At 67.0% G+C, this 57354-nt stretch carries 47 protein-coding genes and 2 pseudogenes (2 of these 49 running past the window's edge); 26 read left to right on the top strand and 23 right to left on the bottom strand.

The window, feature by feature from the left end; translation table 11 throughout:
- From cyoB to HUX88_RS14460, 6 genes and pseudogenes are all read left to right on the top strand, one after another.
- Positions 1 to 1639, top strand: the 3' portion of a protein-coding gene (gene cyoB, locus HUX88_RS14485; protein ID WP_176362226.1) for a cytochrome o ubiquinol oxidase subunit I. 362 nt of this gene lie to the left of the window's left edge; 1639 of the gene's 2001 nt are visible here — the last part of the coding sequence; its start codon lies beyond the left edge, outside the window; the stop codon is at positions 1637 to 1639.
- Positions 1632 to 2261 (top strand): cytochrome o ubiquinol oxidase subunit III, encoded by a 630-nt coding sequence (cyoC, locus tag HUX88_RS14480; RefSeq protein ID WP_117010842.1) that lies wholly within the window; start codon positions 1632 to 1634, stop codon positions 2259 to 2261. The genes cyoB and cyoC overlap by 8 nt, the downstream gene beginning before the upstream one ends.
- Positions 2258 to 2665 carry a cytochrome o ubiquinol oxidase subunit IV gene (cyoD, locus tag HUX88_RS14475; protein WP_176362225.1) on the top strand — a complete coding sequence of 136 codons (408 nt, stop codon included), beginning with the start codon at positions 2258 to 2260 and terminating at the stop codon, positions 2663 to 2665. The genes cyoC and cyoD overlap by 4 nt, the downstream gene beginning before the upstream one ends.
- Positions 2662 to 3437: pseudogene (locus HUX88_RS33280) on the top strand (SURF1 family protein). The gene cyoD and the pseudogene HUX88_RS33280 overlap by 4 nt, the downstream one beginning before the upstream one ends.
- Positions 3438 to 4814 (top strand): ATP-binding protein, encoded by a 1377-nt coding sequence (locus tag HUX88_RS14465; protein ID WP_176362224.1) that lies wholly within the window; start codon positions 3438 to 3440, stop codon positions 4812 to 4814.
- Positions 4804 to 5346 (top strand): response regulator transcription factor, encoded by a 543-nt coding sequence (locus tag HUX88_RS14460; RefSeq protein WP_117010834.1) that lies wholly within the window; start codon positions 4804 to 4806, stop codon positions 5344 to 5346. The genes HUX88_RS14465 and HUX88_RS14460 overlap by 11 nt, the downstream gene beginning before the upstream one ends.
- Positions 5347 to 5475: 129 nt before the next feature.
- Here HUX88_RS14460 and HUX88_RS14455 read toward each other — a convergent pair whose 3' ends face one another.
- Entirely contained in the window at positions 5476 to 5667 is a 192-nt protein-coding gene (locus HUX88_RS14455) for a hypothetical protein (protein ID WP_176362223.1), read from the bottom strand.
- Positions 5668 to 5904: 237 nt separating this feature from the next.
- On the opposite strand from HUX88_RS14455, the gene HUX88_RS14450 reads away from it, so the two are divergent.
- The gene (locus HUX88_RS14450; protein WP_117010830.1) at positions 5905 to 6585 is read left to right on the top strand and encodes an FxDxF family PEP-CTERM protein; all 681 of its coding nucleotides are present in this window, start codon (positions 5905 to 5907) and stop codon (positions 6583 to 6585) included.
- 10 nt (positions 6586 to 6595) lie between these two features.
- Here HUX88_RS14450 and HUX88_RS14445 read toward each other — a convergent pair whose 3' ends face one another.
- Both HUX88_RS14445 and HUX88_RS14440 read right to left on the bottom strand, forming a co-directional pair.
- Positions 6596 to 7813, bottom strand: coding sequence for a M56 family metallopeptidase (locus HUX88_RS14445; protein WP_176362222.1), 1218 nt, complete (start codon positions 7811 to 7813; stop codon positions 6596 to 6598).
- Positions 7800 to 8180 (bottom strand): BlaI/MecI/CopY family transcriptional regulator, encoded by a 381-nt coding sequence (locus HUX88_RS14440; RefSeq protein ID WP_176362221.1) that lies wholly within the window; start codon positions 8178 to 8180, stop codon positions 7800 to 7802. Before HUX88_RS14440 ends, HUX88_RS14445 begins: the two co-directional genes overlap by 14 nt.
- A 79-nt stretch (positions 8181 to 8259) precedes the next feature.
- On the opposite strand from HUX88_RS14440, the gene HUX88_RS14435 reads away from it, so the two are divergent.
- Both HUX88_RS14435 and HUX88_RS14430 read left to right on the top strand, forming a co-directional pair.
- Positions 8260 to 8850 carry a 2'-5' RNA ligase family protein gene (locus HUX88_RS14435; protein WP_176362220.1) on the top strand — a complete coding sequence of 197 codons (591 nt, stop codon included), beginning with the start codon at positions 8260 to 8262 and terminating at the stop codon, positions 8848 to 8850.
- Positions 8851 to 8869: 19 nt separating this feature from the next.
- Positions 8870 to 10009 carry a putative peptide maturation dehydrogenase gene (locus HUX88_RS14430; protein ID WP_176362219.1) on the top strand — a complete coding sequence of 380 codons (1140 nt, stop codon included), beginning with the start codon at positions 8870 to 8872 and terminating at the stop codon, positions 10007 to 10009.
- Positions 10010 to 10030: 21 nt separating this feature from the next.
- Here HUX88_RS14430 and HUX88_RS14425 read toward each other — a convergent pair whose 3' ends face one another.
- Both HUX88_RS14425 and HUX88_RS14420 read right to left on the bottom strand, forming a co-directional pair.
- On the bottom strand, positions 10031 to 10285 hold the full coding sequence (locus tag HUX88_RS14425) for an NHLP-related RiPP peptide (protein WP_117010820.1): 255 nt from the start codon (positions 10283 to 10285) through the stop codon (positions 10031 to 10033).
- Between the two features lie 106 nt (positions 10286 to 10391).
- Entirely contained in the window at positions 10392 to 15419 is a 5028-nt protein-coding gene (locus HUX88_RS14420; protein ID WP_229219354.1) for a response regulator, read from the bottom strand.
- Positions 15420 to 15536: 117 nt separating this feature from the next.
- On the opposite strand from HUX88_RS14420, the gene HUX88_RS14415 reads away from it, so the two are divergent.
- A complete protein-coding gene (locus HUX88_RS14415) occupies positions 15537 to 16487 on the top strand; it encodes a 2-hydroxyacid dehydrogenase (RefSeq protein WP_176362218.1) in 951 nt (316 codons plus the stop codon).
- Between the two features lie 21 nt (positions 16488 to 16508).
- Here HUX88_RS14415 and HUX88_RS14410 read toward each other — a convergent pair whose 3' ends face one another.
- The 5 genes from HUX88_RS14410 to HUX88_RS14390 all read right to left on the bottom strand — a co-directional run bounded on the left by HUX88_RS14410 (position 16509) and on the right by HUX88_RS14390 (position 19852).
- Positions 16509 to 17294, bottom strand: a complete 786-nt coding sequence (locus tag HUX88_RS14410; RefSeq protein ID WP_176362217.1) for a GGDEF domain-containing protein — start codon at positions 17292 to 17294, stop codon at positions 16509 to 16511.
- Positions 17294 to 17680 carry a DUF1987 domain-containing protein gene (locus HUX88_RS14405; RefSeq protein ID WP_117010817.1) on the bottom strand — a complete coding sequence of 129 codons (387 nt, stop codon included), beginning with the start codon at positions 17678 to 17680 and terminating at the stop codon, positions 17294 to 17296. Before HUX88_RS14405 ends, HUX88_RS14410 begins: the two co-directional genes overlap by 1 nt.
- 17 nt (positions 17681 to 17697) lie before the next feature.
- On the bottom strand, positions 17698 to 18255 hold the full coding sequence (locus HUX88_RS14400) for a SiaB family protein kinase (protein ID WP_117010815.1): 558 nt from the start codon (positions 18253 to 18255) through the stop codon (positions 17698 to 17700).
- A gap of 11 nt (positions 18256 to 18266) precedes the next feature.
- The gene (locus HUX88_RS14395) at positions 18267 to 19481 is read right to left on the bottom strand and encodes a SpoIIE family protein phosphatase (protein ID WP_217916332.1); all 1215 of its coding nucleotides are present in this window, start codon (positions 19479 to 19481) and stop codon (positions 18267 to 18269) included.
- 113 nt (positions 19482 to 19594) lie between these two features.
- Positions 19595 to 19852: a hypothetical protein gene (locus tag HUX88_RS14390; RefSeq protein ID WP_147330429.1), complete on the bottom strand. Its 258-nt coding sequence runs from the start codon at positions 19850 to 19852 to the stop codon at positions 19595 to 19597.
- Positions 19853 to 20039: 187 nt separating this feature from the next.
- Between HUX88_RS14390 and HUX88_RS14385 the strand changes: the two genes are divergently transcribed.
- Positions 20040 to 21683 (top strand): methyl-accepting chemotaxis protein, encoded by a 1644-nt coding sequence (locus HUX88_RS14385; RefSeq protein WP_176362215.1) that lies wholly within the window; start codon positions 20040 to 20042, stop codon positions 21681 to 21683.
- Between the two features lie 61 nt (positions 21684 to 21744).
- Complete coding sequence (locus tag HUX88_RS14380) at positions 21745 to 22614, top strand: type 1 glutamine amidotransferase domain-containing protein (RefSeq protein ID WP_176362214.1); 870 nt, start codon at positions 21745 to 21747, stop codon at positions 22612 to 22614.
- A 5-nt stretch (positions 22615 to 22619) separates the two neighbouring features.
- On the opposite strand, the gene HUX88_RS14375 is transcribed toward HUX88_RS14380, so the two are convergent.
- The 5 genes and pseudogenes from HUX88_RS14375 to HUX88_RS14360 form a co-directional block, all read right to left on the bottom strand.
- Complete coding sequence (locus HUX88_RS14375; RefSeq protein ID WP_229219353.1) at positions 22620 to 24740, bottom strand: TonB-dependent siderophore receptor; 2121 nt, start codon at positions 24738 to 24740, stop codon at positions 22620 to 22622.
- Between the two features lie 59 nt (positions 24741 to 24799).
- A complete protein-coding gene (locus tag HUX88_RS32380; RefSeq protein ID WP_229219352.1) occupies positions 24800 to 26746 on the bottom strand; it encodes a bifunctional diguanylate cyclase/phosphodiesterase in 1947 nt (648 codons plus the stop codon).
- A gap of 299 nt (positions 26747 to 27045) precedes the next feature.
- Positions 27046 to 28803 (bottom strand): annotated as a pseudogene (locus HUX88_RS32375) (ATP-binding protein); the annotation flags it as partial.
- A gap of 131 nt (positions 28804 to 28934) precedes the next feature.
- Complete coding sequence (locus tag HUX88_RS14365; RefSeq protein ID WP_176362213.1) at positions 28935 to 30083, bottom strand: ABC transporter substrate-binding protein; 1149 nt, start codon at positions 30081 to 30083, stop codon at positions 28935 to 28937.
- A 111-nt stretch (positions 30084 to 30194) separates the two neighbouring features.
- On the bottom strand, positions 30195 to 31121 hold the full coding sequence (locus tag HUX88_RS14360; protein WP_373886797.1) for an ABC transporter substrate-binding protein: 927 nt from the start codon (positions 31119 to 31121) through the stop codon (positions 30195 to 30197).
- A 146-nt stretch (positions 31122 to 31267) separates the two neighbouring features.
- Here HUX88_RS14360 and HUX88_RS14355 point away from each other — a divergent pair, with 146 nt between their 5' ends.
- A complete protein-coding gene (locus HUX88_RS14355; protein ID WP_117010800.1) occupies positions 31268 to 32650 on the top strand; it encodes an MATE family efflux transporter in 1383 nt (460 codons plus the stop codon).
- A 45-nt stretch (positions 32651 to 32695) separates the two neighbouring features.
- On the opposite strand, the gene HUX88_RS14350 is transcribed toward HUX88_RS14355, so the two are convergent.
- The 6 genes from HUX88_RS14350 to HUX88_RS14325 form a co-directional block, all read right to left on the bottom strand.
- Positions 32696 to 33106: a hypothetical protein gene (locus HUX88_RS14350; protein WP_117010798.1), complete on the bottom strand. Its 411-nt coding sequence runs from the start codon at positions 33104 to 33106 to the stop codon at positions 32696 to 32698.
- Positions 33107 to 33117: 11 nt separating this feature from the next.
- The gene (locus HUX88_RS14345) at positions 33118 to 34317 is read right to left on the bottom strand and encodes a hypothetical protein (RefSeq protein WP_176362211.1); all 1200 of its coding nucleotides are present in this window, start codon (positions 34315 to 34317) and stop codon (positions 33118 to 33120) included.
- A 243-nt stretch (positions 34318 to 34560) separates the two neighbouring features.
- Positions 34561 to 35010: a carboxymuconolactone decarboxylase family protein gene (locus tag HUX88_RS14340; protein ID WP_176362210.1), complete on the bottom strand. Its 450-nt coding sequence runs from the start codon at positions 35008 to 35010 to the stop codon at positions 34561 to 34563.
- A 114-nt stretch (positions 35011 to 35124) separates the two neighbouring features.
- Positions 35125 to 35406: a DUF1971 domain-containing protein gene (locus HUX88_RS14335; RefSeq protein ID WP_117010792.1), complete on the bottom strand. Its 282-nt coding sequence runs from the start codon at positions 35404 to 35406 to the stop codon at positions 35125 to 35127.
- Positions 35403 to 35798: a group III truncated hemoglobin gene (locus HUX88_RS14330; protein WP_176362209.1), complete on the bottom strand. Its 396-nt coding sequence runs from the start codon at positions 35796 to 35798 to the stop codon at positions 35403 to 35405. Before HUX88_RS14330 ends, HUX88_RS14335 begins: the two co-directional genes overlap by 4 nt.
- A gap of 77 nt (positions 35799 to 35875) precedes the next feature.
- On the bottom strand, positions 35876 to 39451 hold the full coding sequence (locus tag HUX88_RS14325) for a CHASE domain-containing protein (protein WP_176362208.1): 3576 nt from the start codon (positions 39449 to 39451) through the stop codon (positions 35876 to 35878).
- A 175-nt stretch (positions 39452 to 39626) separates the two neighbouring features.
- Here HUX88_RS14325 and HUX88_RS14320 point away from each other — a divergent pair, with 175 nt between their 5' ends.
- The 6 genes from HUX88_RS14320 to HUX88_RS14295 all read left to right on the top strand — a co-directional run bounded on the left by HUX88_RS14320 (position 39627) and on the right by HUX88_RS14295 (position 46693).
- Complete coding sequence (locus HUX88_RS14320) at positions 39627 to 42278, top strand: ATP-binding protein (protein ID WP_176362207.1); 2652 nt, start codon at positions 39627 to 39629, stop codon at positions 42276 to 42278.
- Between the two features lie 121 nt (positions 42279 to 42399).
- Positions 42400 to 42831, top strand: a complete 432-nt coding sequence (locus HUX88_RS14315) for a DUF2141 domain-containing protein (protein ID WP_117010786.1) — start codon at positions 42400 to 42402, stop codon at positions 42829 to 42831.
- Between the two features lie 13 nt (positions 42832 to 42844).
- Entirely contained in the window at positions 42845 to 44344 is a 1500-nt protein-coding gene (locus HUX88_RS14310; protein WP_229219351.1) for a carotenoid oxygenase family protein, read from the top strand.
- A gap of 17 nt (positions 44345 to 44361) precedes the next feature.
- Positions 44362 to 45555, top strand: coding sequence for a sensor histidine kinase (locus HUX88_RS14305; RefSeq protein ID WP_117010784.1), 1194 nt, complete (start codon positions 44362 to 44364; stop codon positions 45553 to 45555).
- Between the two features lie 20 nt (positions 45556 to 45575).
- Positions 45576 to 46331, top strand: coding sequence for a LytTR family DNA-binding domain-containing protein (locus HUX88_RS14300; protein ID WP_229219363.1), 756 nt, complete (start codon positions 45576 to 45578; stop codon positions 46329 to 46331).
- A gap of 77 nt (positions 46332 to 46408) precedes the next feature.
- Entirely contained in the window at positions 46409 to 46693 is a 285-nt protein-coding gene (locus tag HUX88_RS14295; protein WP_147330428.1) for a hypothetical protein, read from the top strand.
- Between the two features lie 6 nt (positions 46694 to 46699).
- On the opposite strand, the gene HUX88_RS14290 is transcribed toward HUX88_RS14295, so the two are convergent.
- Complete coding sequence (locus HUX88_RS14290) at positions 46700 to 48595, bottom strand: hypothetical protein (protein WP_117010780.1); 1896 nt, start codon at positions 48593 to 48595, stop codon at positions 46700 to 46702.
- 128 nt (positions 48596 to 48723) lie between these two features.
- A complete protein-coding gene (locus HUX88_RS14285; RefSeq protein WP_117010778.1) occupies positions 48724 to 50412 on the bottom strand; it encodes an MFS transporter in 1689 nt (562 codons plus the stop codon).
- Positions 50413 to 50607: 195 nt separating this feature from the next.
- Here HUX88_RS14285 and HUX88_RS14280 point away from each other — a divergent pair, with 195 nt between their 5' ends.
- The 7 genes in view from HUX88_RS14280 to HUX88_RS14250 are tightly spaced (at most 14 nt apart) and all read left to right on the top strand, a layout consistent with a single transcriptional unit that may run on beyond the window.
- A complete protein-coding gene (locus HUX88_RS14280; protein WP_117010776.1) occupies positions 50608 to 51786 on the top strand; it encodes an acetyl-CoA C-acyltransferase in 1179 nt (392 codons plus the stop codon).
- A gap of 3 nt (positions 51787 to 51789) precedes the next feature.
- Positions 51790 to 53682, top strand: a complete 1893-nt coding sequence (locus HUX88_RS14275; RefSeq protein ID WP_176362206.1) for an acyl-CoA dehydrogenase — start codon at positions 51790 to 51792, stop codon at positions 53680 to 53682.
- Between the two features lie 14 nt (positions 53683 to 53696).
- Entirely contained in the window at positions 53697 to 53999 is a 303-nt protein-coding gene (locus HUX88_RS14270) for a Dabb family protein (RefSeq protein ID WP_117010773.1), read from the top strand.
- Positions 54000 to 54009: 10 nt separating this feature from the next.
- Positions 54010 to 54792: an SDR family oxidoreductase gene (locus tag HUX88_RS14265; RefSeq protein WP_176362205.1), complete on the top strand. Its 783-nt coding sequence runs from the start codon at positions 54010 to 54012 to the stop codon at positions 54790 to 54792.
- Positions 54793 to 54806: 14 nt separating this feature from the next.
- The gene (locus HUX88_RS14260; RefSeq protein ID WP_117011466.1) at positions 54807 to 55808 is read left to right on the top strand and encodes an NADP-dependent oxidoreductase; all 1002 of its coding nucleotides are present in this window, start codon (positions 54807 to 54809) and stop codon (positions 55806 to 55808) included.
- On the top strand, positions 55805 to 56710 hold the full coding sequence (locus HUX88_RS14255) for an SDR family oxidoreductase (RefSeq protein WP_117010769.1): 906 nt from the start codon (positions 55805 to 55807) through the stop codon (positions 56708 to 56710). The genes HUX88_RS14260 and HUX88_RS14255 overlap by 4 nt, the downstream gene beginning before the upstream one ends.
- Positions 56711 to 56712: 2 nt before the next feature.
- Positions 56713 to 57354: the 5' portion of a carbon-nitrogen hydrolase family protein gene (locus HUX88_RS14250; RefSeq protein ID WP_176362204.1), read on the top strand. The gene runs 99 nt beyond the window's last position; 642 of the gene's 741 nt are visible here — the first part of the coding sequence; its start codon is at positions 56713 to 56715; the stop codon falls past the right edge of the window.

Below are 57354 nucleotides of genomic sequence, written 5' to 3'. Positions count from 1 at the left end.
CTTCGTGGCGATGCCGCTGGTGACCGGCCTGATGAACTACGTGGTGCCGCTGCAGATCGGCGCGCGCGACGTCTCGTTCCCGTTCCTGAACAACTTCTCGTTCTGGATGACCACCTTCGGCGCCATGCTGACCATGGTCTCGCTGTTCGTCGGCGAATTCGGCCGCACCGGCTGGCTGGCCTTCCCGCCGCTGTCGGGCATCGCCGCCTCGCCGGACGTCGGGGTCGACTACTACATCTGGTCGCTGCAGGTGGCCGGGGTGGGGACCACGCTATCGGGCGTCAACCTGATCGCCACCATCGTCAAGATGCGCGCGCCGGGCATGAACATGATGAAAATGCCGGTCTTCACCTGGACCGCGCTGTGCACCAACGCGCTGATCGTCGCCACCTTCCCGATCCTGACCGTCACCCTGGCGATGCTGTCGCTGGACCGCATGGTCGGCACCAACTTCTTCACCAACGACCTCGGCGGCAACCCGATGTTGTACGTCAACCTGATCTGGATCTGGGGCCACCCTGAGGTGTACATCCTGGTGCTGCCGGTGTTCGGCGTGTTCTCGGAAATCGTCTCGACCTTCAGCGCCAAGAAGCTGTTCGGCTACACCTCGATGGTGTACGCCACCGTCGTGATCACCATCCTGTCCTACCTGGTCTGGCTGCACCACTTCTTCACGATGGGCTCGGGCGCGTCGGTGAACTCGTTCTTCGGCATCACGACGATGATCATCTCGATCCCGACCGGCGCCAAGATCTTCAACTGGCTGTTCACCATGTACAAGGGCCGCGTGCGCTTCGACGTGCCGATGATGTGGACCGTGGGCTTCATGCTGACCTTCGTCATCGGCGGCATGACCGGCGTGATGCTGGCCGTGCCTCCAGCCGACTTCGTGCTGCACAACTCGCTGTTCCTGATCGCCCACTTCCACAACGTCATCATCGGCGGCGTGGTGTTCGGCTGCTTCGCCGCGATCAACTACTGGTTCCCTAAAGCGTTCGGCTTCAAACTGGACGAGTTCTGGGGCAAGGTCTCGTTCTGGTGCTGGCTGGTCGGCTTCTGGGTCGCCTTCACGCCGCTGTACGTGATGGGCTTCATGGGCGTGACCCGCCGCATGAACCACTTCGAAGATCCGTCGCTGCAAAAATGGTTCGTGATCGCCGCCATCGGCGCGCTGATCATCGCCGCGGGTATCGGCGCGATGCTGGTGCAGTTCTACGTCAGCTGGAAAAACCGCGAAGCGCTGCGCGACGTGACCGGCGACCCATGGGGCGGCCGCACGCTGGAGTGGGCCACCTCGTCGCCACCGCCGGACTACAACTTCGCCTTCACGCCAGTCGTGCACGAGAGCGACAGCTGGGCCGACATGAAGGCCAACCACTACCAGCGTCCGACCAAGGGCTTCGTGGCCATCCACATGCCGAAGAACACCGCCGCCGGCTTCATCATCTCGGCGCTGGCTGCCGCGCTGGGCTTCGCCATGGTCTGGCAGATGTGGATCCCGGCCGGCCTGGCGTTCGTCGCCATGATGGTTGCCATCATCACGCACACCTTTAACTACAAGCGCGATTTCTACATCCCTGCGGAAGAAGTCATCCGCACCGAAGAAGCGCATACTCGTCTGCTGGAAAGCCATGTCTGAAACTATCGCTAACGGCGCCGTGAGCGCCGACCCAAGCGCACGCTACTACGTGCGCGAACACCACCCGGAGAACGGCACGCTGCTGGGCTTCTGGCTCTACCTGATGAGCGACTGCCTGCTGTTCGCGGGCCTGTTCGCCGCCTACGCCGTGCTCGGCCGCAACTACGCGGGCGGCCCGACCGGCGCCGAGCTGTTCGACCTACCGACCGTGGCGCTCAACACCGGCTTCCTGCTGATGTCGTCGATCACCTACGGCTTCGCCATGATCGCCGCGCAGCGCAAGAGCGTGAAGGGCACCATCGTCTGGCTGGCCATCACCGGCCTGTTCGGCCTGGCCTTCCTGTACCTGGAGCTGGATGAATTCGTTCACCTGATCCACGAAGGAGCCGGTCCGCAACGCAGCGCGTTCCTGACCTCGTTCTTCGCGCTGGTCGGCACCCACGGCCTGCACGTGACGTTCGGTTCGATCTGGCTGGTCACGCTGATCTTCCAGCTGGCCAAGCACGGCCTGACGCCGGAAAACAACCGTCGCCTGATGTGCCTGTCGATGTTCTGGCACTTCCTGGACGTGATCTGGATCGGTGTGTTTACCTTTGTTTATCTGATGGGAGTCCTGCCATGAGCGCACACAATCACGACCACCACGGCCATGATGACCACGGCCATGGCCACGGCCACGACGCCGTGCCGCACGGCAGCCTGAAGGACTACGCGATCGGCTTCGTGCTGTCGGTGATCCTGACCGCGATTCCGTTCTGGCTGGTGATGCACAAGGCCTTCGACAAGTCCAGCACCACCGCCGCGGTGATCCTGGCCTTCGCCGCCGTCCAGGTGGTGGTGCACATGGTGTACTTCCTGCACATGAACGGCAAGATCGAAGGCGGCTGGTCGCTGCTGGCGACCTTGTTCACGCTGGTGTTGCTGGTCATCGTGCTGGCCGGATCGATCTGGGTCATGTACCACATGAACGTCAACATGATGCCGTCCATGGGCACGGACGTGCACAACATGCGCGACATGCAATGATGGACGGGCCATCGCGCCCACGTTCCAGCGCCCTGCGCATCATCCTGGCCATTGCGGCCGGGGTGATGTTTGCAGGGTTTTTTGCTTTGGGGACGTGGCAGTTATATCGCCTGCAATGGAAGCTGGCGCTGATCGAACGCGTCGGGCAGCGCGTGCACGCCGCGCCGGTCGATGCGCCGAGCGTGGCACAGTGGCCGCAGCTGAACGCCGAGGCCGACGACTACCGCCGCGTGCGGCTGAGCGGCCACTACCTGAAGGGTTCGGACACGCAGGTGCTGGCCTCGCTGGACCGCGGCATCGGCTACTGGGTGCTGACGCCGCTGTGCACGCCGGACGGCGCCATCGTCATGGTCAACCGTGGCTTCATCCGCGCCGGTTCCGGCGGCTGGGCGCCGCCGCCCGCGCCCCCGCCGCGCCGGCCGACGCCTGCGCGCGCGGCGGCGACACGGTCACCGTCACCGGCCTGCTGCGGCTGGGCGAGGCGAGGGGACGCCTGCGCGCCAACGAGCCGGCCCGCAACTACTGGTACACGCGCGACGTGCAAGCCATCGCCCGCGCGCGCGGATTGGCGGCCGTGGCGCCGTATTTCGTCGACGCCGACGCCAGCCGCGGCGCTCCGGCGGAGGGCGAACCGCTCGGCGGACTGACGGTAGTTTCCTTCGTCAACAACCATTTGGTTTATGCTGTCACCTGGTACGCGCTGGCGCTGATGATTGTCGGCGGCGCCGCATGGGTCGTCCGCGAGGGGCGCAAATCAAAAAAACAAGCATAAATGGCAAGGAAAAACGACAATCCGTATGACAGGGGCCGGCCGAACGCGCCGGTCATCGAGCCGCTGGCGGCGGTGAAGGCCTCGGCCAACACCATCACCCACGCGGCCGGACACAAGAACATGCAGCAGCTGATCCAGCTGCGCTGGATCGCCGTGATCGGCCAGATCACCACCATCTTCGCCGCCACCATGGTGTTCGACGTGCGGCTGCCGCTGCCGGCCATGCTCAACGTGCTGGCGTGCCTGATCGCCTTCAACATCGCCAGCACCTTGCGCTGGCAGGAAAACCAGGTGGTGTCCAACAGCGAGCTGCTGCTGGCGCTGACGGTGGACATCGCCAGCCTGACGGCCCAGCTCTACCTGAGCGGCGGCGCCACCAATCCCTTTGTGTTCCTGTACCTGCTGCACGTGATTTTGGGCGCGGTGCTGCTGGAGGCGTGGTCGACCTGGACCATCGTCGGCGTGACCGGCACCTGCATCGCCGGGCTGGCGTTGTTCTCCGAGCCGCTGTCGCTGCCGCTGGACCATGGTCGCGGCATCCTCAGCCTGTACGTGCAGGGCATGCTGATCTGCTTCGTGCTGGACGCGGCGCTGCTGGTCATCTTCATCACGCGCATCATGCGCAACATGCGGGTGACGGCCACCAAGCTGGCCGACCTGCGCCAGCGCGCCGCCGAGGAAGACCACATCATCCGCATGGGCCTGCTGGCCTCGGGCGCCGCGCACGAGCTGGGCACGCCGCTGGCCACGCTGGCGGTGATCCTGGGCGACTGGAAGCACATGCCCGAGTTCAAGGCCAACGGCGAGCTGCTGGAAGAGATCGGCGAGATGCAGACCCAGCTCATGCGCTGCAAGTCCATCGTCAGCGGCATCCTGCTGTCGGCGGGGGAGACGCGCGGCGAATCGTCGGCGGCCACCACGGTCAACACCTTCCTGGCGGATCTGGTGGCGGAATGGCGGGTGGGGCGGCCGGTGGTGGATTTCGAATACGACAACCGCATCGTGCCCGACCATCCGGTGGTGTCGGACTCGACGCTCAAGCAAATGATCTGCAACGTGCTGGACAATGCGCTGGAGGCCTCGCCGCAATGGCTGCGCATGGAGGCCGGCGTGAAGGACGGGCAGCTGGTGCTGCAGGTGACCGATGCCGGGCCGGGCTTCGCGCCGGCGATCCTGGCGCAGCTGGGCAAACCCTACAATTCAAGCAAGGGAAGGCCGGGCGGAGGCCTGGGGCTGTTCCTGGTGGTGAACGTCGCGCGCACGCTGGGCGGCGCGGTGACGGCGTCGAACCTGCAGCACGGCGGCGCGCTGGTGCGGCTGACGCTGCCGCTGTCGGAGATCGAAATCAAACCGGAAACGAATCAATATGACTACTGAAGAAGAACGCGTGCTGTTGCTGGTCGAGGACGACGCCGCCTTCGCCCGCACGCTGGGGCGCTCGTTCGAGCGGCGCGGGTACAAGGTGCTGCTGGCCGAAAACGTGGATGAAGCGAGCGGGCTGCTGGTCGATCACTCGCCGGGCTACGCCGTGGTGGATCTCAAGCTCAAGGGGAACTCATCGGGTTTGGCCTGCGTGCAGATGCTGCATCAGCACGACGCCGAGATGTTGATCGTCGTGCTGACCGGCTTCGCCAGCATCAACACGGCGGTGGAAGCGATCAAGCTGGGCGCTTGTCAATATTTGGCCAAGCCCTCCAACACGGACGACATCGAAGCCGCGTTCGAGCACGTCGCGGGCGCCGCTGAGCTGGAGCTGACCAACCGCGCCACCTCGGTCAAGACGCTGGAGTGGGAGCACATCCACACGGTACTCGCGGAGACCGACTTCAACATATCGGAAGCCGCGCGCCGGCTAGGCATGCACCGCCGCACGTTGGCACGCAAGCTGGAGAAGCAGCGCGTCAAATAAAATTTGGCTTAGCCTGACATTCGAACAAAAAAATTGGGGTCAAGTCTGACATTCGGACACGGCCTCTGCCGTAGCAGGCCTGCTACGGCAGAGGCCGTGTCCGAATGTCAGACTTGACCCCAAAGTTGATTAGCGGCAGGAGGCGTTTTTAAACGTGCCCAGCTGCGGTTGCGGTTCCCAGCCGCTGCCCATGTAGGCGTTCGAGCATGCCAGCGAGCCGTTCAGCTTGCTCTTGTACCACATGTAGGGCGCCGGCGCGGCGAACGCGCTCGCTGCGCAGACTGCGGCTACCAAACCCGCAATGATCATTTTCGATTTCATGGTTTCTCCTTGGGAATATGGCCTGCGGCCAGGAAATAATAGCCTATCGCAAACATTGTGGAAAAGCTATTGCTGTTATCGTATAGCTGGCATGTTGCCGGTATTGCATTGTTAAATTTGCACTCTTTCATGGTAAGCTTGCGTTTCGGGTGGATCGCCACATTTGAACAGGAGCTTATTTTGAAGAAATCGATTTTGTTGGCCGGTGTCGTCTCGGCCGCATTGGGTGGGACTTGGATGAACACTGCTTCGGCGGAAACCTTGTCCCTCACCGGCGCATCGGTGTACGACATCAACGCCGCAGGCAATTACATCGGCAACGGCTGGGATACCACCGGCGGCAATGGCGCCGCCAACCTCTATCTGCTTACCGCACGGAACGACGCCGGTTCCCTCGTCAACAGCGGCAACGGCGCGGCGACGTCGATCCACCAGGATCTGTCCATTCCGGGCACCTACACCTTCTACTTGCGCGCCGACGGCGGCGGCTTCAACTGGCCCACGCCCTGGGCAGGCCTGAACCTGTTCTTCAACGGCGTCAGCGTGCCAGGCGTCTCCGCGTTTGTCCCGTTCAATATCGCCGCCCCGGCGCCCACGGCGTATGGACATGGCAGCCTGGGCATCATCAATGGGGATGAAGTGTCGGCCGCCAATTCGCTGTCCTTCATCTCGGGCCAGCACACTGTCACGCTGAGCAACTTCACCTGGTTCGATTACGCCAATCCGGCGCTGCCGAACGCCAACCCCGATCTGGTCGGCGTGTTCGGCAGCGCGCCGAACGGCCTCGCCGATTACTCCGGCAAGTTCACCGTGCGCGTCACCGCCGTGCCGGAGCCCGAACAATGGGCGATGATGCTCGGCGGCGTGGCCTTGCTCGGCGCCATCGCCAAGCGCCGGCGCAAGCAGTCGGCCCAGTAAGGCGCCAGGCCTATTTCGGGAGCTGCGTGACCGTCAGCTCCATCTCCATGTGCGATTTGTCATCGGTGTCGATCTTGACCGTGGCAGGTTCGCCCAGCGCCACCAGCAGGCCCGGCTTGCCGACCGGTTTGCCGGCGTGCTTCACAACGGCGCTGATGAACATCTTGCCGTTGTCCGCCGGCGTGAGCGTGAGCTGCGCCTGCCATTGCCGGGCGCCTTTGCCGCTGCGGAAGCCTGCCGCTTCGCCGCTCCGCGTATGCAGGTGCGGCGCGCTGGTGGCGCCGTCCACGCTCAGTCTCACCGCGACATCGTAAAGCTGGCCCTTGGGTGCTTCCTGCGCCGCCCAGGCGGCCCAGCTGCCAGCGGCAAGGGCCGTGGCCACCAGGAAGCGGCCGGTCATACGCAAGGCATACGGTGTGGTGTGGGTCAGGCTCATGATTCTCTCTTTCAGCGGGTGGGTGGATTGCCATTGACATGTGAGTGGTGCTTCTTGCGCCGACAACTGGGTTTTCAGCATCGCCTTGGCGTAGCTGCGGCGCGCGCCGGGATGGCGGCGGATGACGCCAGCGTCGCAAGCGAGCTCCTGGTCCGCGCGCATCAGGCGTTCGGCGATATGGACCAGGGGATTGAACCAGTTCAGGCAGCGCAAGGCTGCGCCGGCGGCGTTCGCCCACGGGTCGCGGTGGCTGGCATGGGTGCGTTCGTGCGCCAGTATCAGTTCGCGTTCCTCAGGCGTGTAGCGGTGGTCGAAGTCCGCCGGGACCACGACCACGGGCCGCCACAGACCGACCAGCGCGGGCCCGCCCGGCAGCGAGTCCGCATACGTGATGTCGCCGCGCCGCGTAAGCTTGCCGAGGCCGCGCAGGTAAGCCCTTTGCCGGCCGATCTGCAGCGCGGCCGCGCCCAGCGCGCCAACCAACCAAACCAGCACGATACAGCCGCTCACACCCATCGATGAGGACACCGGCGCCAACTCGCGCATCGCCGCAGTGAACGATTGGGCGGAGGGCGCGGCGCGCAGCGCCAGCACGCTGCCTTCCGGCGCGGCGGGCATCAGCGCGGACAGCGCGCACAGGGGCACGGCCAGCCACGCGGCATAGGCAACGCCCGGACCGAAGCAGCGGCGCAGCGGCACCCTCAGCACGCACACCGCGATCACCGCCACGCTCAGTACGACGGTGGCGCGCAGCACTGCGGGCAGCAGGGCGGCGATGTCATTTGCCGTCATCGAGCTCTCCGATCAGGCGCTTGAGTTCCTGCAGGTCGGTCGCGCTCAATTTGCGGTGGCGAGTGAAGTGCGCCACCAGCGGCGCCACGCGGCCGTCGAACAGCCGGTCCAGGAAGCCCTTGCTCTCGCTGTGCAGCCACTGCTCGCGCGTGATCGCCGCCGAGTAGAGATAGCGCCGCCCATCCTTCTGCACCTTGACGGCGTTCTTGCGCAGCAGCCGGTTCAACAAGGTCTTGACGGTGGATTCCTGCCAGGCGCGCTCGTCGCCGATGGCGGCGGCGACGTCCTCCGCGCTGCGCGGGCTATGCGTCCACAACGCCTCCATGACGACCGATTCGGCTTCGCTGATCTGCGGGATGGCTTTCATACGCTCTTTCATTTACAGGTGTAATCGCTGCAAATGATTACAGTTGTAATCGACGCTGTCAAGCGTTAAACTGAGGCCCATGACACAACAGACCTTACTGCCGGGCTTCGAACCCGAGCCACAGCCGACGGACCGCATCTTCTTTGCGGTCCTGCCCGACGCCGGGGCCATCGCCCGCATCCACCACCTCACCGCCGAGCTGAAGACCGCACACGCCATGCGCGGCCGCCCCATCGCCGACGCGCGCCTGCACGCCACGCTGTGCAACCTGGGCGACTTTCCCGGCATGCCGGACAGCCTGGTCGCGCGGGCAGGGCAGACCGCCGCTTCGGTGGCGGCGGCAACGGCGCCTTTCGCCGTCTGCTTCGACATGGTCCAGACCTTCGTCAACCGTGCCCGCAACCGCCCGTTCGTGCTGGCCGGCGGCGATGGCGTGAGCGGCCTTGGCTCCCTGTATAAAAGTCTCGCGACGGCCCTGCTCAAGGCCGGACTGCCCGGCAACCCGCCCAGCTATACGCCGCACGTCACACTGCTGTACGATGATGTGACGGTCCCGCCGCAAGCCGTCGCTCCGGTTGAGTGGACGGTGCGCGAACTGGTGCTGGTCCACAGTCACATCGGCCAGAACCTGCCCTACACCGCATTAGGCCGCTGGAGTTTGCAAGGCTAACTTTCAAGGTGAGTCCATCATGCTGATCAGACGTTGCGCCGTGTTGTTCCTGGAACCCCGCGAGGATTTGGATATCGACTGGACAGCACTGTTCGCCGGCGACGGCCCGCTCGGCGCGTCCATGCGCTGGATGGCGCTGGCGCCGCATCTGGGCGAGGAGGTCGAAGTCACGCCGGACGAGGTGGCGGCATTGGGCGGGATCGGCCTGACGCTGTGGCAGGAAAGCGCCGACTGCGCGCAGCAGTACGGCGCCGCCGTGATCGCCCGCCTGCTCGAATGCGGCCTGCTGATCGGCGACGACGCCCGCTTCCGCGAACGCGACGAAACGCTGCGCTCCCAGAACTGGCGGCCCTTGTCGGCCGCCGCGCACATGTTCAGCCGTTGGGGCGACATGCGGGTCGACAAGGGCATGCAGTTCCCCAGCTTCGAGGAGCTGGTGGTCTCATACGGCACGCCGCCAGGCCCGGTCATCGAACGCTGCGCCGAGGGCGACGCCATCGCGCTGCCGTACCCCGATCGTGCGCGCCTCGACGACACGCTGTTCCAGCGCTACACCGGCCGCAATTTCGATCCCGCCGCCGCGCTGCCCATCGCCACCGTCGCGCGGCTGCTGCAGCGCGCCTTCGGTTCGCAGGGCGAGCGCGAAATGGCGCCCGACGCCTTCGTGCTCAAAAAGCTCAGCCCCTCGGCCGGCGGCCTGCATCCGGTGGAGGCCTATGTGCTGGCGCAGCGCGTCGAGGGCGTCGCGCCCGGCCTGTATCACTACCATCCGGTGCGTCACGCCTTGGAGCCTTTGACGGCGATGGACACCGCGCAAACCGCAGAACTGGCGCTGCGCATGGTGGCCGACCAGGATTGGTTTGTCGATGCGCCGATGATGGTGGTGCTGGCGGCGCGGGTAGAGCGCAACTTCTGGAAGTACCGCAATCACGCCAAGGCCTACCGCGCGTTGCTGCTCGACGCCGGCCATCTGTCGCAGACTTTCTATCTGCTGGCCACCGAGGCGGGGATGCCGGCCTTTGTGACGGCGGCGGTGAACGAGATCGATATCGAGCGGGTGTTCGGGCTCGATCCCTTGAAGGATATGGTGATCGCCGTATGCGGCTGCGGACCGGCTTCCGGCGCGCGGGATACGGTGGAATTGCGCTACGAACCGTAGGCCCCACCGTAACCCACGGGGCTAGCGCCGGCCCGACAGGAAGAACGGAACCGCGCCGGCGGCGTTTTCCAGCTTGCCCTTGATGGCGCGGCGGCTGGCGATGAAGACTTCCTTGGCGGGCAGGCTGCGCAGGGCGGGAATCTGGTCGGCATCGAGCTCGATGCCCAGGGTGCCCAACGCCAGTTGCGGATCCTTCAGAAAACTGGTGCGGAACTCGTCGTCGCCGGACAGCTTGGACAGCAGCAGATCGAGATCTTGCGGGGAGTGCATGGCCATGTCTGAACCTTTCGTGTGGGTATATGGAAATGTCGCGTGTCGAAACGCAAGACCATCGTAGGCCAAAGCCGGCGCCATCTCAAGCGGATTCGCAACTATCAAGACGCTAGCCGGTCCGGGCCAGTTCCGTGGCGCGGTCGGGCGGCCCGTCAGCGTTCCCGCGCGCGCTTTCCATTACGACATCGAACGCCTGCGCGAAAGCCATCAGCAAATCGGTCAGCGCAGGGGGATCGTCGCGCAGACGGTCTTCCAGCGCGGTGGCCGTCTCGAACAAATCCGTTGCCGAGATGTTACCGGCCGCGCCGCGTATCTTGTGCACCTGGTCGGCCGCCTTCAGGAAGTCGCCGTGGTCGATTGCATCTTGAATCTGTTGCAAACTCGCACCGAAGTCCTTGGCGAACAGGCCCAGCAAGCGCTCCAGCAGGCGGCCCTGGCCGCCCAGCCGTTCCATCGCCGCCTCCATGTCGATGCCGCGCACCGCGATGGACGGGGCCCGGTCCGGCGCGCCCCGCGCCGGCGCGGGATCGGCCGCCTCGGCGCGCGCGGGGCCTGGTTCGACCCAGGTCGCCAGCACCGCGTACAGGGTGTCGGGATCGATCGGCTTGGTGACGTAGTCGTTCATGCCCATCTCCAGGCAGCGCTCGCGGTAGCCGGCCACCGCGTGCGCGGTCATGGCGATGATGGGCAGCTTGCCGTGGGCCTGGTCGGCGCGGATCAGGGCCGTGGCCTGGTAGCCGTCCATGTCCGGCATCTGGATGTCCATCAGCACCGCGTCGTAGGCGCCGGCGGCGGTCATGCGGGCGGCTTCTTCGCCGCTGCTGGCCAGGTCCGCCTTGACGCCGGCGCGCTGCAGGATTTCGCTGGCCACCTGCTGGTTGATGCTGTTGTCGTCCACCACCAGCACGTGCGCGCCACGGATGCGCTGCACCGCCAGCGACGGCGGCGCAGCCAGCTTGACGGCCGGCTGGCCGCTCTCGATACCCAGCGCCGCCAGCACCGCGCCGCGCAGCAGGTAGGGACTGGCCGGCTTGTCGATGAAGGGCATCAGGCGGCTTTGTTCGGCGGTGGCGCGATCGTGTTCGCGCGCGTAGGCGGTCACCATCAGCACCGCCGGCACCGCCGACAGTTGCGGATCGTCGGCGATGCGGTGCAGGGTTTCGATGCCGTCCAGGTCCGGCATGGCGGCGTCCATCATCAGGATGTCGTAGGGTTCCAGCTGCATGGCCGCCACCGCCGCCGTGCCCGAGGCCACCGCGCGCGGCTTCAGGCCCATGCTGGCCAGCTGGATCTTGAGCATGTGGCGCACCGCCTCGCTGTCGTCCACCACCAGCACGCGCTTGCCCAGCACCGACGGCGGCAGCGGCGCCTGGCGCGGCGTCTGGTCGGCGGCCGGCTGCAGCGCCACGGTGAAACTGAAGCTGCTGCCGACGCCAGGTTCGCTGTCGACCTGGATCACGCCGCCCATCTTGCGCACCAGCTGCTGCGAGATCGCCAGCCCCAGGCCGGTGCCGCCGTACAGGCGCGTGGTGCTGGCGTCGGCCTGGGCGAAGGCCTGGAACAGGCGCGCCTGCTGCTCGCTGCTGATACCCAGACCGCTGTCCTCGACCACGAAGCGCAGCGCCACGGGCGCCTGGCCAAAGGCGTCGGCCGGCGCCGGCGCGCCGTGGTCGCGCTCCACGCGCAGTTCGATGTGGCCGCGCGCCGTGAACTTGAGCGCGTTGCCGACCAGGTTGACCAGGATCTGGCTTAGCCGCAGCGGGTCGCCCAGCAGGTTGGACGGCACGTCCGGCGCGGCCCAGATCACCAGTTCCAGCCCGCGCTCGGCGGCGCGCCACGCGAACAGGTCGGCCAGCTGGCTCAGGGTGTCGGGCAGGTCGAAGGGCAGGGCCTCCAGTTCCAGCTTGCCCGATTCGATCTTGGAGAAGTCCAGCACGTCGTTGATGATCTCCAGCAGGCTCTGGCCCGCGCGGCCGATCTTGCGGAAGTAGTCCAGCGGCTGCGGCGGCAGGTCCAGGTGCGTGCCCAGGCCGGCGAAGCCGAGGATGGCGTTCATCGGCGTGCGGATCTCGTGGCTGATGTTGGCCAGGAAGTCGCTCTTGGCGCGGGTGGCCGCTTCGGCGTTGGCGCGCGCCTGTTCCAGCAGCCGCAGCGCGCGCGCCTTCTGGTAGGCCGACACGAACGGCTCCTTCAGGGCCTTGAGCAGATCGAGGTCGCTGGCGGCGAAGGTGGCGCGGTACTGGTAGTTCTCGAACACCAGATAGCCTTCGACCTGGCCGTCGATCACCACGCGCACCGACAGCAGGGCGCACACGTCGCCGGGCAGCGTGTGCCGGCGGTGGACTTCGAAGATGTCCGGCGCGATCATGCAGTCGGCCGGCGCGTAGCGCAGCTCGGCCTGGCGCAGGTCGATGTTGTAGGCGTCCGCCGCCGCGTCGATGCGGCCCCACGCCGCGCGCAGCGACAAGGTCTCGGTGCCGGCCTCGCGCACCAGCGCGATCGCCGAATCGACGCCTTCGATGACGGTCGATTCGTGCAGGATGGTGTGCAGCAGCGCGTCGAAATCGAGCTGCTCGTTGATCGACTTGACGATGGCGTTGAGCTTTTCCAGGTGCCGGGTGCGCGAGTAGACCAGCGCCTGCAGCCGCTCGCCCTTGTGGTGCAGCTGGCGCACACGCCAGCGCACCAGCCCCCACGTCAGCAGGCAGGCGGCGACCAGGTAGCAGAGCCGGGCCCACCAGGTCTGGTGCCAGGCCGGCAGCACCACCACGCGCAGTTGCAGCTCCTCGGTGTTCCACATGCCTTCGCGGTTGCTGCCCCGCATGCGCAGGCGGTAGGCGCCGGGCGGCAGGTGCTTGTAGGCGGCGATGCGCCGGCTGGCGTCGGCCTCCACCCAGTGCTGGTCGAAGCCTTCGAGCAGGTAGGCGTAGCGGTTGCGCTGCGGGGCGGAAAAGTCCAGCGCCGCCAGTTCCACTTCGAAGCCCTGGTTCTCCGGCTTGAGGGTCAGCGTCGGGCCCTGGTCGCTGGCCATCTGCCCGGGCGTGATCGTCTGCTGGTCGCGCCGCACCGCGCTGATCACCAGCGGCGGGCGGAAGCTCCAGTCGCTCAGCCTTCCCGGATAGACCACCGCCATGCCGGCGGTGGCGCCGAACACCAGGTCGCGTTCCGGCGTGACCGTGCTGGCGCCGATGAAGAAGGTGCGGAACGCCAGGCCGTCGGCGCGGGTCAGCGCGCGCGCCTTGAACGAGGCCGCGTCGATCACGGCGATGCTGTCGGCGGTGGCGGCCCAGATGCGGCCGACGGGATCGGCCTGCAGCGACATGATGCTGCCGGCCGCCAGCCCGCCCAGCGTGGCGATACGGTGGAACACCGGCGCGCCATGCGCATCGCGTCCGGTCATCACGCAGATGCCGCCGCCGTAGGTGCCCACCCACAGGCGGCCGCGCGTGTCCAGCGCCAGCGAGAGGAGGACCGCCTCCGACAGCGCGGACGGCAGCTCGGGGTGGGCGTGGATCTGTTCCACCTTGCCGCTGTCGGGATCCAGCCGGTTCAAGCCGTTGCGGGTGGCGATCCACAAGCCGCCGGCGGCGTCGGGCACCACCGCGTGGACGCGGTTGTCGGTCAGGCCTCCGGCGTCGGCCGCGCCCTGCACGTAGCGGCGCACCGTGCCGGCGACCGGATCGTAGCGCAGCAGGCCGTCGAAGGTGCCCAGCCACAGTTCGCCCTTGCGGTTCAGGATGGTGCCGATGCGCGGCGAGGGATACGCCTCGGGCAGCGGGACGCGGCGTACCCCGCGCGCTCCGTCTCGGGTGCGGTAGAGGCCAAGCTGGGTGCCGATCCACGCCTCGCCGCCGCCGGCTTCGGCCAGCGACAGCACCATCCGGTTGGGCAGCGCGCTGTCGGGATGGGCGGGATCGGGACGCAGCGCGGCGCGGCGCGAACCGTCGGCCCGCACGATGTCGATGCCCTGGTCGGCCAGCGCGATCCACACCTGGCCCTGACGGTCGGTCATCAGCGCGGTGACCGCCGCTTCCGGCGCGCCCTGGGCGCCGAACACCGAGTCGACGCTCTCGTTGTGGGGATCGAACAGGTCGACGCCACGCTCGGTGGTCACCCACATCATGCCGCTGCGGTCGCGCAGCAGGGCGGCGGTGCGGTCGTTGCTCAGGCTTGGCGGCACCGCCGGTTGGTGCAGGATGCGGCGCCCCTGGCCGTTGCGGAACTCCACCACGCCGCCGCCGTAGGTGCTGGCCCACCAGGTGCCGGGCGTGGATTCGACCACCGCCAGCACCATGTTGGCCTGGAGTTCCTTGACGCCGGCGATGGTGAGCAGGCGCCCCCGGTCGGAGGCCGGATCGACCACGCCGACGCCGCTCTTGAGCGTGCCGAAGGCGATCTGGCCGAAGCTGTTCTCGCCCAGGGACATGACGGTGTCGCTCCAGCCGCCGTGGGCGTCGCCGCCGACGGCGACCCGGGTGATGGCGCCGCCGTCGCGCAGGCGCGACAGGCCGGTGGCGGAGCCTATCCACAGCGTGCCGGCGCGGTCCACCAGCAGGGCGCGGATCTGGTTGTCGGGCAGGCCGGGATGTTCCTCGTGGCTGTAGAGGCGCACCGTGCCCTGGACGGTGTCGTAGTATTTCAGGCCCTGCGGTGTGCCCAGCCACAGGTTGCCCTTGGCGTCGCTGGCGATGGCGCTGATCTGGCCCTTACCCAATTCGTCGCTGGGGCGGCTGAATTGTTCGGTGCGGCGGTCGAACATGCCCAGTCCCGCCGCCGCCGTGCCCACCCAGAGCCGGCCGCGCACATCCACGTGCAGCACCTGGACGAAATCGCCGGGCAGCGAGGCAGGGTTGCCGGCGTCGTGGTGGAAGCTGCGCATGTGATAGCCGTCCCAGCGCGCCAGGCCGCTCTGGGTGCCGACCCAGATGTAGCCGTCGCCGTCCTGCGCCAGCGTCAGGCCGATTGGATGCGGCAGCCCTTGTTCCAGGCCTAGATGCTCGAACAGGGGCGTGGCCAGCAGGTCCCAGCGCCCTGGGGCGGCCATGGCGGTCCCGCACAACATCGTGCAGGCCGCCAGCGCCGCCAGCAGCCAGCGGCGCGCGGCGGGACGGTGCGGTGTGGCGGCGTGGACGTTCAAATCGGGGCGCGCTCCAGGAAGGTGCTTCCAGCATACGGAAATGCCGGCGGAAAGTCCATGCAAAGCCACGTTGTGCGCCGTCCCTTGTACAATCGCCACATGAACGAGGATAGCGATATGAAACCAGAGATATTGGTGCTGGCGGCGAGTCCGTCGGCGGCGGTGATGGCGCGGCTGGAGCAGGCGTTCCAATGCCATCATCTGTGGCGCCAGCCCTGCGAGGCGCAGCCGGAATGGCTGGCCGGTGTGGCGCCGGGCATACGCGGCGTGCTGACGACCGGCGCGATCGGCATCGGCCCGGCGCTGCTGGAGCAGTTGCCTCGCTTGGAGATCGTCGCCGTCAACGGCATCGGCGTGGACGCGGTGGCGCTGGACGCGACCCGCGCGCGTGGCATTTTTGTCACCAACACGCCGGGCGTGCTGACCGACGACGTGGCGGATCTGGCATTGACGCTGTTGCTGTCGGCGGCGCGCCGGCTGCCGGCGCTGGACCGGCATGTGCGCAGCGGCGCGTGGGAGCGCGGCGTGCCGCTGGCGCCCACGCGCGCCCTGCGCGGCAAGGTGTGCGGCGTGTTCGGTTTCGGGCGCATCGGCCAGGCGGTGGCGGCGCGGGCGGCGGCCTTCGGCATGCGTACGCGCTACTTCCAGCCGCGCGCGGTCGACGGCGTGGCCGTGGTGCGCTGCGCCTCGCTGCTGGAACTGGCGCGCGCCAGCGATTACCTGGTGGTGTGCGCGCCCGGCGGCGCGGCCACGCGGCACGCCATCGACGCGGAGGTGATGGCGGCGCTGGGAGCCGAGGGGACCTTGGTCAACGTCTCGCGCGGATCGCTGGTGGACCAGGAGGCGCTGGTCGCCGCGTTGCGCGACGGTGCGCTGGGCATGGCGGCGCTGGACGTGTTCGACAACGAGCCGCACGTGCCGCCCGCGCTGCGCGAACTGGAAAACGTGGTGCTGACGCCGCACGTGGGCAGCCTGACCGTGGAAACCCGCCACGCCATGGGCCAGCTGGTGGTCGACAACCTGGTCGCCCACTTCGGCGGCCAGCCGCTGTTGACGCCGGTGCCGTGATGACTGGTGCGGACGGTTAAATCAATGGCAAGGAGCTGATACGTCTTCGGGCGCTGGCGGGGTGGCGGTGGGTTGCGGCGGTGGCAGTGGCGCGTGGACCTTGACGCAGTTGCGGCCGGCCCGCTTGGCGGCGTACAGCGCCTCGTCGGCGTGGCTGTAGGCGGTTTCGAAGCTGGTGCCGGCGCGGTTCCAGCTCAGGCCCACGCTGGCCGTGATCTGGCGGTCGATCGGCGCCGCGAACACCTGGTCGGCGATGGCGTCGCAGATGCTGGCCGCCACCTGCTGCGCCTCGTCGACGGAACTGGTCGGCCACACCACCGAAAACTCTTCGCCGCCCACGCGGCCTATCGCCACGTCGGGCCCCAGCAGCGCCTGCAGGCAGCTCACCACGGTCTGGATCACGGCGTCGCCGGCCGGGTGGCCGAAATCGTCGTTGACCCATTTGAAGTGGTCGATGTCCAGCACGATCAGCGCCATGTCGCCGCGCGCCAGGCAGCCGCCGGCCTGCTCGATGACTGCCGCCCGGTTGAGCGCCCCGGTCAGCGGATCGTGCGTGGCGCGGTATTCCAGCTGCTGCGCCAGTTCGTGCAGCTGGCGGTTCATCTGGTTCATATCGAGCTCCGCGCGGTCGCTGCGGCGGATCAGGCGGCGGCTCTCGCGCATCAGGCGCTCGTAGTGGACGATCATCTCTGCCAGCGCCGCGCGGGCGTCGGCGCGCGGATCGGCGTGGGCGGCCCTGGCGTTGGCCAGCGCCGCGCTTTCCAGCGCAAACAGGTCGGCTTCGTCGCGGCCGGGAATGGTCATCATCAGTTGCTCACCGGGTGGTCGTGGAAGTCCAGCGCGCCGAAATCGTCCTGCAGCTCCTGGCCGAATTCGAGGATGGTGTCGTCGTCCTCGTCGTGGTACCAGTTCAGGCGCACCTGGTTGCCGTCCATCGCGGCCTTGTTCAGCGCGTCGAAGAAGGAGAACAGCATCTTGGTGCTGGAGCTGTTGAAGTAGGCCAGCGAGACGTTGACCGTGATGCTGGCGTCATCGCAGGCGTCCAGGTAGGCCTGCACGCGCGCGATCACCGGGCCGTAGAAGGCTGCGGCGTTTTCCGGGTAGGACTCGCCCTTGATCGACAGGGTGTCCTGGTCGAAGCGGAAGTCGATTTCCGGCGAGGTGGGCGAGGCGCTGATGTAGAGTGGTTCCATGACTGTTCCAGTACTTTTTAAATTATCGCTTTGATGCAGAACACCGTGGTGTCCGGGTTGTGCGCTTCCTGCACGAACTCGAACTCCAGCGGTTCGCTGGCGTCGCGCGCCATGGTCAGGAAGCCCAGGCCCGCGCCCTTGCTGTCGGCCGGCGTCTCGTCGCGCAGCGCCTTCTTGTAGGCGGACTTGATCTCCTCCATCGTCATCGTGTGCAGCGGCTCCAGGCGGCTGCGGATGCGCTCCACATTGGCGCTGTCGACCGGATTGGCGCACAGCAGGAAGAAGCTGTCGTCCTTCATGCCGATGCAGAAGGAGCCGCGCCGCATCTGGTTGTCGCTTTGTTCGTGCGGCGTGAGCGTGTCCGACGAGTAGTGCATGATGTTCTGCGACATTTCGACGAAGGACGAGAAGATGCGCCGCCGCGTCGGCCCCGCCGCGCCGGCCGTGTCCAGCCGCGCCTTGATGGTCTCGGAGATGGCGGCCACCACGTGCTGCGAGAAATAGCCCACGTAGAAGAAGATGATGTGGCGCTTGCGGGCCACGTCCCAGAAATCGTTGAATTCTTCGTACAGCAAAATCGGCGCTCCTATGGGCGGAAACAGAAAAAGGTCAGGTCGTCGCGGCGCGGCTGTTCGCGTTGCCACGCTTGGTAGTCGGCCAGCATGGCGTCGCTGACGTCGCGCGCGCCGGCGCCGCGCTGGGCCAGCAGTACGTCGCGCATGCGACGCTTGCCGTAGGCGATGTCCTTGGCGCCGCCGATCTGGTCGATCAAGCCGTCGGTGGTCAGGAACAGCAGGCTGCGTTCCGGGATGGCGATGGTCTTGTTGGTCCACGCGTAGTCGAGCGGCGTGTCGACGTAGCCCACGCCCATGCGGTCGCCGTCCACCGTCTGCACCGCCTGCTGGTCGGGATCGAGCTGGAACAGCGGCAGCTTGGCGCCGGCGAAGTGCAGCTGGCGGCTGGCGTTGTCGAACCACAGGAAGGCGGCGTCCATGCCGTCGTTGGAGGCGGGCGCGCCGTGCAGGCCGTGGCGCTCGTCGACCTGTCCCAGCATGCTCTTGACGCCGCGATTGACCTCGGCGATCAGCGCGGCCGGATCGCGCGGACCCAGTTGCTGCAAGGCCTGCGCCAGGGTCGACGAGGAGATCAGCGTCATGAACGCGCCCGGCACACCGTGGCCGGTGCAGTCGGCGATGGCGGCGAACCAGCCGTCCGGGTAGCGCGCGAAGTGATAGAAGTCGCCGCCGACGACGTCGCGCGGCTGCCATTCCAGGTGGGCGTCCTTCAGGGCCTCGCGCAGCGCCAGGTCGGAGGGGCGCAGCAGCGAGCGCTGGATCACGCTGGCGTAGTCGATGCTGTGCATGATCTGGCGGTTCTTCTCGGCCTGCATATTGGCCACCACGTTCATCAGCTGCAGGCCGAAGCCGACGCCGGCCAAGCCGCCGTCGCGGGTGACGATGAAGCCGTCCGCCAGCGCCTTCTCGCCCGATTCGACCGCGCGGAAGGTCAGCGCCTCGATGCTCATGGCGGCGTCGACGATCAGCGGTTCCTTGTCCATGAAGGCGATGCAGCTCTTTTTGCCGTACAGCTCGTGGTAGAAGGGCTTGGACATCTGCGACATGAAGATGTTGCGGCTGATGAGGCCGATAGGGCGGTCGCCCTCGATCACGGGCAAGCTCATCAGGTCGCGGCGTTCGGTGAACAGCTCCAGCACGCCGAAATTGCTGGTGTCGGACGGCACCGAGACGGTCTCGACGCACAGGTCGGCGGCGACGGACAGGCGGAAACGGGGCAGGTGCAAACGAGAGGCGTTGAACTCCACGGGCTGTAACCTTTGGTTGACTTCAGTGCCCGTAATGCTAGTGGGAAATTGTTACCGGGCTATTACATCTTAACCAAAAGAAAAGAGTGTTATCAGTCTGCGCACAAGGACAGCATGAAGCCCAGGTGCTGGCTGATGGCGCCGCGTTCGGCGTCGAGGCGCTGCAGCTCGCCCTCGGCGGCGAATTCCTCGCGGATGGCGTGGCACTGCGCCAGCGTGGCGTCGAGCGAGCGCAGCATGCCGTGCAATCCGGCCTCGTTGTACCAGATGTGCAACAGCTTGCTCAGCGCGAGCACGGCGTCTTGTTCGGATTTCAGCAATTCGGCTTCGGCGATAGGGTGTGTGCTCACGGTTTTCATGGGAGGCGTGTATGAGGAACCAGTATATACGAGTCGTTCGAAAAGTTGCTCTCGAAAAATACCTTTTGTTTCGTAATAAACATATGCGAAAAGATTGCTGTACGGTAATAACGGCGTCATATTTGCCGGGCATACTGGCGCCATCTTGATCGAAACGCACTTCTTTTATTGAAAAGTCATGAAAATTCCTAAGCTGAATACCGGTGTACGCGTGATGGCCTCGTTCGCCGCGCTATTGTTTTTGATGGCGTGCATGTCGGCGGTGGCCCTGTGGCGCTTGCAGACGGCCAACGACACTACCTCCAACCTGGTCGACGAAAAGCTGGCCAAGCAGCAGCTCACCTCCGAGCTGCTGGGCATCGTCGAGCTGAACGGGCTGCGCGCCACCTCCATCGCGCGCAGCGACAGCCTGGAAGTGGGCGACATCTTCCAGGCCCAGCTGACCGCCGGCGAAAAGCTAGCCGCCGCGATGGAGGCCAGGCTGGCGGCGATGCCGGCGCAGGGGGCGGAAGCGGAACTGTTGCGCGCCGTCGCCGCCCGCAAGAGCGCCTATCTGGCGCTGCGCGCGGAACTGTTCAAGTTGAAGGATGGCGGCCGCACGCAGGAAGTCGGCGATCTGCTGGACAACAAGATGGCGGTGGTGTTCGGGGGCTACACCGGCGCGCTGGACAAGCTTCTGGCCCACCAGACGCAGCAGGCCAAGGCGCTGGCGGCGCAGTCGGCCGGCCAGTTCCAGGGCAGCCGCTTGCTGTTGGCGGGCCTGGGGCTGGCGACCCTGGCGCTGGGCGCGGTGCTGGCGCTGGCGCTGACCCGCAGCATCGTGCTGCCGCTGCGGCGCGCGGTGGCGCTGGCCGGACAGGTTGCGGCGGGCGAACTGCACGTGGCCATCGAGCACGGCCGCAGCGACGAGATGGGCCAGCTGTTCGACGCGCTGAGCCACATGACCGGGCGCCTGGCCGAAACCGTGGGCCGCGTGCGCGACGGCGCGGTGGCCATCGACGCCGCCTCGCGCGAGATCGCCAACGGCAATATGGATTTGTCGCGCCGCACCGAGCACCAGGCCGGCGCGCTGGAGGAAACGGCGTCGGCGATGGTGGAGTTGACCGAGGCCGTCAGGCAGAACAGCGGCAACGCGCGCCAGGCCAACCGTCTGGCGGAGTCGGCGTCGGACGTGGCGGGCAAGGGCGGGGCGGTGGTGTCGGAGGTGGTGCGGACCATGGCCAGCATCAACGAGTACGCGCACAAGATCGTCGACATCACCAGCGTGATCGACGGCATCGCCTTCCAGACCAATATCCTGGCGCTGAACGCGGCGGTGGAGGCGGCGCGCGCCGGCGAGCAGGGACGTGGATTCGCCGTGGTGGCGTCGGAGGTGCGCAGCCTGGCGCAGCGCTCGGCCAGCGCGGCCAAGGAGATCAAGCAGTTGATCAACGAGTCGGCCGAGCGCATCGCCAGCGGCAGCGAGCTGGCGCAGACGGCCGGCGCGACGATGGCGGAGATTGTGCTGAGCGTGGAGAAGGTGACCGGCATCATGGCGGCCATCAGCGCCGCCAGCGCCGAGCAGGAACACGGCATCGAGCAGGTCAACGCCGCCATCGGCGACATGGACGGCGTCACGCAGCAGAACGCGGCGCTGGTCGAGGAGGCCGCAGCGGCGGCCGATGCGATGCAGGACCAGGCGCGCGAACTGGCGCAGCTGGTGGGTTCCTTCAAGATCGATGGCGGTGGTTGGAGCAAGCAGCGCGTACACCAGCTGCCTGCCGTCGCGCCGCGCAGCGCCTTGCCCGCTCCGGCAGCGGCCCCGTTGCGCCGCGCGGCCTGACAGGTCGAACCGGCGCCGTGATGGCTGTAGAATGTACGCGTGCCGACCACGCGTTCATGCCATGACCAACTCCCGCCGCATCCTCATTCCGGTTCCACTGCGCGACTTCGACCCGACCGAAGTCGCGTTGAGCTGGCGCATCCTGCGCGATGCCGGCCACCGCATCGAGTTCGCCACAGTCGATGGCACCCGCGGCCACGCCGATCCGATGATGCTCAGCGGCGAGGGACTCGACCCGTGGGGCTGGCTGCCCGGCCTGCGCAAGCTGCGGCTGTTCGGCTTGATGCTGAGGGCCGATCATCATGGCCGCCAGGCTTACGCCGCGCTGGAGTACGATCCAGCCTTCCTGCAGCCCAAGCGCTTTCAAGACCTGAACGCGGCGCAGTACGACGCCTTGCTGCTGCCGGGCGGCCACGCCAAGGGCATGCGCCCGTATCTGGAGGACAAGGTCTTGCAGGCAGTGGTGGCGGACTTCTTTGATCGCGACAAGCCGGTGGCCGCGATCTGCCACGGCGTGCTGCTGGCTGCGCGTTCGGTGTCGCCGCGCACGCAGCGCTCGGTGCTGTACGGCCGCAAGACCACGGCGCTGACCTGGAAGCTGGAGCGCAGCGCCTGGGATCTGACGCGCTTCGTCGCGCGCTTCTGGGATCCAGGCTATTACCGCACCTACGGCGAAAGCAAGGGCGAACCTGCGGGCTACTGGAGCGTGGAGCAGGAAGTGAAGCGCGCGCTAGCATCGCCCGCCGACTTCATCGACGTGCCGTCCGGCGCGCCGGACTACTTCCGCAAGACGGGCGGCCTGGTGCGCGACCGTGCCGGCGACGACCGCGCCGCCTGGGTGGTGCGCGATGGGAACTACCTGTCGGCCCGCTGGCCGGGCGACGTACACACTTTCGCGCGCCGTTATGCCGACCTGCTGGCCGAATCTTAAGCCATCTACATCTTGTAGCTAGCCTGCAGCGAGATGGTGCGCGGCGCCATCGGCAGGTCGTGCGGCAGCGTCAGACCCGGCGCCGGGCTCGGCTCGCGCACGTCGGCGTTGAAGGCGTTGCGCAGCGCCAGCGCGAAGTTCCACTGGTTGCGGCCGTTGCGGGTCGCCAGCGTCAGGTCCACCGTGGTGTAGTCGGCGATGGCCGGACGGGCGTCGCCGAAGGCGCGTTCGCGGCCCGCCACCCAGTTCAGCTGCGCGCCGGCCTGGTAGCCGTTGGCGTAGCTCCAGTCGGCGCGGCCGTAGGCGTGCTGGCGCGGCGCGTAGCCGGCGTCGGTGTGGGTGGTCTGGTCGGTCGAGCGCTGCCACGCGTAGTTGCCCGACAGGTGCAGGTCGCGTGTCACGTTCCAGCTCGATTCCAGCTCGACGCCGTGGCCGCGCTGGTCGCCCGCGTTGGCGTAGGTGGCGCCCGTGCCCGGCACCGGGTTGACCACGGTGCGGATGATGTCCTTCATGTCGTAGCGGTAGAAGGTCAGGTTGACGGTGGCGTCGGTGCGGGCCTGCCAGTTGAACGACATCTCGGTGGTGGCGTTGCGCTCCGGCTTGAGGTTTGGATTGCCGAGCGCGACCGGATTGCTGATGCCGTAGCTTTCCAGGAAGGCCGGCGCGCGGAAGGCGCGCCCGTACAGCAGCTTGGCCGTCAGGTCGAAGCTGGCGTCCCACACCAGCGCCAGGCGCGGATTGGTGGTGCCGCCGAAGTCCGAGTAATGGTCGTGGCGGATGCCTGCGGTCAGGTTCCAGTCGGTGGCGAAGTTCCATTCGTCCTGCAGGTACAGGTAGTCCACCTTGCGCCGCTGCGGCCGCATGAACGGCGTGGTGTTGGTCACATCGATCACGGCCGGCAGGGGGATCGGCGTGCCGTTCGGCGCGTAGTTGAAGTTGCGGAATTCCTGCGCGCGGTACAGTTCGAGGTCGTCGTGGCCGGCGCCGATGCGCGCGTGATGGTCGCGCCAGCCGCTGTAGTCGGCGTAGCCGGCCAGGCGGTAGTTGCGCTCGTACGTTTCCGGCGCGCCCAGCATGCCGTTGGGGAAGGTGCCGGTCGGGAAGGTCAGGCCGGGCGGCAGCAGCTGGTAGATGGCGCTGACTTCCTGCGAGTATTGCTGGCTGCTGAGGCTGGCGCCCAGGCCCCAGTCGCGCGTCAGCTGCGGCTCGGCCCAGGCCAGCGTGCCGGTGATGCGTTCGCTCTGCTGGCGGCCCAGCGGATCCAGCGCCGAGGCGATGCCGGCGCCGGTGCCCATGTCGTAGCGCTTCTTGTAGCCGAGGCGGGCGCGCCACTGGCCGTAGATCAGGTCCAGGTTGCCGTCGATGGCCTTGTACTGGTTGTTGAGCCGGCCCGGCGCGAGGCTGGCGTGGGTCTTGAACAGCGCGTCGTTGCGGCTTTGCGCGTCGGCCTCGACGATGCGGTCGCTGCCGTCGGTCTGGCCCACGCGCAGGTAGGCCGCGACCTCGACCGGGCCGAGCTTGCCGCCGTGCTGCACCCAGCCGTCGTAGCTGCGGAAGGTGCCGGCGCGGGCGCCGACCTCCGTGCCCAGCACTTCGCCCGGTCCCTTGGTGATGATGTTGATGACGCCGGAGTAGGCGTCCGAGCCGTACAGCGCCGAGCCTGGGCCGCGGATGATCTCGATGCGGGCGATGTGCTCGACCGGGTAGCCGGCCCAGATGTTGCCCTTGTTGCCGACATAGGAGGTGGTGATGGGCACGCCGTTTTGCAGCATCAGGATCTGCGGCGTGTAGGCGCTGACGATGCCGCGCACCACGTACAGCGGCGAGTTGCTGTTCGGCGTGCGGTTGACGTGCACGCCGGGCACGCTTTCGAGCACCTGGTCGAGATCGGTGGCGCCCATGGCGGCGATGTCGGCCGCCGTGATGACGGTGGCCACGGCCGGCGCGCGGCGCAGCGTTTGCAGGTTGCCGGTGGCGATGCTGACGCTGTCGCTGGCGCCGTAGACCAGCGCCAGTTCGTCCTCTTCACTGACCGGATCGGCGTGCACCGTGCCGTGGATCGCCAGCAGCGGCAGGGTGAGTGCCGCGGTCCTGTACAGCCGGTGGGCGCTCAACGCTTTCAACATGCTATCTCCTGTGACGTTTTTTTGATTCTAGCGCGCCCGCTGTTGTCGATGTGTAAAAATTAGCAGATCTTCGCCGCAACTGTTGTAGCCGTGTCCACATGTCGGCGCACCAGTTCGGCGAACTGTTCGGCCGGCACCGCCGGGCTGAGGTGGAAGCCCTGCATCAGGTCGCATTCGCGCCCCTTGAGGAACTGCAGCTGGGCCGCCGTCTCCACGCCCTCGGCCACCACTTCCAGGCGCAGGCTGTGGGCCAGCGCGATGATGGCGCTGATGATGGCGGCGTCGTCGGCGTCCTGCGGCACGTCGCGCACGAAGGAGCGGTCGATCTTGATGATGTCGACCGGGAAGCGCTTGAGGTAGGACAGCGACGAGTAGCCGGTGCCGAAGTCGTCGATCGACAGCCGCACGCCCAGCGAGTGCAGGCGGTGCAGCGCGGCCAGCGTGTCCTGGGCGTTCTCCATCAGCGTGCTCTCGGTGATCTCCAGCTCCAGCAGCTGCGGCGGCAGGCCGGTGTCGGCCAGCACCGCCTCGACCGAGGCGGCGAAGTCCTTCTGCAGCAGCTGGCGCACCGACAGGTTGACCGCCACCCGCATCGGCGGCAGGCCTGCGGCCAGGAACTGCTGCAACTGCGCGCAGGCGGTGCGCAGCACCCAGTCGCCCAGCGGATTGATCAGGCCGGTTTCCTCGGCCAGCGGGATGAAGTCCACCGGCGGTATCATGCCGCGGGTCGGATGGCGCCAGCGCACCAGCGCCTCCATGCCGATGATCTTGCCGCTGCACAGGCTGGCCTGCGGCTGGTAGTACACCTCCAGCTGGTGCTGCTGCTCCATGGCGCGGCGCAGGTCGCTCTCGAGCCGCACGTGCTCGGAGATCGAATGCTCCATCGACGCCTCGTAGAACTGGAAGCCGGTGTTGGTGCGCTTGGCGCGGTACATGGCGCTGTCGGCGTGCTTGACCAGCGTGGCGACGTCGCCGCCGTCGTGCGGATACATGGCGATGCCGACGCTGGCGGTGACGAAGATGTCGTGGCCGTCGATCGGGAACGGCGCCGACAGCACGCGGACGATGTTGTGGGCGGCGGTGGCGGCCGCGGCCGGGCTGTCGAGCTCGTTGAGCACGACGGTGAACTCGTCGCCGCCCAGGCGCGCCACGGCGTCGTCGGCGCGCACGGTCTGGCGCACGCGCTGGGCCACGGCCTGCAGCAGGCGGTCGCCGACGTCGTGGCCGAGGTTGTCGTTGACGTACTTGAAGCGGTCCAGGTCCATGAACAGCACCGCCACCTGGCTGCCGTCGGCGGCCACGCGCGCCTGGTCGATGCTGGCGGCCAGCAGCTCGAAGAACAGGGTGCGGTTGGGCAGGTTGGTCAGCACGTCGTTGTAGGCCAGGTGGCGGATGCGCTTCTCGGCGCGGTTGGCCTCGATGATGCGGCGCACCCGCTGCGACAGCACGGCGTAGTGGATGGGCTTGGGGATGTAGTCGCTGGCGCCGGCGGCGAACGCGCGCTCGACCGACGAGTTGTCCTGCAGCGCCGTGATCATCAGCACCGGCACGGCGCCGGCGTTGGGCAGCTCCTGCATGCGGGCGCAGGCGGTGAAGCCGTCCATCACCGGCATCATCGCGTCCATCAGGATCACGTCGGGCTGGAAGCGCGCCAGCATCGCCAGCGCGGCTGCGCCGTCGGCCGCCTCCTCGACGTGGAAGCCGTCGCGCTGCAAGGTGTGGCGCAGCGTGCTGCGGGTGCTGCGGTCGTCGTCCACCACCAGCACTTGCGGACGGTCGTCGGCCGCCTGCGCCTGTTGTGGGGCGGCGTCGCTGATCTCGGCGTGCAGGAAGGCGGCCAGCGCCTCGTAGTGCGCGCGCAGCGGCGCCAGCAGCGGTTCGATCTGTTCCGGCTGCTGCTCGGCCGCGAAGTGCTCGGCCTGCTGCGCCAGCTGGGCCAGCGTCTCGGCGCCGAAGTTGCCCGACGAGCCCTTGAGCGCGTGCGCGCGGGCGCGGGCGGTGGCCATGTCGCCGGCCAGCACGGCCTGCTCCAGCTCGTCCAGGCAGGCCGGCGTGTCCTCCAGGTAGGGCGTGACGGCGTGCGGCAGGGTGTCGCCAGCGCTTCGCGCAGCTTGTCGAACACGGGCCGGGTCGACCGGGCAGGGGGCCGCAACCGTAGCTGCGGCCGGCGCCGGCGTTGGCGTACGCGGCCGGCGGCGCTTTGCAGCGGCGCGGCCAGTGGGCCGCCGTGCGGCAGCCATTTCTCCAGCTTGTGGCGCAGCTCGACCAGCGTGATCGGCTTGGCCAGGTAGTCGTCCATGCCGGCGGCCAGGCATTTCTCGGCGTCGCCGGCCTGGGTGTTGGCGGTCATCGCCACCAGCGGCGTGCGCCGGCCCATGGCCAGCTCGGCCAGGCGGATGTGGGCCGTGGCCTCGTAGCCGTCCATCTCCGGCATGCTGCAATCCATCAGGATCAGGTCGAAGCGCTCGCGCTGGGCGGCGCGCACCGCCTCGACGCCGTCGGCCGCGAATTCGCAGACGCAGCCGTTCATCGCCAGCATGCCGGCGGCCACCATCTGGTTGGTGCGGTTGTCCTCGGCCACCAGCACGCGGAACTGGCGCTCCGGCATCGGGACCGGGCTGAGCGTCGGCGACGGCAGCGGCGCGGCGGCGATGGCGACCGGCGGGCGCATCGGCAGCGGCGGCGCCGCCACCTGCTGCTGCGCGGCGCGGCAGGCGATGGTGAAGCGGAAGGTGGTGCCGGCGCCGGTCACGCTGTCGACACCGATCTGGCCGCCCAGCAGCTCGACCAGCTGCTTGCAGATGGCCAGGCCGAGGCCGGTGCCGCCGTAGCGGCGCGTGGTGCTCGGGTCGGGCTGGACGTAGGCTTCGAACAGGTGGCGGCGCACCTCCTCGCTCATGCCGATGCCGGTGTCGCGCACCTCGAAGCGCAGGCCGAACGCGGCGCCGGGCGCCAGCGCGACGTCCACCGCCACCTCGCCGTGGTCGGTGAACTTGACGGCGTTGCCGACCAGGTTGATGAGGATCTGGCGCAGCCGCAGCGAATCGCCGGCGATGCGGGCCGGCACGTCGGCCGCGACGGTCCAGTTCAGGGCCACGCCTTTCTGCTGCGCCGGACGGGCCACCAGTTCCAGCACCTCGGACAGCAGGGTGCCGAGGCAGAACTCGGTCTCCTCCAGCTTGAGCTTGCCAGCCTCCATCTTGGAGAAGTCGAGGATGTTGTTGATCAGCGCGATCAGCGTGCGCGACGAGTTCCACGCCACGTCGACGAACTCCTGCTGGCGCGGCGTCAGGCGGGTTTCTTTGAGCATGTCGAGCATGCCGACCACGCCGTTGAGCGGGGTGCGGACCTCGTGGCTGACGGTGGCGGCGAACTGCGCCTTCATCTGCGCCATGTTGACGGCGGCGTCGCGCGAGTCCTTCAGTTCGGCCTCGCGCTGCTCCAGCACGTTCATCATCTGGTTGAAGGCGTGCGCCATCTCGATCAGGTCGCGCGGGCCGGCCGGCGCGGCGCGCATGCCGGACTCGCCCGCCTCGGCGCGGCGCATCAAGGTCGACAGCGCGTTGAGCGGATTGATCATGTGGCGCGTCAGCAGGCGGCCCAGCACCAGCAGCACCACGGCGAACGACAGGGTCAGCGCCAGGTTGCCCAGCAGGAGCGACCAGGTCAGCCGCTTGAGCGTGCTCTTGGCGATCTGCACGTGGACATAGCCCAGCAGCTGCTGCTGGTGTTCCTGCAGCTCGAACGGCGAGGCCTCGCTCTGGCCGCCGTACACCGGCGCGGTGAACAGCCAGCCGTCGGAGGTCTCGCCGACCAGGCCGGCGTGCGCGGAGACCGGCTGGCTCAGGTTGGCCACGTCGAGCTTGGCGCCCGCCACCACCCGCGACAGCAGCACCTTGCCCTTGGCGTCCATGATCTGCAGCGCCGCCACGTCCGGGAAGGACAGCGTGGAGTTGACCACCTCGCGGGCGTTCTCGGCCGAGTGGAACAGCAGCGCCAGCGTGCTCTGGCGCGCAAGGTTGTCGGCGATGCGCTGGCCCTGGCCGATGAAGTAGTCGCGCATGCGGGCGTTGGCTTCCCACGAGTTCATCAGCGCCGAGAACACGGCCAGGCCCAGGATGGCGCCGGAGACGATGACGGTCAACTGGCGCTGGAAACCGGTATTACGTAAGAAATTACGGACTATGGAGATCATCAGGGCTGAGGATAGACAAAGTCAAAACTGCGCTGTTGCACGGCGCCCAGGTGCAGGCCGATGTGGCTGGCGGTACGAAGGTTGATGGCGGTCTGCAGCTCGCGCAGCGGCACCAGCGGGCGGCGCCGCACGTCGCCGGCGATCACGCCCAGCGCCGAGGCGGCCAGGGTGCGGCCCAGCTCGACGTTGTCGGGCACCATGGCGAACAGCGCGCCCTTCTTCACGTGCAGCACGTTGCTGGAGAACAGCGGCACGCCGCTGTTCCACGATTCGCGCAGCACCAGCGGCAGGATGGTGCTTTCCTCGACGGTGGTGCTGTCGTGCGGCAGCCAGACGGCGTCGTGGCGCGGGTCGGCGGCGGCGATCAGCTGCGGATACAGCTGGGCCGCGCGGGCCAGGTCGCCGGCAACGTGGGCCTGCAGTTCGAGTCCCTGGGCCTTGGCCGCGTCGCGCGCCAGCTTGACCAGCCATTCGGACTTCTGCGGGTTGTAGACCACGATCACGCGCTTGAGTTCCGGCAGCAGCGCGCGCAGGCGCGAGAACAACATGGCCGGATCGGGCGTCATGCTGATGCCCATCACGTTCTCGGCGTCGGACAGCAGCAGCACGCCGCCGGCCAGCACGGCGATCTCGCGGTCCAGCCCGGCGGTGGCGTTCAAGCCCTGGCGGCCCAGCGCGATCACCACCTTGGTGCCGTTGCGCTTGAGCGTGGCGTTCAGTTCGGCCGTGTCGACCTTGGGATCGACCGGGTAGCTGCGCACCTTGAGCTTGGTGCGCTCCTCGATGCCCTGGATCATGGCGATGAAGGCCGAGCGGAACGGCTCCTCGACGTTGGGATAGACGACGGCGATGCTGCCCTTGCCGATCGAGGCCTGCAATTCGGGACGGCGCAGCTGGTCTTCCAGCTGGGCCAGGGTGACGGGGCGCACGTCGTCGCGCAACGGGTTTTGCAACGGAGTTTGCAACGGCGGCGCGACCGGATCCAGCGGCGCCAGCAGCATGCCGCCGTGGGCGGTGCTGGCGCTCACCAGCGCTATGCCCGACGGCATCACGCCGCCGCCCGCCTGGGTCGCGCCGGTCACGCCGACCAGCAGCAGGGCGCCGGCGCGTCTCAGCCGCCGTAGTTTAAATAGTGTTTTTTTCATCATACTTTGCCGCATGGCTACCACGGCGCCAGGACGGGCCCGCTTAAGATGCTTTCATAGTATAAGCCGAGACTTTGCAATCTGGAAATTAAATTGCCGCAAGCGGCCGGGGCGCTAGGGCTCGGGGAAGACCGCGTCGAAGCTCCGTTGTTGGCTGGAGACAAGATTCAGGCCGATGTGGCTGGCGGTGCGGGAATTGAGCGCGCTGCGCACCGCGCGCAACGGGGTCACGCCGCGTTTCGACGTGTCGCCGTTTTGCAGCGACAGGGCCAGCGCGGCCAGGTCGCGGCCCAGTTGCACATTGTTCGGATACAGGCCGAACAACACGCCTTTCTTGACGTGCAGCACGCTGCTGGAAAACACCGGCAGGTTGCGGCTCCACGATTCCTTCAGCACCAGCGGCAGGATGGTGGTCTCCTCGACGGTGGTGGCGTCCTGCGGCAGCCAGAGCGCGTCGCGGCGGCCGTCGGCGGCGGCGAACTGGGCCTCGTAGGCGCGCGCGGCGCCGGCCAGGTCGCGCGCCTCCAGCGCGACCAGCTCCAGCCCCAGGTTGCGGGCCGCCTCGCGGGCCAGCCGGATCTGCCCCTCGTTGGCGGCCGGGTTGTAGACCACCAGCACCCGGCGCATGCCCGGCAGCAGGCTCTTGAGCATGGCGAACAGCAGGGCGGGATCGGGCGTCAGGCTGATGCCGCTCAGGCGGTCGGCGTCCGGCACCGTGCCGACGCCGCCGATCACCACGGCCTGCGCCGGATCGAGCAGGGAGGCGGCCTTCAAGCCCTGGCGGCCGAGGGCGATCACCACCTTGCCGTTCTTGAGGGCGTTGCGCAGTTCCGCCGGATCGCCGCCGGCCGACAGGGCGATGGTGCGCGGCCTGGTCCGGGATTGCTCCTCGATGCCCTGGATGATTTCCATGAACACGGTGCGGTAGGGTTCGCCGATGTCGGGATACAACACCGTCAACGCCTGGGCGTTGGCCCACCCGCCGAGTAAGCCCAGCAGCAAGGCGCACAAACGGACGACGGTGGAGGGGGTAAATCGCACTATGATAGTTATGTCTGGTTGATTCAGCGAAAGTGTATCCTTTGCTAACGATTCTACAGCCATAGATTGTTTCAATGGATACCCTGACAGCGCTTCCAGTTGATGTAAACTAAGACTTGTTAGCAACATTCATCCTCCGGAACCACATGCCCGCCGCCAAAACCCCGATCCGCACGCCGCCCATGTTCAACCTGGCCTGGCCGCTGCTGGTCGAGCTGGGGCTGGCGATCGCCTCCAGCGTCATCGGCACCGCGCTGGCGTCGCGCATCTCGGACGAGGCCGGCGGCGCCTTCGCCATCGCCAGCCAGGTGTCGGCCACCTTGTTCATTTTATTCCGCATCATTGGCGCCGGCGTCAGCGTGGTGGTCACGCAAAACCTCGGCGGCGGCCAGCGCGAGGCCGCCAACCGGGTGGCCTGCGCGGTGGTCGGCGCCAGCACCTGGCTGGGCGCGGTCACCGGCCTGATGGCGCTGCTGGGCGCGAACGGCCTGCTGCGCCTGCTCAACGCGCCGGCCGAGGTGCTGCCGCTGGCGGCGCCGTTCCTGCAGGCGCTGGCGCCGGCCATGCTGCTCGACGCCTGGAACGCCTCGATGGCCAGCGTGATGCGGGCCCACCTGCGCACGCGCGACACGCTGGCGGTGCTGGTGATCATGCACGTCAGCCACCTGGCGCTGGCGATCCCGATGATGCACGGCTGGGGACCGCTGCCGGCCATGGGCTTGCCGGGCTACGCGGTGGCGCTGGCGGTCAGCCGCGCCATCGGCCTGGCGCTGCACCTGCTGATGTGGCGCGTGCACCTGCACATCCGCGTGGCGCGCGACGACTGGTGGCGCCTGCCGCGCCGCGAACTGGGCGCGGTGCTGCACATCGGCCTGCCCGGCGCGGCCGAGAACATCGCCTGGCGGCTGGCCTTCATGGTCAGCGTGGCCACGGCGGCCGAGCTGGGCGCCAAGTCGCTGGCCACGCAGGCCTACGTGCTGCAACTGATGGGCGGGGTGATGATGTTCAGCATCGCCACCGGGCTGGCGGTGGAGATCGTGGTGGGCTACCTGATCGGCGCCGGACGGCTGCGCGAGGCGCACGGCGTGGTGCGGCGCGCGCTGGCGCGCGGGCTGGTGGTGTGCGTGCTGATCGCGGCCTGCGCCGCGCTGCTGGGCCGCTGGCTGCTGGGCTGGTTCACCCAGGACCAGGAGATCATCGCGGCCGGCGCCACGCTGCTGTGGCTGACCGTGGCGCTGGAACCGGGCCGCACCTTCAACCTGGTGGTGATCAACGCGCTGCGCGCCGCCGGCGACGCGCGCTTTCCCGTGATGGCGGGCGCCTTGTCGATGCTGCTGGTGCTGGCCGGCGGTAGCTGGCTGCTGGGCGTGGTGCTGGGCTGGGGCTTGCCGGGCGTGTGGATCGCCTACGCGGCCGACGAATGGATACGCGGCCTGATCATGTGGCGCCGCTGGCAGACCCACGCCTGGGTGCCGCACGCGAAGGCGTCGCGCAAGCGGCTGCGGCCGGCCATCGTGGTCGAAGGCTGACAAAAAAAAGGCGCCTCGCGGCGCCTTGTGTCGTGCTGCGCGGGCCTACTGCACCGTGAGGATGACCTTGACGGTGTCGTCGACCTGCGACTTCTCGATGTAGCCGATGGCCTGCGGATCGGCCGCCACGGCCTTCTTCACCTCGGCGCTGGAGCCGAGCTCCTTCGGCGCGCTGGCCTTGCCGGTGAACACCAGCTTGGACCAGATGGCCTTGACCTGGGTGGCGTCCTTGTCCAGCACTTTTTTATAGAACTCGTTGCGCAGCGGGCCGTCGGTGTGCTCGATCGGCGTGAACAGCGTCGACTTCCCGAGGAAGAACTGGGCCGCCTGTTCGCTGAACATGCGGGTGGCCGGATTCTTCGGGCTGACGATGACCACGATCTCGGTCGCGAACACAGGCGCCACGGCCAGCCATGCGCCGGCCGCCAGCAATACTTTTGCGATTGTCGTTTTCATGTGGCGGCTCCTCAGAAGACGAAATCGATGGCGGCGGCGTACACGTTGACGGTGCTGCCCGCAAAGCCTGGCTTGGCGTTGAGGAAGTAGCCGTCGCCGTCGCGCGTCTTGATGCGGTCCATCTGCACCTTGAACGCGGCCGACTTGTAGAAGTCCCAGCGCAGGCCGATGCCGGTGGTCGATTGCAGGCCGGCCTTGATGGCGGCGTTGGTGCCGGCGGTCAGCGGGGCCAGCGGGCCGGTGGTGGGCATCGCGGCGAAGTCGCGGATGCTGTCCTGCTTGACGTCGCCGTGCACGATGAACGGCACGAACTTGCCGTAGCGGTAGCCGGCCATGATGTACCAGGAGCTGGTGTCCGGCACCAGGCGCGTTTCGGTCTTGCGCTTGGCGTATTCGGCCTGGCCGATGATGTTGTTGTAGTCCATGGCGATGCCGGCCGAGGTGAAGGTGCCCTTGATGTCGGTGAGCTTGACCTCGTTCGCCACCGAGCTCAGGCCGACCTTGTTGAGCGTGGCCACCAGCCCGGTCAGGCTGGAATTGTCGTAGACGCCGAAGCTGGCCTGCGAACGGCCGAGGCGATAGGTGAACGGACCGTTCTCGACCACCAGCTGGGTCGAGATCACCGGCTTGAACTCCACGTTGCTGTCGGCCGAGCGCACCTTGGCGCGGCCGATCGCCGCCTGCGCGGTGACGGTGGTGTCGCCGAAGCTGTGCTGGTAGACCACGTCGCCGCCGTCGGCGTTGTCGACGTTGACCTGGCGGTACACCTCGTTGGGCGGACGCAGCATGGTGTTGGCGTAGCCGACGTTGCGCACGTCGGAGATCATGTAGACCGGCAGGCCGACGCGGCCGAGTCGCAGCGAGAAGTCGTCGTTGAGTTTGATCTTGGCGAAGGCCCATGCCAGCTCGGCGCCGAATTGGTCATGGATGGGGGACTTGCGCACCAGGCCCTGGGCGGTGAAGGAGACGGTGTCGCTCCACTTCGCCGTGACCTGGACGCCGAAGTTGGAATCGACGCCGGGACGGGCGTCCTTGCCGACGCCGCCGGCCTGGTTGACGCGGTTGAATTCGGCCTGGTCGGAGTTGGTCATGGTCATGGCGCCGGTGCCGAAGCCGCTGACGGTGATGGGCATGCCGTCCTGCGCATGCGCGGACGCGGCCAGGGCACTAAGGACTGCTAAGGTGGTGATCGCAAGCTTGGGTTGTTTCATCGTGTACCCCTCCGTAAGTTGATGGCGACGTTATAGGTGGTGTTGTGCGCCTTATTTAGTGTGGCCCGGGGAGGAGGGGGCGTGGGTGTTTTTCTGACAAATTGTCACATTCCCGTTGTTCATCGGCAACAAATTGCATGTTGGGAGCGTTATCACGTGATGCAAACGGCAAGCTTGCCTAAGGGCCGTCCTTGATATGGACGGGGTTTTCGGCGGCTTGCCGGTCTGGCTGGTCCCGGACGTTTACGACACAATTGGCGGCGGCATTTTGCGGAAGCCGACGGCCAGGCGGTTCCACCCGTTGATGGTATTGATCGCCAGCGTCAGGTCCACTTGCTCCTTCGGCGAGAACTGCGCCCGCAGCAGTTCGTAGTCGGCGTCCGGCGCGTGGGTGGCGGCCAGCAGGGTCAGGGCCTCGGTCCACGCCAGCGCGGCGCGTTCGCGTTCGGTGAAGAAGGGCGTCTCGCGCCAGACCGCCACGCCGTGCAGGCGCCGTTCGGTCTCGCCGGCCTTGCGGGCGTCGGTGGTGTGCATGTCGACGCAGTAGGCGCAGCCGTTGATCTGCGACGAGCGCAGCTTCACCAGTTCCAGCAGCGGCGCCTCCAGTCCCAGCTTGTTGACCGCGACTTCCAGCGCGATCATGGCCTTCATCGCGTCCGGCGAGGCGTTGTAGAAATCGATACGTGCGTTCATGGTGTGCTCCCTCGAAGTGGTTGATGCGTCCATTCTAGGAGACCGATCGCGGCCTGCGGGAGGCCAATCCGGCCGAAAAACGCTAGTCCATGATGCGCGCGATCCGATGGCGGATCAGCGGTGGAAGTCGACCTGGAAGCGCACCGGCCCGACCACCTGCACCTCGTGCTCCACGCGCGGTTCGACCACGCCGTGGCGCTCGGGTGTCAGCAGCACTTCCTCGGCCGGCTGCGAGGGATCGGTGATGCGGTACAGCAGGCTGCCTTCCAGCACGGTGATGCGGCCCCACACGTCGTCGGCGGTGGTGTGGGCGCGGCGCAGGGCGGCCGGCACGGTGTCCTGCGTGAAGACCGGGCTGCTGCGGTAGTGGGCGACGTTGGCGGGGATGGTTTTCATGACGGCTCCTGGGGTGAGGCGATTTTCACTTCGCCGAAAAATCCGTATTGCAGGCTGGCCGCGATGCGGCGGGCGACGGTCTTGAATTCGGCGGCGTCGGCGGGGTTGAACAGGCGGGTGGCGGCGGCTTCGAACAGCGTCAGCCAGCGCAGGAAGTGCTCCGGCGTGACGCCGTCCAGCAGCATGTGCTTGCCGAAGACGTTGCCCTGGAAGTTGCGGCTGCCCAGCATGACGGTGCACCAGAAGTCGACCATGCGGGCCAGGTGCGGCGTCCAGTTGTCGCCGATGGCGCCGTCGAACACCGGCTGCAGCACGGGGTCGGCGCGCACCTCGTCGTAGAACTCGTGGACCAGCGTGGCGATCGATTCGGGAGTCAGGGGCAGTGGGTTCATGATGGACTGGATGGCGCGTGAAATTAAACTAGCATCTAAAATACTACATTAATTTCTCCGGGCACGCAACCGGCGCGTCAGCGGCCGGCGGCGGCGCGCTGGGCGGCGGGCAGGTTGCGGGTGATCGCGCGCAGCATCTGCTCGACGTCGATCGGCTTGGCGATGAAGTCGTTCATGCCCGAGGCGATGCATTGCTCACGCTCGGACAGCATCACGCCGGCCGTCATGGCCAGCACCGGCAGCTCCAGTTTGAGCTCGTTGCGGATGCGGGTGGTCGCCTCGAAGCCGTCCATCTCCGGCATCTGCACGTCCATCAGCACCAGGTCGTAGCGGTGGGCTTCGGTGCGCAGCAGCTCGAGCGCGGCGCGGCCGTTGTCCACCGCCTCGATGTGGGCGCCGGCGTAGGACAGCATGCTCTTGGCCACCAGCTGGTTGATCGGATTGTCCTCCACCAGCAGGATCCGCACGCCGTCGATGCGCTGGCCGGCCGGCGCGCCGGCGTCGGCGCTGGCCGCCACCGGCGTGCCCGCCAGCGCCTGCTGCAAGGTCTCGTTCAGGCGCGCCATCGTGACGGGTTTGAGCAGCACCGCGTTGGCCGCGTCGGCGCCGTCGGTGTGCAGCAGCTTGCCCTGGCCGAAGGCGCTGACCATCAGGATGATGGCGGGGCAGTCCCCCGGCATGGCGGCGCGGATCGCCTGCATGGTCTCCAGGCCGTTCATGCCGCGCATGTCCCAGTCGACCAGGATGGCGTCGTAGCGGCTTGCGGCGGCGCGCAGCAGGGCCAGCGCCTGTTCGCCCGAGCCGGCGCGCTCGCTGCTCCAGCCACGCGCGCCGATGGTGCGGCACAGGTAGTCGGCGCTGACCGCGTCGTCGTCCACCACCAGCAGGTGCGGGGCCGGCAGCGGCGTGCCGGCCTGCGGCAGGTCGGCGCCGCGCTGCAGCGGCACCGTCAGCATGAAGGCGCTGCCGATGCCGGCGCCGCTTTGCACGGCGATCTCGCCGCCCATCAGCGCGGCGATGCGGCGCGAGATGGCCAGTCCCAGTCCGGTGCCGCCGAAGCGGCGCGTCATCGAGGCGTCGGCCTGCGAGAACGGCGCGAACAACTGCGCCAGCTGGTCGGGCGGGATGCCGATGCCGCTGTCGCGCACCGTGAAGCGCAGCGTGACCGAACCTTCGTCGCCGCCGGCGCGCTCGACCAGCACCGTCACGTAGCCCTTTTCGGTGAACTTGATGGCGTTGCCGACCAGGTTGATCAGGATCTGCTGCAGGCGGTGGCCGTCGCCCACCAGCGATTGCGGCACGTCGGCCTCGACACCGATCGCCAGCTCCAGGTCCTTCTCGCCGGAGTTGACCGTCATGATGGTGGCGATGGCCTCCAGCACGGCGCTCAGCTGGAACGGCGCCGGCGCCAGCTCCATGCGCCCGGCCTCGATCTTGGAGAAGTCCAGCACGTCGTTCAGGATGCTGAGCAGCGAGTTGCCGGACGACCGTATCATCTCCAGGTATTTCTGCTGGTCGGGCGAGAGCGCGGTGTTGTTGAGCAGGTGGGTCATGCCCAGCACGGCGTTGAGCGGCGTGCGGATCTCGTGGCTCATGTTGGCGACGAACTCGGACTTGGCGCGGCTGGCCGCCTCCGCCAGGTCGCGCGCGGCGATCAGCGAGCTTTCCGATTCGCGCAGCGCCGCGGTCTTTTCCTCGGCCAGCGCGGCGGCGTAGGCCTGGCGCGCGGTCAGGGCCCGCACCACGCCGAAGAACAACAGGCTGATGATGGCGCCGGCCAGCAGCACGATGTGGGACTTCTGGCGGTCGATGGAGTTCTCGAACGCCGGCAGGGAAGTGAAACGCAGCGTCCAGCGATGGTGCAGCAGCACCAGCGGCGCGGTGCGCAGGTAGGGGTTCGGATACTGCAGCTTGTCGCTGTCGCTGCGGTTGCCGCTGGCGTACAGGCGGCCGGCGGGCGCGGTATCCGGGCCGTCGAAGATCTCCAGCAGCACCACCTTGTCGGATGGGCCGAGCAGGCCGGCCATCATGTCGTCGGCGCGGATCGGGCTGGTGGTGTAGCCGCGCAGCGTCTCGATGCGCGGCGTCGGCCCATCCTGCCGGCGATGGATCGGGAAGTACATCAGGAAGCCCGGGCGGCCCTCGCCGGTATCGTTCTGCACCAGCGTCACCTTGGCCGACAGCACCGGCTCGCCGGTGCGCGCCGCCTCCAGCAGGGCCGCGCGGCGGATCGGTTCGGACATCATGTCGTAGCCGAAGGCGCGCAGGTTCTGGCCCTGGAACGGCTCCAGGTACAGCACCGGGACCGACGCCGCGCCCAGGCTGGCGCCCGGACGGACCCAGATGCGGAAGTCCGGGTAGCCCTGCGCGCGCACCTGCCGTTCCAGCGCGTCGCGCTGCCCGGCCTGCACCAGCGGGCTGTAGCCCAGTCCCATCACGCCGGGGAAGCTGTGCTGCAGGTTGAGCGCCTCGACGTAGCCGCGCCATTGCGCGCGGCTGGGTTCCGGCTCCGCGTTGAACAGCGCGCGGGCGCCGCGCAGGCCCGACTCGTACAGGGCCATGCGGGCGCTGATGCGTTCGGTGATGTCGCCGCATTCGGTGTCGAACTGCTGGCGCGCGCGGCGCTCGGTGTTGAGCGCGACCAGATGCCAGACCACCACCGTCAGGCCCAGGCCGACCAGCAGCGTGGCCCACTGCGCGGCGCTGCGGCCGCGCACCGCGCCGCTCATGCGCCGGCGTTCGCTGGCGTCGGCGCACAGCACCATGCCGATCACGCTGCACAGCACGACGAAGCTGTCGAGCGCGATCAGCGCGTCGTTCAGCGTGCCCACCGCGAACGGCCCCAGGCCGCGCACGGTGCACAACACGGCGCCGCCGGCGGTCGCCACGCACGACAGGGTGGCGCCGCGCAGGCCGTAGCGGTAGGAGGCCCAGGCCACGCACACCATGAACAGGTAGGGCAGCCAGCCGGGATCGTCGTCCGAGGTGTAGCGGCGGCCGAAGATCCAGGCGATCAGCGCCGCGAGCAGCAGCAGCGACAGCGCGCCCTCCAGCGCCGCCGGCCAACGCCAGCGCCGCCGGCGCCAGGCCAGGATGGCCGGCGCCACCAGCAGGATGCCGGCGACGTCGCCCACCCACCAGGTCAGCGCCACGGTGTTGAAGGCGCCGGCCGGCACCAGGCCGCCCAGCACCAGCGTGGTGCTGCCGACGCCGGCGCTGATCAGGCACACCAGCAGCGCGACGATGGCGAACTTGTAGACGTCCTGCAGCTGGCTCAGGGGGCGCGCGGTGTCGGTGTGGCGGCGCATCAGCCAGGCGCCGGCCAGCGCCTCCAGCGTATTGCCGACGGCGATCAGCAGCGAGGCCGTCACCAGCCCGGTGGTGAACGGCAGGCCGTTGGTGGTGAAGGTGGACAGGTTGGCGGCCAGCGCGCCCAGCAGGATGGCCGGCCAGGCCTGCTGCCCCATCAGCAGGACGGCGGCGAAGGCGATGCCGGACGGCGGCCACACCGGGGTGGCGTTGGTGTGGGCGAAGGCCAGCATCAGGCTGGCGTTGGCGATCAGGTAGTAGCAGGCGGTCAGCAGCACCAGCGCGAGCGGCGAGGGGCTGGACGGGGCGTTGGACGGCGTGGCCGGAGCGGAGCCTGCGCGCATGGCGATCGATTGGGTTGTCTCGGTGGCAATCACTATACCCCGAAACCGGGCGGCGCTGGTGGTCGCGGCGGCCGCCGTCCGCGCAAATTTGTTGGGTTTATGCAGTACAGCCATAGCCAAACGGGGGGCAGCATGTAATACTTTGATATCATCTTTCTAGTGAGTGGCGCTGCTCATGGCGTTGAAACAGTATCTGCCGTCCACCCTCAGGTCGCGCCTCAGCGGCTTGGTCATGCTGCTGGTGCTGGGCGCCACCGTCACGGTGACGGTGGTGGCGCTGATGCTGGCCGAGCGCGACATGAAGGAAGTGATCGGCAGCCAGCAGTATGCCTTGCTGTCCGGCGCCGCCGCCCACATCGACGAGCACCTGGCGGGCAAGAAGGCGATGCTGGCGGCGCTGGCGGAATCGCTGCCGCCGTCGACGCTGCGCGACCCGGCGGCGCTGCGCGCCTATCTGAAGGCGCGGCCCACCGCGCGCGGCCAGTTCTCGTTCCTGGAAATCTACGATGGCGACGGCCTGTTGACCGGCGCGCTGGAGGAGGCCATGCCGCAGCAGGCCTTCCACGCGGCCGGCCAGGAGTGGTTCGACCTGACGCTGGCGCGCAGGCGCGGCGTGGTGTCGGTGCCGTTCGCCAGCAAGCTGGCCGGCGCGCCGACGGTGCTGATCACCGCGCCGGTGTTCGACGGCGAAGGCCGCGTGGCGCTGGTGCTGGCCGGCGGCATCAACTTGCTGCACTACGAGCCGTTCGAGTCGCTCAGCGCGCTCAAGCCGGGCAGCACCGGCTTCACCTTCATCATGACGGCCGAAGGCATCCTGCTCAGCCATCCGAACAAGAAGCGGCTGCTGCACAGCATCAACGAGCGGCCCGGCACCAACCGCGCGACCGAAATGGCGCTCAGCGGCTTCCAGGGTTGGACCGAGTCGGAGAACAAGGACCGGGTCATGGGCATCTATTCCTACCGCCGCCTGCAGCACGCGCGCTGGATCGTGGCGGCGCGCTTCCCCAGCGACGAGGCGCTGGCGCCGTTGCGGGCCTTGCGCTACGAGGCGGCCGCCGCCGCGACGGCGTTCGCCGGCCTGGCGGGCCTGCTGTCGTGGCTGGGCATCGCGCGCCTGCTGCGGCCCCTGCAGCGGCTGCGGCGCAACGTCGTCGAGATCAAGAACAGCCGCGCCGGCATCCAGGTGCTGCAGCTGGACCGCAAGGACGAAATCGGCGAATTGAGCGGCGCCTTCTACCGCCTGATGGCCGAGCGCGAGGCGGCCCAGCGGCGCACCTTCGAAAGCGAGAAGCGGGCGCGCATCCTGGCCGACAATCTGCCGCTGCTGATCGCCTACCTGGACCGCGACAAGCGCTACCTGTTCACCAACGAATACTATCGCGTGCAGTTCGGCATCGATCCGCACACGATGCTGGGCAAGACCGTGTCCGAGGTGTTCGGCGCCGCCGCCGACAACTGGCTGGGCGACCTGGACCAGGCCTTGCACGGCGGCCGGCTGCATTACGAGCGCGCGTTCGAGCGCCGCGGCCAGCTGGTGCACTTCCTGGTCGACCTGGTGCCGGACGTCGCCGCCGGCGGCGAGGTGGTGGGCACCTACCTGATGGCGATGGATATCACCGACCGCAAGAACGCGGAGCTGATGCAGGCCGCCGGCGAGCAGCGCGCCGCCGCCGCCAGCCGCGCCAAGAGCGAGTTCGTGGCCAACATGAGCCACGAGATCCGCACGCCGATGAACGCGGTGTTGGGCGTGGCGTATTTGCTGGGGAACACGGAGCTGAGCGCGCAGCAGGCCGAGTACGTGGACATGATACGGTCGTCCGGCAACGTCCTGCTGGGCATCCTGAACGATGTGCTGGACTTCTCCAAGATCGAGGCCGGGCGCATGGAACTGGCGCCGTCCACCTTCCAGCTGGACGAGGTGCTGGAGGCGGTGAACACGGTGATGATGACCAACGTGGCGGCCAGCGGCCTGCAGCTGACCATCGCCACCGACGCCGCCGTGCCGCGCGCGCTGGTGGGCGACGCCATGCGGCTGCAGCAGATCCTGATCAATTTGGTCGGCAACGCCATCAAGTTCACCGAGCGCGGGCAGGTGCTGCTGCGGGTGGAGCGTTCGGCCAACAGCATGGCCGGCCACGCCGGCGACGCGGTGGGCCTGCGCTTCGTGGTGCGCGACACCGGCATCGGCATGGACCTGGAGCAGCAGAGCCGTTTGTTCGAGGCCTTCAACCAGGCCGACGCCTCCACCACGCGCCGCTTCGGCGGCACCGGACTGGGATTGGCGATCTGCCGCCGCCTGGCCGAGTTGATGGGCGGCGATATCGCCGTCACCAGCAAGCCGGGCGAGGGCAGCGAGTTTGTCGTCACGCTGCCGTTCCTGCTGCCGCAGGCCGAGGCACACGCCGTGCCGGCGGACGACGACGACCCGGCGACGCACCGGCTCAAGGGCCTGCGCCTGCTGCTGGTGGAGGACCATCCGCTGAATCAGGTGGTGGCGCGCGGCATGCTGGAATACGCCGGCGCCAGCGTGGACGTGGCGGAGAACGGCCAGTTGGCGGTGGACCGCCTGCGCGAGCATTCCGGCGACTACGACATCGTGCTGATGGACGTGCAGATGCCGGTGATGGACGGTTTCGCCGCGACCGGCGCGATACGGCGGGAGCTCAAGCTGGACCTGCCGATCCTGGCGATGACGGCGGGCGTGATGCAATCGGAGCAGGAGCGCTGCATCGCCGCCGGCATGAACGATTTCATCGCCAAGCCGATCGACGTCGAGCAGATGCTGGACATCATTTCGCGCCATATCCCGGCCGGGCGCCAGCGCTGAGCCTCCGCAATTGGCGACGCCCGGCTGCATTTCGCGCCGGGCGCGCGCATTTCGTCGCATCGTCCTCCGGGCCGGCGGGGCGCTGGCTAGAGTGGAGCCTCATTCACTCACCGGAGCTCACATGCGATCCAACACCCTAGCCGCCTTCGTCCTGTCCACCCTGTCCGCCCTGATGCTGGCCGCCGCGCCGGCCGGCGCCGCCGACCTGAAAATCGCCGTGACCGGCGTCTCCAGCTCCAATGGCACCATCATGGTCGCGCTGTACAACTCCGCCGAAACCTACCAGCGGACGCCTTTCCGCGAGGCGGCGGTGCAGGCCGTGGCGGGCACCACGCAGATCGAGTTCAAGGACCTGCCGGCCGGCGACTATGCCTTCTCGCTGTACCACGACGCCAACGGCAACGGCAAGATGGATTCCAACCTGGTTGGCATCCCGACCGAGGACTACGGCTTCAGCAACAACGCCATGGGCAAGTTCGGCCCGCCGAAGTACGCGGCCGCGCGCTTCGCGCTGCCCGCCGACGGCGCCTTGCAAAGCGTCAGCCTGCACTGACCGGGAGCCGATCATGAGCGACACGATGAACGGCCGCCGCAAGTTCCTGTCCCGTGGCGTCGGCCTGGCCGCGCTGGGCCTGGGCTCCGGCGCGGCATGGGCGGACAGCGAGACCTACCGCCGCTTCCACCAGGCGCTGGACCACGATCCAAGGCTGCTGGCGTATGCCGGCATCGAGGGCGAGCTGTCCGGCGACGCGGCGATCCACGGCCGCATGCCGGACGACCTGCGGGGCGTTTTCTACCGCAACGGGCCCGGACGCTTCGAGCTGGGCGGCGAACGCTATCACCACTGGTTCGACGGCGACGGCTACGTGCAGCGCTGGCAGATCGGCGGCGGCAAGGTCGCGCATCGTGGCCGCTTCGTCGCCACCCAAAAGTTCACCGAGGAGACGGCGGCCGGTCAGTTCCTGTATCCCGCCTTCGGCACCTACATCGACCGCAGGCCGGTCAAGAGCAACGACACCATCAACGTCGCCAACACCAATCTGGTGCCGTTTGGCGGCCACGTGTACGCCTTGTGGGAAGGCGGCTCGGCCATCGAAGTCGATCCGCAGACGCTGGAGACGCGCGGCATCAAGACCTGGCGGCCGGACCTGAGGGCGATGCCGTTCTCCGCCCATCCGAAATCCGATCCCGACGGCGGCCTGTGGAACTTCGGGAACATGCCCGGTTCGGACAAGCTGGCGATCTACCGCCTTGACGCGGCCGGGCAGGTGGCGCGCACCGCCTTGGTCGACGTGCCGCAACTGAACATGGTGCACGACTTCGCCGTCAGCGCGCGCCACCTGATCTTCCTGGTGCCGCCGTACGACATGAAATCCGGTCCGGAGATCAGCTACGGCGAAAGCCTGCGCTGGGCCGGCGATACGCGGCCGTTGCGCGTGGTCGTCATCGCCAAGGACACGCTGCGGCTGCGGCAGGTGTTCGAGCTGCCGGCGCGCTCGGTCTTCCACTTCGGGAACGCGTTCGAAGACGGCGCCTGCACGCGGCTGGACGTAGTGCTGCACCAGGGCGACACGCTGTCCGAGCTAAGCACCATGATGCGTGGCGAGATACTGCCGTTCCGCGACGGCTCCAGCACCGTGCAGCTCACGCTGGACTATGCGGCCGGCCAGGCGCGCGAGGCGCGGCTGTTCGGCGCCAGCGAGTTCCCCAGGGTGGCGCCGCAGGTGGTGTCGGTGCGGCACCGCAGGCTGGCGGTGCTGGGCGTGGCGCCCGGCACGCCGGACGACATCTTCAACACCGTGAACCTGATCGACACCGACAGCGGCAAGGCGGACAGCTACCGCTTCGACGCCGGCTGGGTGGCGGAGGAGCATGTGCTGGTGCCACGGCGCGGCGCGCGGTCCGAGACCGACGGCTACCTGGTCGGCGTGGCGCAGGACACGCGGCGGCGGCAAACGGTGTTGACGGTGTTTGATGCACACAACGTCAAGGCGGGCCCGCGGGCGATGGCGCGGCTTTCTTATGCCTCGCCGCCCTGCATTCATGGTAACTTTCTGGCGGCCTGAATATTTTGGAAAACACGATGAACCACCGCAGCAAACCAGCCACGGCGCCCTCGGATTGCGAAGCGCCGCCGTCGGCGCATCCGCTGGACCTGATACGCTTCTTCCGGCGCCGGCCGCCGTCGCTGCGCCGCGACCTGCTGTACACCCTGATCTGGAACTGCGGCCTGGGGACGGTGCTGACGGTGGTCGAGATGTACTGGTCCAACTTCGATCAGCCGGTGCTCAAGCATTGGGTGCCGATGCTGGTGATCGCGAACCTGATCGGCTTCCTCATCCACCTGGGCAGCCTGCTGGCCAACGCCGTCGGCAACGGCTGGCCGCGCCGCGCGACCGGCTTGCCACGGCTGCTGTTCAACACCGCGCTGGTGGCGGTCAGCGTGCTGCTGGGCCTCAGCATGGGGAACGCGCTGTTGAGCGGGAAGAGCATCATGCAGCTGATGGCCAACCGCAGCGCGCTGACGCAGTCGATGGCGGTGGCGGCGGCCGTCGCGCTGCTGATGTACCTGGTGAACCGCGGCGCCGAACAAAGGGTGGCGCAGGCGCTGGAGAAGGCCAGGCAGCAGGAGCTGATGGCATCCAGCGCGCGCATGCTGGCGGAGGCGCGGCTGCGGGCCTTGCAGGCGCAGATCGAACCTCACTTCTTGTACAACACGCTGGCCAACGTGGTGAGCCTGATCGGCCCGCAGCCGGCCAAGGCCCAGCACATGCTGGAGCGCTTCATCGACTATCTGCGCGCCAGCCTGGCGGTCAGCCGCAGCGAGGAGGCCACGCTGGGTTCGGAGGCCAGGCTGATCGCCGCCTATCTGGACGTGCTGGCGGTGCGGATGGGCGAACGGCTGCGCTACCGCATCGAGGTGCCGGACCGGCTGCGCCAATTCGCCATCGCGCCGATGCTGCTGCAGCCGGTGGTGGAGAACGCCATTTCGCACGGCCTGGAGCCGAAGGTGGAGGGCGGCGAGATCGTCGTCAGCGCGGTGGAGATGGGCGGGCACCTGTGCGTGCAGATCAGCGACACCGGCGTTGGCCTGGACAGCACCATGTCGGCCAAGCCGGGCGGCGGGGTGGGCCTGAGCAATCTGCGTGAACGCCTGCGCAGTTTGTATGGCGGCGCGGCTCGGGTAGAATTATTGGAAAACCAACCCTGCGGCATGATGGTGCGCCTGATGCTGCCTTTGAATGCGAGTCCGACATCGATACACTCCGAGCACTGATCGCCGATGACGAAGAACATCTGCGCGACTATCTGGAAGGCCAGCTGAAGACCGCGTGGCCGGAATTGAAGGTGGTGGCCAAGGCCGCCAATGGCCTGGAGGCGCTGCGCCTGATCGACGAGGAGGCGCCGGATGTGGTGTTCCTCGACATCCGCATGCCCGGCATGACCGGGCTGGATGTGGCGGCCCGGCTGGTGGCGGGCGCCAAGCCGCCGCATATCGTCTTCGTCACCGCCTTCGACCAGTACGCGGTGGAGGCGTTCGAGCATTCCGCGGTCGATTATCTGCTGAAGCCGGCGAGCCTGGAGCGGCTGGAGAAGACGGTGGGCAAGCTGAAGGCGGCGCTGCGTCCCAGCGAGCCAGCGGCTGCGGCGGGCATCACGGCGGCGACGCTGCAGGCGCTGTTGCAGCAGCTGGGCGGCGCGGCGCCTGCGGCCCCGGCGCCGGCGCCGTCGCTGCAATGGATACGCGCCTCGCAAGGCGAGCAGACGCGCCTGATCGCCATCGACGAGGTGATCTACTTCCAGAGCAACGACAAATACACCAGCGTGTTCCTGGCCGACGGCGAGAGCCTGATACGCACGCCGATCAGCAAGCTGCGCGAACAGCTCGACGAGCAGCAGTTCTGGCAGATCCACCGCAGCGTGATCGTCGCCGCGCGCCACGTGGCCGGCACCCGCCACGATTTCCGGGGCCGCCTGATGGTGCAGCTCAAGGGCCGCGACGAGCAGCTGGTCGTCAGCCGCAACTACGTTGACCTGTTCCGGCAGATGTAGGGCGGACTGCGGAAAGGTTGCGATAATTGCACTGTCGTGATACGTTCGTTTCTCTCACATCTATCGAGGAAGCAGACATGAAAAAAGTAAATCCAACATCGTTGTTGCAACAGCGCCGCCGCTTTCTGGTGCGGGGCGCAGCGTTGACTTTGGCAACCGTAGCCTGCGCGTTGCCCGTGAGCCGGAAAGGCAAGCTGCCGCTGGCTCCCGCTCCGGCGATGCCCGGCGGCGCTCCCGTAGATGCTGTTGCATCCACGGATCCGAGCGCATTGGTGCGAAGCGGCCAGCCGGTGCCAATTGAACTCTTCTTTTCTTCGCCAGAAAACTTCTCACATTTCCTGGCGCTGACCGGCACCGCCTAATGGCCGTTACAGGGCTGGGGTCCACGCAATTTGGTTGCCGTTCGAATCGTACGTTCCGTGATTGTTGGAAATCGCGTCCTTGAAATCGCCGTCCAACTTCCAGCGTCCGACGGCATTGACAACCTGATTCGACACACCGTAGTCGAAGACTTCCTGCGGTGTCAACACACGGTCATACAGGATGATGTCCGAGAATTTCCAATTGAGATTGACCCCGGCCGCGGCCCAGTAATTACGCCCAACCTGAATGGCCGCCAGAGCATCGACATTGGTCCAAGGCTCCATCGCTTGCGCGTATGCCATCAGGAAGTCATTCACATAGAGGGCAATACGCGAACTGGCATCGACAGTGAATGTGATCCGGGTCCAGGTATCGGCCACATCCGTCCGGCCCTTGTGCCCAGAGTCGTTGCCTATCTTTGTACCGGCAAATAGCTGCATATAGGTGTTGATGTTTTGCGGCAGGGTAGTGTCGGGGAGCCCGTTTTTGTAAATGACCCAGCCGCTGGCATCGACGTTGGCGTTGCCCGCGCTACGCCGAATGAACGCTCCTGCGTTTGCCACCGACGCGGCATCCTGGTTGATCGTGTAAGAGATGGAGAAAGTCGATGAGGGGCAGAGTGGCGCGGCTGGTTTGATGGTGAAGAAGCACGCTTTGGTCGGCGCACTGCTGAACTTCGCACATTGTTTGAAGAACGTGGTATTCAATTTCCGCTCGATCAGGCTGTCGGGCGGCGGCATGCGCGAGCGGTCCAGCACGGAGGTAATGGCCTCGAACACATCTGCGCGGACGTTGGTATCGCCTCCCTGTTTGGTCACCAGCACTTTCCACGGCGCCACCTCCGCCACGCCGCCGCTATTCCACACCCAATGGCAGGCGAGCTGAACGCCAGTGCGATAGAAATTCTGAAGCAGGGTCGACAGATTGTGCTGGGTGTCGTCCTGGAGCGCCTTTTCTTCGGTGTACCGCAAGCCGAAGCTGCCGACATAATATGGCTTGCCCAAGTCATGGGCTAGTTTCTGCATCATCTTCAGGTAGGGCAAAGAGCACGAAATGAAATCCGCCCGCAAGGCGGTTGGCTGACCCGCCACCGGCGCTACGCAACTGCTGAAATACTCGCTATTGGGGAACAGGTTTTCGCAAATGGTGTCGATCGGGCTGGGATTCATTGCGCGGACAATTTCGAGATGTTCATCGATCGTATATTTCCGCGGGTCGTAATGCGCGAGCGCCGCATTCCCCGAAGAGATCATGCGCTGCAGCGTATCCTGTCCTCGTATGGCTTCGGCTATCTCTTTCAGGACGGCTGGCGCCGTGGTGTAGTCCAGGCCTGTATTCAGCGTGATTTCCTGGCCCGCCATCCAGGCGGCAATACCGGTGTGGTCTTTGTACTTGGCCGTGAACGCCGCTGCAAATGCCCGCAGGTAGTTTCTGGATTTGGAGCTACTTGTCAAAAGCGCGCTCTTGTCTTCTCCAACCAGCTCGGGAATGGCCAGGATGTTCCAGAATGGGCAAGCGATAATGCCGATGTTGTGCGCCTTGGCTGCATCGAGGAAAACCTTGACTGCTCGCCAGTAGGAATCATAGATTTTCAGATCTTTGACGGAATTATCGGCATTGAAGTCGGGAACGCCTATGACGTGATCCCAGCCGAACGCGTTCTTGGCGGCAAACGGCGTAATCATCACCTGCAGGTATTTGACCCCTTTAGATTGAAGAAAATCGAAGTCTTCCGGATAGTCAGGATTGGACGGCCCGGTATCGCCCGTGCCGGTGTCCGACCAGTGTCGGCGCTCAAGGTAGTTGTATGCGTTTAAGCCGATGGTGGCGACTGGCCCCGTATTGAGCCCGTCGGTATTGTATTCCTGCATGACGCCGTCTTGCACCCTGATATATGCCATAACGCCCCCGATGTGTTAAATAATTAATTTTATCAATATTTAAATTTTTACGGGGTAAATTTTCCGATGGCGATGATCAAAAAAAAAGCCGCCATCGCTGGCGGCTCTCTACTGCTATCCGGCCCGGCTTAGTCGTGGGCGTAGATGTCGTTGTCCTTGGTCTCGCGGACGAACAGCGCACCGATCACCGCAGTGATCAGCGCGATGACGATCGGATACCACAGGCCGTAGTAGATGTCGCCCTTGAACGCCACCAGCGCGAACGAAATGGTCGGCAGCAGGCCGCCGAACCAGCCGTTGCCGATATGGTAGGGCAGCGACATCGAGGTGTAGCGGATGCGGGTCGGGAACATCTCCACCAGCATCGCGGCGATCGGGCCGTACACCATGGTCACATACAGCACCAGGATGAACAGGATCACCACCATCATCGGCTTGTTGATCTGCGTGTCGTCAGCCTTGGCGGGATAGCCGGCGCCCTTGATGGCGGCGGCGACTTCCTTCTTCAGCGCGGCCTCGGCGTCCTTGCTGGCCTTGTCGAAGTTCAGGCCATCAGGCGTCATGGTGGCGTTGAAGGAGGTGATTTCCTTGTCGCCGACCTTGATCTTGGCGACGCTGCCGGCCGGCGCTTCCTGGGTGGTGTAGTTGACCGAGGCCTGCGTCAGCATGGAGGTGGCGATATCGCACGACGACGGGAACTTCTTCTGGCCCGTCAGGTTGAACTGGAAGTGGCACGACGTCTGGTCGGCCACCACCACCACCGGCGAATTTTTCAGCGCGGTTTCCAGCGCCGGATTGCCGTAGTGGGTCAGCGCGCCGAACAGCGGGAAGTAGGTCGCCGCGGCGATCACGCAGCCGCCGAGGATGATCCACTTGCGGCCGATGCTGTCGGACAGCTTGCCGAAGAAGATGAAGAACGGGGTCGCCAGCGCCAGCGAAATGGCGGTCAGGATGTTGGAGGTGGCGCCGTCGATCTTCAGCACTTGCGTCATGAAGAACAGCGCGTAGAACTGGCCGGTGTACCACACCACCGCCTGCCCCATGGTCAGGCCGATCAGCGCGAGCACCACCACTTTCAGGTTGCGCCACTGGCCGAACGCTTCGCTCAGCGGAGCTTTCGAGGTCTTGCCCTCGGCCTTCATCTTGGCGAAGGCGGGCGACTCGTTCATCGACAGGCGGATCCACACCGATACGCCCAGCAGCAGCACCGACACCAGGAACGGCACGCGCCAGCCCCACGCGGCGAATTCCTTCTCGCCGATGGCGGTGCGGGTGCCCAGGATCACCAGCAGCGACAGGAACAGGCCCAGCGTCGCGGTGGTCTGGATCCACGAAGTGAAGGAGCCGCGCTTGCCGTGCGGCGCGTGCTCGGCCACGTAGGTGGCCGCGCCGCCGTACTCGCCGCCCAGCGCCAGGCCTTGCAGGATGCGCAGCGAGACCAGGATGATGGGAGCGGCGATGCCGATCTGCTCGTGGCCCGGCAGCAGCCCGACAATGAAGGTGGACGCGCCCATGATCAGGATGGTGATCAGGAAGGTGTACTTACGGCCGATCATGTCGCCGAGGCGGCCGAACACCAGCGCGCCGAATGGGCGCACAATGAAGCCGGCGGCAAAGGCCAGCAGCGCGAAAATGAAGGTGGTGGTCGGATCGCCGATGAAGAACTGCTTGGCGATGATCGGTGCGAGCGAACCGTACAGATAGAAATCGTACCATTCGAAAATCGTGCCCAGCGAGGACGCGAAGATCACCTTGCGTTCTTCCGGCGTGATGCCTCCGCCGGCGGGCAGGTTTGCGGTACCTGGTGATGTTGCCATTTTTGTCTCCTGTAATTTTTGAATTTCCCCAGCTGAGACAGTTACAACTTTGTCAGCTTGCGCCCAGTGTGTCCTGTCAACCTTACGTCAAGCTTGCTTGAAACTTACACGAAACTGACAGAAATATTTGCGAACGACCGTACTAAAATATGCTATTCTCGATCCACTAAAAACACCCACTCATAGGAGACTTTCATGATCGACGCCGTCATTGTTTCAACCGCCCGCACAGGTTTGGCCAAGTCGTGGAAAGGCGCGTTCAACATGACGCACGGCGCCACCTTGGGCGGCCACGCGCTGCAGGCGGCGATCGGCCGCGCCGGCATCGAGGCGGGCGAGGTGGAGGACGTGCTGATCGGCTGCGCCAACCCCGAGGGCGCCACCGGCGGCAACATCGCCCGCCAGATCGCGCTGCGCGCCGGCTGCCCGGTGACCACCGGCGGCATGACCGTCAACCGTTTCTGCTCGTCGGGCCTGCAGACCATCGCCAGCGCGGCCCAGCGCATCATCGCCGGCGAGGGCGACATCTACGCGGCCGGCGGCGTGGAGTCGATCTCGTGCGTGCAGCAGGAAATGAACCTGCACATGTACAAGGACGTCTGGCTGGACCAGCACAAGCCGGAAATCTACTGGACCATGCTGCAGACGGCGGAAACCGTGGCCAAGCGCTACAACATCAGCCGCGAGCGCCAGGACGAGTACGGCGTGCAGAGCCAGCAGCGTGCGGCGGCGGCCCAGGCGGCCGGCCTGTTCGACGCCGAGATCGTGCCGATGACCACCGTCATGGGCGTGGCCGACAAGGCCAGCGGCATGCTGCTGACCAGGGAAGTGACCATCTCGGCCGACGAGGGCATCCGCGCCGACACCACCTACGAAGCGGTCTCCAAGATCCGCACCGCCATGCCGGGCGGCGTGATCAGCGCCGGCAACGCCAGCCAGTTCTCGGACGGCGCCTCGGTCGCCATCGTGATGAGCGCGCAGGCCGCCGCCGCCAAGGGCTTGCAGCCGCTGGGCATCTTCCGCGGCTTCGCGGTGGCCGGCTGCGAGCCGGACGAGATGGGCATCGGCCCCGTGTTCGCCATACCCAAGCTGCTGAAGAAGGCCGGCCTGAAGGTCGAGGACATCGGCCTGTGGGAACTGAACGAAGCCTTCGCCGTGCAGGTGCTGTACTGCGCCGACAAGCTGGGCATCCCGATGGACCGCCTCAACGTCAACGGCGGCGCGATCGCGGTCGGCCATCCGTACGGCGTGTCGGGCGCGCGCCTGACCGGCCACGCGCTGCTGGAGGGCAAGCGCCGTGGCGTCAAATATGTGGTGGTCACCATGTGCATTGGTGGCGGCCAGGGAGCGGCAGGCCTGTTCGAAGTGGTGTAAGCCATGCGGTCCCTACTGTTGTCGCGCCGCGACCTTGGCTTCATGCTGTACGAGTGGCTGGACGCGGAGGCGCTGACCCGGCGCGCCCGCTTCAGCGATCACAACCGCGAAACCTTCGATGCCGCCATCGACACGGCCGAGCAGCTCGCCACCGAGCTGTTCGCGCCGCACAACAAGAAGGGCGACAGCGAGGAGGCGCACGCCGTGCCGGGCGATGGCTGCCTGCGCGTCGAGCACATTCCGGAGGTGAAGACTGCGCTCGACGCCTATTCGGCCGCCGGCCTGATGGCGGCCGGACAGGACTACGAGCACGGCGGCATGCAACTGCCGGTGGTGGTGCAGAAGGCCTTGTCCGCGTACTTCACGGCGGCCAACGTCGCCACCAGCGCCTACACCTTCCTGACCATGAGCGGCGCCAACACCCTGCTCAAGAGCGGCACGCCGGAACAGGTGCGCCGCTACGCCGAGCCGATGTTCGCCGGCCGCTACTTCGGCACCATGTGTTTGTCGGAGCCGCAGGCCGGCTCCAGCCTGTCCGACATCACCAGCCGCGCCGTGCCCGATCCGCAGCCCGGCCCGGAAGGCGAGCGCCAGTTCCGCCTGAGCGGCAACAAGATGTGGATCTCGGCCGGCGAGCACGAGCTGTCGGACAACATCGTCCACCTGGTGCTGGCCAAGATCCCCGGCCCGGACGGCAAGCTGATCCCCGGCGTCAAAGGCATTTCGCTGTTCATCGTGCCCAAGTACCTGGTCAACGACGACGGCAGCCGTGGCGAGCGCAACGACGTCGTGCTGGCCGGCCTGAACCACAAGATGGGCAACCGGGGCACCAGCAACTGCCTGCTCAACTTCGGCGAGGGCAAGTTCCAGCCGCAGGGCAAGGGCGGCGCCATCGGCTACCTGGTCGGCCAGCCGCACCAGGGCCTGGCCAATATGTTCCACATGATGAACGAAGCGCGCATCGCGGTCGGCCTGGGCGCGGCCGTGCTGGGCTACACCGGCTACCTGCACGCGCTGGACTACGCCCGCAACCGCCCGCAGGGCCGCCATCCGGCGCAGAAAGACCCGGCCCAGCCGCAGTTGCCTATTATTGAACACACCGACGTGCGGCGCATGCTGCTGGCGCAGAAGGCCTACGTGGAGGGCGGCCTGGGCCTGGTGCTGTACAGCGCCCGCCTGGTCGACGAGCAGAACAGCGCCGAAACGCCGGAGGCGCGCGAGCACGCCGGCCGCCTGCTGGACTTCCTGACGCCGATCACCAAGTCCTGGCCGTCGCAGTGGTGCGTGGAGGCCAACAGCCTGGCGATCCAGGTGCATGGCGGCTACGGCTACACGCGCGAGTACAACGTCGAGCAGTTCTATCGCGACAACCGGCTCAACGCCATCCATGAAGGCACGCATGGCATCCACGGCTTGGACCTGCTGGGCCGCAAGGCCAGCATGCAGGACGGCGCCTTGTTCAAGGCCTTCGGCGCCGAGCTGCGCAAGACGGTGCGCAAGGTGCGCGGCAGCGTCGGCGCGCCGGATGGGGTGCCGGCCGGGATGGCGGAGATCGGCCAGGAGCTGCTGGCGCACGCCGATGCGCTGGACGCGGCCTGGCAAGCAGTGGAAGTCGTCACGCAAAAGCTGTATGCTGCCGGCGACATGAACAAAACCCTGGCCAACGCCAGCCTGTACCTGGAAGCGGTCGGCCACGTGGTGGTCGCCTGGATCTGGTTGCAGCAGGCCTTGCTGGCGGCCGCCGCGCTGGATGGCGGCGACGCCGACTTCTATCGCGGCAAGCTGCAGGCCTGCCGCTATTTCTTCCGCTGGGAATTGCCGAAGGTCGAACAGCAGCTGGAACTGCTGGCCAGCATAGACACCACCACGCTCGACATGCGCGACGCGTGGTTCTAAACAAGCGAGACAAGATGATCAAGCACATCGTAATGTGGAAATTGAAGGACCATGCCGAGGGCGCCGACCGCGCCGCCAACGCGGCCAGGATGAAGACGCTGCTGGAAGGCTGCATCGGCCTGGTGCCCGGCCTGCTGAAGCTGGAGGCCGTGGTGGCCCAGCCCGGCCTGGAGGCGACCTATGACGTGATGCTGTACTCCGAGTTCACCGACAAGGCCGCGCTGGACGAATACCAGAACCATCCCGACCATGTGGCGATCAAGCCGTTCTTCGCCGCCGTGCGCGAGGCGCGCCAGTGCATGGACTACGAAATCTAAGGACACCAATATGCGTACAACCCAAGAACTATTTTCCCTGGCCGGCAAGACCGCGCTGATCACCGGCGGCTCGCGCGGACTGGGCCTGCAGATGGCGCTGGCGCTGGGCGAGCAGGGCGCCAAGGTCGTCATCTCGTCGCGCAAGCAGGCGGACCTGGACGAGGCGGTGGCCTTCCTGAGCGGCCACGGCATCGACGCCCATGCGGTCGCCGCCGACCTCTCGCAGGATGCCCACGCGGACGCGCTGGTCACGGCCGCGCTGGCCCACCTCGGCCACATCGACATCCTGATCAACAACGCCGGCGCCAGCTGGGGCGCGCCGGCCGAGGACCATCCGGTCGAAGCCTGGGACAAGGTGATGAACCTGAACATCCGCAGCATCTTCGTGGTGTCGCAGCTGGTGGGCAAGCGCTCGATGATCCCGCGCGGCTACGGCCGCATCATCAACATCGCCTCGATCGCCGGCCTGGCCGGCAATCCGCCGGGCACCATGCAGACCATCGCCTACAACACCTCGAAGGGCGCGCTGGTCAACTTCACGCGCACCTTGGCGGGCGAGTGGGGCCGCCACGGCATCACCGTCAACGCGCTGGCGCCGGGCTTCTTCCCTTCGAAGATGACCAACGGCCTACTGGAGAAACTGGGACCGGACGAACTGTCCAAGGACGCGCCGTTGGGCCGCCTGGGCGATGACGAGGACCTGAAAGGCGCGGCGGTGCTGTTCGCCTCCGACGCGGGCAAGCACATCACCGGCCAGATCCTGGCGGTGGACGGCGGCGTGTCGGCGGTGTGACGATGACGTTGGAGATCCCCAAGACATTCCGCCGCATCGTCATGGCCTCGCGTCCGCGCGGGCCGGTGGCGGCGGAGAATTTCAGGATGGAGTCGGTCGAGGTGCGTCCGCTGGAGGACGGCGAAGTCCTGGTGCGCAACCACTACCTGTCGCTGGACCCGTACATGCGCGGGCGCATGAGCTCGGCCAAGAGCTACGCCGTCTCGCAGCAGCTGGACCATACGATGATAGGCGGCACGGTCGGCCAGGTGGTGGCCTCGCGCAACGACTACTTCAAGGTCGGCGAATTCGTCGGCGGCATGCTGGGCTGGGCCGAGATGGGCGTGTCCGATGGCGTGTTGCTGCGCAAGCTGGACACCACGCGGATTCCCTTGCCGGCCTACCTCGGCGTGGTCGGCATGCCGGGCATGGCGGCGTGGTACGGCTTCAACCAGATCCTGGAGGCGGCGGCCGGCGACACGGTGGTGGTGTCGGCGGCCAGCGGCGCGGTCGGCGGCGTGGCCGGGCAGCTGGCCAGGCTGCGCGGCTGCCGCGTGGTCGGCATCGCCGGCGGGCCCGAGAAGTGCGAGTATGTGGTCAAGCAGCTGGGCTTCGACGCCTGTGTCGACCACAAGGCCGGCAACCTGGAGGCCGATCTGGCTGCGGCCACGCCGGAAGGTGTCGACGCCATCTTTGAAAACGTCGGCGGCGCCTGCCTCGACGCCGCGCTGGCGCGCACCAACGCCTACGCCCGCGTGGCGCTGTGCGGGCTGATCGCCGGCTTCGACGGCAAGGAACTGCCGATCAAGCATTCGCGCCTGCTGCTGCTCAACCGCTTGACGCTGCGCGGCTTCATCGTCACCGAGCACATGGAATTCTGGCAGCAGGGCTTGCAGGAGCTGGCCGCGCTGGTCGCCAATCATCAGATCAAATACCGAGAAACGGTAGCGGACGGCCTCGCGGCCGCGCCGCAAGCGTTCATGGGCCTGCTGCAAGGGCATAACTTCGGCAAACAACTGGTCAAGCTCATCCAATGAAAACATTCAGGGACAAGGTCGTCGTCATCACCGGCGGCGCAAGCGGTTTGGGGCGCGAATTCGCCAACGTGGCGGCGCGCGAAGGCATGAAGCTGGTGCTGGCCGATGTCCAGGCCGATGCGCTGGAACGCGCGGCCGACGCGCTCAGGTCGCAGGGCGCCGCCGTCGTCGCGCGCCTGTGCGACGTCCGCAAGGGCGAGCAGGTGCAGGCGCTGGCCGACGCGGCCATCGCCGAATTCGGCGCCGTGCACCTGGTGTTCAACAACGCCGGCGTCGGTTCCGGCGGGCTGGTCTGGGAAAACACCGAGGCCGATTGGGAATGGGTGATGGGCGTGAACGTGTGGGGCGTGATCCACGGCGTACGCATCTTCACCAAGCTGATGCTGGAGTCGGCCAAGGGCGACCCTTCGTTCGAGGGACACATCGTCAACACGGCGTCGATGGCGGGCCTGCTGAACGCGCCGGCGATGGGTGTGTACAACGTCTCCAAGCACGCGGTGGTGGCGCTGTCCGAGACCTTGTACCAGGATCTGCAACTGGTCGGCGCGCCGATCGGGGCGTCGGTGCTGTGTCCGTATTTCGTGCCGACCGGGATCAGCCAGTCGCACCGCAACCGTCCCGAGGACGTACGCATGACGCAGGGCCCGACCGCCAGCCAGCTGGCGGCCCAGGCCATGACGGACAAGGCGGTTTCGTCGGGCAAGGTGTCGGCGCAGGATGTGGCCGAGATGACGTTCAAGGCCATCGCCTGCGGCGACTTCTACATCTACTCGCATCCGGGCGCATTGGCCGGCGTGCAGGAACGCATGGAGCACATCGTCGCCGGCGCGAATCCCGGCGATCCGTACGCCGCCACGCCGCATGTGCGCGAGGCGTTGCGGGCAAAGATGAAGCTGGGCTGATCTTGCGGAAGTTCCGCGTCGCGGCCTTCCAGCGCAAGCCGGTCTTTGACGACGTTGCGCAGGTTGCCGCCCGCGTCAGCGAAGACATCGCGTGGTGTGAAGGGGAGGGTGTCGACCTGGCGCTCTTTCCGGAAGGCTATGTGCAAGGCTACGCGACCGACCTCCCGGGGATCGCCCGCAGGGCGATGGCGGTCGACGGGCCGCCGTTTGCCGAGCTTCTGTCGGCGTTGCCAAAGTCCGGGGTGGAGATGGTCCTGGGCTTTATCGAGCGGCGCGCGGACGGCTACTACAATTCGGCGGCGGTGATCGGCGATGGCCTGATCAAGGGCGTCTACTCCAAAAACCATCCGAACGAACGCGATTTCCTGCCTGGCCGCGATGCGCCGGTGTTCCGGAAATCCGGCGTGGTTTTCGGCATCAACATCTGCTACGACGCGAATTTCCCCGAGAGCGCGCAACGCCTGAGCGGGCAGGGCGCGCGGCTGATTTGCTACCCTCTCAACAATATGCTGGCGGCGGCGACCGCCGAAAAGTGGCGCTCCAAAAGTGTGGAGAACTTGCGGCGGCGGGCGGCAGAAACGGGCTGCTGGGTCGCCTCATCGGATGTCGTGGGAACGGCCGGTGAGCAGATCAGTTTCGGTTGC

This window comes from Duganella sp. BJB1802 (assembly GCF_013369445.1).
Lineage (GTDB): Bacteria > Pseudomonadota > Gammaproteobacteria > Burkholderiales > Burkholderiaceae_D > Rugamonas > Rugamonas vulcania_A.
The sequence above is the reverse complement of the archived record's forward strand: the minus strand, read 5'-3'. Positions and strand labels throughout refer to the sequence as shown.

What these genes read in the sequence shown, in the direction of transcription:
- cyoC (WP_117010842.1), top strand. Translation starts at nt 1,632, where the DNA reads ATGTCTGAAACTATCGCTAACGGCGCCGTGAGCGCCGACCCAAGCGCA.
- cyoD (WP_176362225.1), top strand. Translation starts at nt 2,258, where the DNA reads ATGAGCGCACACAATCACGACCACCACGGCCATGATGACCACGGCCAT.
- HUX88_RS14465 (WP_176362224.1), top strand. Translation starts at nt 3,438, where the DNA reads ATGGCAAGGAAAAACGACAATCCGTATGACAGGGGCCGGCCGAACGCG.
- HUX88_RS14460 (WP_117010834.1), top strand. Translation starts at nt 4,804, where the DNA reads ATGACTACTGAAGAAGAACGCGTGCTGTTGCTGGTCGAGGACGACGCC.
- HUX88_RS14455 (WP_176362223.1), bottom strand. Translation starts at nt 5,667, where the DNA reads ATGAAATCGAAAATGATCATTGCGGGTTTGGTAGCCGCAGTCTGCGCA.
- HUX88_RS14450 (WP_117010830.1), top strand. Translation starts at nt 5,905, where the DNA reads ATGAACACTGCTTCGGCGGAAACCTTGTCCCTCACCGGCGCATCGGTG.
- HUX88_RS14445 (WP_176362222.1), bottom strand. Translation starts at nt 7,813, where the DNA reads ATGACGGCAAATGACATCGCCGCCCTGCTGCCCGCAGTGCTGCGCGCC.
- HUX88_RS14440 (WP_176362221.1), bottom strand. Translation starts at nt 8,180, where the DNA reads ATGAAAGCCATCCCGCAGATCAGCGAAGCCGAATCGGTCGTCATGGAG.
- HUX88_RS14435 (WP_176362220.1), top strand. Translation starts at nt 8,260, where the DNA reads ATGACACAACAGACCTTACTGCCGGGCTTCGAACCCGAGCCACAGCCG.
- HUX88_RS14430 (WP_176362219.1), top strand. Translation starts at nt 8,870, where the DNA reads ATGCTGATCAGACGTTGCGCCGTGTTGTTCCTGGAACCCCGCGAGGAT.
- HUX88_RS14425 (WP_117010820.1), bottom strand. Translation starts at nt 10,285, where the DNA reads ATGGCCATGCACTCCCCGCAAGATCTCGATCTGCTGCTGTCCAAGCTG.
- HUX88_RS14415 (WP_176362218.1), top strand. Translation starts at nt 15,537, where the DNA reads ATGAAACCAGAGATATTGGTGCTGGCGGCGAGTCCGTCGGCGGCGGTG.
- HUX88_RS14410 (WP_176362217.1), bottom strand. Translation starts at nt 17,294, where the DNA reads ATGATGACCATTCCCGGCCGCGACGAAGCCGACCTGTTTGCGCTGGAA.
- HUX88_RS14405 (WP_117010817.1), bottom strand. Translation starts at nt 17,680, where the DNA reads ATGGAACCACTCTACATCAGCGCCTCGCCCACCTCGCCGGAAATCGAC.
- HUX88_RS14385 (WP_176362215.1), top strand. Translation starts at nt 20,040, where the DNA reads ATGAAAATTCCTAAGCTGAATACCGGTGTACGCGTGATGGCCTCGTTC.
- HUX88_RS14380 (WP_176362214.1), top strand. Translation starts at nt 21,745, where the DNA reads ATGACCAACTCCCGCCGCATCCTCATTCCGGTTCCACTGCGCGACTTC.
- HUX88_RS14375 (WP_229219353.1), bottom strand. Translation starts at nt 24,740, where the DNA reads ATGTTGAAAGCGTTGAGCGCCCACCGGCTGTACAGGACCGCGGCACTC.
- HUX88_RS32380 (WP_229219352.1), bottom strand. Translation starts at nt 26,746, where the DNA reads ATGGCCACCGCCCGCGCCCGCGCGCACGCGCTCAAGGGCTCGTCGGGC.
- HUX88_RS14365 (WP_176362213.1), bottom strand. Translation starts at nt 30,083, where the DNA reads ATGATGAAAAAAACACTATTTAAACTACGGCGGCTGAGACGCGCCGGC.
- HUX88_RS14355 (WP_117010800.1), top strand. Translation starts at nt 31,268, where the DNA reads ATGCCCGCCGCCAAAACCCCGATCCGCACGCCGCCCATGTTCAACCTG.
- HUX88_RS14350 (WP_117010798.1), bottom strand. Translation starts at nt 33,106, where the DNA reads ATGAAAACGACAATCGCAAAAGTATTGCTGGCGGCCGGCGCATGGCTG.
- HUX88_RS14345 (WP_176362211.1), bottom strand. Translation starts at nt 34,317, where the DNA reads ATGAAACAACCCAAGCTTGCGATCACCACCTTAGCAGTCCTTAGTGCC.
- HUX88_RS14340 (WP_176362210.1), bottom strand. Translation starts at nt 35,010, where the DNA reads ATGAACGCACGTATCGATTTCTACAACGCCTCGCCGGACGCGATGAAG.
- HUX88_RS14335 (WP_117010792.1), bottom strand. Translation starts at nt 35,406, where the DNA reads ATGAAAACCATCCCCGCCAACGTCGCCCACTACCGCAGCAGCCCGGTC.
- HUX88_RS14330 (WP_176362209.1), bottom strand. Translation starts at nt 35,798, where the DNA reads ATGAACCCACTGCCCCTGACTCCCGAATCGATCGCCACGCTGGTCCAC.
- HUX88_RS14325 (WP_176362208.1), bottom strand. Translation starts at nt 39,451, where the DNA reads ATGCGCGCAGGCTCCGCTCCGGCCACGCCGTCCAACGCCCCGTCCAGC.
- HUX88_RS14320 (WP_176362207.1), top strand. Translation starts at nt 39,627, where the DNA reads ATGGCGTTGAAACAGTATCTGCCGTCCACCCTCAGGTCGCGCCTCAGC.
- HUX88_RS14315 (WP_117010786.1), top strand. Translation starts at nt 42,400, where the DNA reads ATGCGATCCAACACCCTAGCCGCCTTCGTCCTGTCCACCCTGTCCGCC.
- HUX88_RS14310 (WP_229219351.1), top strand. Translation starts at nt 42,845, where the DNA reads ATGAGCGACACGATGAACGGCCGCCGCAAGTTCCTGTCCCGTGGCGTC.
- HUX88_RS14305 (WP_117010784.1), top strand. Translation starts at nt 44,362, where the DNA reads ATGAACCACCGCAGCAAACCAGCCACGGCGCCCTCGGATTGCGAAGCG.
- HUX88_RS14295 (WP_147330428.1), top strand. Translation starts at nt 46,409, where the DNA reads ATGAAAAAAGTAAATCCAACATCGTTGTTGCAACAGCGCCGCCGCTTT.
- HUX88_RS14290 (WP_117010780.1), bottom strand. Translation starts at nt 48,595, where the DNA reads ATGGCATATATCAGGGTGCAAGACGGCGTCATGCAGGAATACAATACC.
- HUX88_RS14285 (WP_117010778.1), bottom strand. Translation starts at nt 50,412, where the DNA reads ATGGCAACATCACCAGGTACCGCAAACCTGCCCGCCGGCGGAGGCATC.
- HUX88_RS14280 (WP_117010776.1), top strand. Translation starts at nt 50,608, where the DNA reads ATGATCGACGCCGTCATTGTTTCAACCGCCCGCACAGGTTTGGCCAAG.
- HUX88_RS14275 (WP_176362206.1), top strand. Translation starts at nt 51,790, where the DNA reads ATGCGGTCCCTACTGTTGTCGCGCCGCGACCTTGGCTTCATGCTGTAC.
- HUX88_RS14270 (WP_117010773.1), top strand. Translation starts at nt 53,697, where the DNA reads ATGATCAAGCACATCGTAATGTGGAAATTGAAGGACCATGCCGAGGGC.
- HUX88_RS14265 (WP_176362205.1), top strand. Translation starts at nt 54,010, where the DNA reads ATGCGTACAACCCAAGAACTATTTTCCCTGGCCGGCAAGACCGCGCTG.
- HUX88_RS14255 (WP_117010769.1), top strand. Translation starts at nt 55,805, where the DNA reads ATGAAAACATTCAGGGACAAGGTCGTCGTCATCACCGGCGGCGCAAGC.